This window comes from Streptomyces sp. Ag109_O5-1, from assembly GCF_003814875.1.
GTDB classification, from domain to species: Bacteria; Actinomycetota; Actinomycetes; order Streptomycetales; family Streptomycetaceae; genus Streptomyces; species Streptomyces sasae.
Map to the genome: position 1 here is coordinate 1,133,280 of NZ_RKQF01000001.1, position 57,671 is coordinate 1,190,950.

Genomic DNA, 57,671 nt, shown 5'->3' on the forward strand with positions numbered 1-57,671 from the left:
GTCGAGCCCGTCCGGGCTGAAGGCGCAGGCGAGGCGGGGAGTCGCCAGGGTCTCGCCGGGGGCCAGCAGGACGAGGCCCTCGTGCGGGACCCGTCCGGCGCGGACGCGCACGGCGCCGCCCGGCTCGGCCTCCGCCGTGACGTGCCAGTTGCCCGGCCATTCGAGGGAGACGCCGTACGCGGCCGGGGCGTCCCCGTCCTGGACGGCCAGCCAGGGCGCGTACGCGTGCCCGGGAGCGCCCTGGAGGCTGCCGATGCTGAACGTGCCTCTCGACAGGTCGATCCGGGTGTGCTGGAACTCCTGCGACCACTGGCCGGTGAGGTACGTCAGCCGGGCCGGGCCGGTGACCGGGATGTTCACGGCGGCCGAGTCGAGCCGCTCCAGGCGGACTTCTTCCGACGCGGTGAACTCGGTCCAGCGCAGGATCACGTCGGTGCCCGGCACGGTCCCGTAGCAGAGGACCGTCCGCAGACCGATCACCGCGTCGGTGAAGGCGAGGCGCAGGGCCCCTGCGGACGCTTCGGCGCTCTCGAACTCCCACCACATGCCGCGCTCGTCGCCGTCCGGGCGTGAGGCCACCACCTCGGAACCGGTGAACGGCCGCAGCCCGTAGGGCAGATACTCGGCCGGAGCCGCGTCGGCGGGGGTGATGAAGTGGGTGCGATGGGACCAGTCCAGGGCGGACGGCCCGTCCTCGGCGCCGAGCGGTCCCCAGGCGTCGAGCTCGGCCCAGGGGCCGTCCGGGGAGAGCCGGACGGTGTAGCTCGTGTTCGCCGTCCGCAAGGTCCAGCGCTGGTGGGTCACTTGACCGCCCCGAGGTTGAGTCCGGCCACGAAGTGCCGTTGGAAGCGGAGGAACACGGCGACCGTGGGCGCGGCGGCGATGACCGACCCGGCGGCGATCACGTTCCAGTTCGACACGTACTGGCCCTGGAGCCCGATGAGGGCGGCCGTGATCGGCATCTTGGAGTCGCTGCGCAGGACGGTGATCGCCCAGAGCAGGTCGTTGAAGATCCAGGTGAAGGACAGGGCGCTGAGGGCGGCCAGGGCGGGGCGGGTCAGCGGGAGGATGATCCGCCAGAAGATCTGCCACGGCCCGGCGCCGTCGACGACCGCCGCCTGCTGGATCTCCACCGGGATGGACCGCATGAACCCGTGCAGGACGAAGACGTAGAAGCCGACGCCGAAGCCGATCTGCACCCCGATGAGCGCGGGCAGGGTGTCGTAGACGCCCATCACCTCGCTGAGCTTGGACACCGGGATGAGCAGGATCTGCGGCGGGAGCAGGTTGCCGCCGAGCATGAGCAGCAACAGGGCGCGCCGGAAGGGAAGTTCGTAGCGGCTGAGGGCGAACGCTGCCATGGCGGCGAGGGCGAGGGTCACCAGGACGCAGGGGACGGTGACGAGCAGGCTGTTGATCATGGCCTGCTGCTGGCCGCCGTCGGTCCAGGCCTGGCCGAAGTTGGACAGCGTGAAGGAGTGCGGCCAACTGCCCAGGCCATGGCCGGCGATGTCGTCGAAGGTGCGCAGGCTGGTCACCAGGACCAGGGCGATGGGCAGCAGCCACAGGGCGGCCAACGCGCCCGCGCCCAGGTGGAATCCGGCGGTCGCGGCCCGCCTGCGGCGCAGGGCCGTGGAGTCGGCGGACATCAGTCGGCCTCCCGGAACGCGCGGACGAGGTAGGAGGCGATGACCCCGAAGGCCAGCACGAAGATGACGACGGCCAGGGCGGAGCCGTAGCCGAGGCGCAGGGACTGGAAGGCGGTCGAGTACATGTAGGTGCTCAGCAGCTCGGACGAGTGGTAGGGGCCGCCGCGGGTCAGCGACCAGACGACGTCGAAGGAGCGCAGCGAGTCGATGATGATGACGGACAGAACGACCGCGTTGACACTGCGCAGTTGGGGCAGGGTGACGTGCCGGAGGCGCTGCAGGGCGCTCGCGCCGTCGACCTTGGCGGCCTCGTAGAGCGCGGGGTCGATGCCCTTGAGGCCGGCCAGGTACAGGACCATGACATAGCCGATCTGGCGCCACAGCGCGGGCACGATCACCGCGTACAGGGCGGTGTCCTGGTCGGCGAGCCAGGCGTGCTGGAGGCTGCCGAGGCCGACGCCCTGCAACAGCCGGTTGAGGACGCCGTCGGGCTGGTAGATCGCCTGCCAGACGAGGGCGGTGGCGACCAGCGAGAAGACGACCGGCAGGAACAGCGCGGCCCGGTAGAAGCCGACCCCGCGCCGCTCCTGCTGGAGCAGCAGTGCGGCGGCGAGGCCCAGCACGGCGGACAGGCCGCCGAAGAGGACCAGCCAGAGCACGGTGTGCCCGAGCGCGCTGCGGAAGACGTCGTCGTGGGCCATCTCCCGGAAGTTGCCGAACCCGATGAACTGCGGCGGGGAGACGCCGTCCCACCTGGTGAGGGCGAGGTAGAAGCCCTGGAGCGCGGGCCAGAACACCCACACGGCCTCGGCGAGGAGCGGGACCAGGACGAAGGCGAGGATGAGATGCGGGGTGCGCCGGGGCCCCCGGGCCCGCCTGCCGCTCACGGGCAGGCGGACCGGGGACTTCTTCCGGTCGGGGGCGGTCAGCACGGCCACGTCAGGCGTTCCAGATCTTCTGGGCATCGCGCTGCCAGTCGGTGAGGATGCTGGCGACCTGCTTGGGCTTGGCCAGGAACTTGGTCAGCGCGGTGTCCGCGGTGGGCTGGAGGGCGTCGCTGGAGTCACGGTTGAAGAACTGGGTGATCTCTGTGGCCGAGGCCACGTGTGCGCGGCCCTTCTTCACGAGCGCGGTCCCGGCGTCCTTGGCGTCCGGGTTGCAGGGCAGGACGGTGCCGGAGGAACCCTTGATGTAGATCTCCTGGGCCTCGGCGGTGGCGAGGTAGCTCATCAGGTCGTGGACCTGCTTGCTGCGGCCGGAGCGGGCGCTGGCGAAGTAGCCGTCCACCGGGGCCTCTTCGGCGAGCGGCACCTTGGAGTCGATGACCGGGAAGCGGAAGAAGTCGATGTCGTCCAGGGCGCTCTTGGGCGCCGCGTCGGCGAAGAAGGTGCCGATGAGCATCATGCCGGTCTTGCCGCCCAGCAGGGCGGTGGTGGCGTCCTGGAAGGGGATGGCGACGCCGTTCGGGTCGAAGTACGGCAGCACCTCCTGCCAGCGGTCGAAGACCTTGCGCACCTCGGGGTCGTCGAACCGGTGCTTCCCGGCGAGGAGTTCGCGGTGGTACTGGGCGCCGTTGATCCGGATGTCGAGGTAGTCGAACCAGGCCGACGCCACCCAGGGGGTGTTGCCGCCGGCGCCGAGCCCGATCGGGGCGACGCCCTTGCTCTTGAGCTTGTCGCACAGGGCGAGGAAGTCGTCCCAGCTCTCGGGGAGTTTGGTGATGCCCCACTTGGCGAAGTTGGACTTCCGGTAGAACATGCCCCACCAGTAGTAGGTGGCGGGCACGAAGACCTTCTTGCCGGCGCTGGAGGTGCAGAGCGAGTTCAGCGCCTTGCTGTACTTCTTGAGGTCGGGCGAGGAACTCCACACCTCGTCGAGGTCGAGCAGCAGGTTCTTCTTGGCGTAGGCGTCCGCGACCGAGCCGGGGTACCAGGTGAGCACGTCCGGCGGGTTGGCCGAGGTGAGGTAGGTCGGCAGTTGGGTGCGGAAGGTCTCGGCGGCGACGGTGTTGAGGCTGGCCTTGCCGGACCCCTTCTTGCCGTACGCCGCGACCAGGTCCTCCATCGCGGTCTTGGCCTGCGGGGCGGACAGGTTGGACTGGAGGGTCACCGGGCCCGTCGAGGAGGTCTTGCCGGTGGAGGTGGAGGTGACACAGCCGCTGAGCATCGCCGCCGTCCCGGCGGCACCGAGCCCGGCGAGGAACCGGCGTCGGCTGGGCTGAAGGTTGGCCATGATGGATTCCTCGTTCACTTGAATTGGGTCCGGTACACATGGCCGTCGACTCCGCGGAACACCGCGTCGACGGCTCCGTCCGGGCCGGCGACCGCGCCGAGCGATCCGTCGAACGCGGCGCTCGGGAACTCCTGCCGCTTGCTCCAGCCCTGCCAGGCGCCGTCGGCGTACCGCTGCTGCCAGAGCGTGTAGTCGGCGGCGCGCACATAGAGCAGCACCGCGTCCCCGGCGGCGACCAGCGTCGGGCTGCCGCTGACGGTCCCGCCGACCGACGTCCACGCCGACCACTCCCCCGACGTGTCCCGCGTCCGGGTCCACACGTCGTCGGCGGCGGTGCGTACGGCGACATGGACGCGCCCCTGCGCGTCGACGACGGCGGACGGGCGGCCGTACGTCGTCCGGTCACCGGGCGCGCCGAGCGATGACCACTCGGAGGCCGGACCACGCTGCACGACCGTGCCGTCGGCGCCGCGCACGAACAGCGTCCAGTGGGCGGGGTCGGTGAGGGCCACGGACGGGGCGTCCGTCAACTCACCGCCCAGAGACCGCCATTGACCCCAGCGACCGTCGGCGAAGACCCGCCGGTAGGCCCGCGAGTCGGCGCCGCGCACGAAGACGTCGATCCGGCCGCCGGCGGAGGCGTAGGCGGCGGGCTGGCCGAGGATCCCGCCGTACGCGGGACCACCTAGGTCCTTCGTCCTGCCGCCGGTGCTCTCGACGAGCGAGCCGTGCGGCCCCCGGAAGAAGGCGGAGCCGTCGCTCGTCACGGCGGGGCTCGCCGTGGCCGTCACGCCCAGGTCCGTCCCCGGCAGGGCGTCGGCGCCGGTCAGCTTCAGGAACGCGGTGCCGTGCGCCGGGACCTCCACGGTGTACGACCCGGTGTGCGTGCCCCGGTCGGCACGCGCCCGCAGGTCACGGACGCGCACCGGGCCGCCGAGGCCGGTGTCGGCGAACTGCACGGTGCGCTCGGCCGGGTGGTCGGAGCGGTTGAGCAGGACGACCGCGCGCCGGCCGTGTCCCTGGAGGACCTTGCTGTAGACGTCGCCGACGGAGTCGGTCGCCACCCGTACCCCCTGGACGGCGAGGGGGTCCTGGTCGACGGCGATGATCTCGGGGTTGCGGAGCGTGGCGAGCATCGGGTCGGACAGTGTCCGCGGGTCGGACCCCAGCATCAGCGGGGAGCCCATCTCGGCCCACATCACGAACTGGGTGGTGGACTCCTCCTGCGTGAGCTCGTACGTCCCGTCGGTCATCTTCCGCATGGGGATGAGGTAGTCGGGGTCGTTGTAGTGGCCGGGACCCTGCGCCTCGGGGTGCCAGGCATTGGCGTCCATGTTGCGCAGGATGTTCGGCCACTCGCCGGGGCTCGGGGTGCCCCAGGCGATGTCGGTGCCGGTGCGCCAGGAGTCGGCGATCGCCGGGCCGTAGACGTAGGTGTTGTGGGCGTCCTGCTCGGGGGTGTGCGGCAGGCCCCAGTCGTCGGTGAGCGGGTTGCAGAGGTTGAGCAGCATCCTGCGGCCGGACTTGGCGACCGCGTCGCTGAACTCCTTGAACGCGGGTCCCGGATCGAGCTTCGCGCCGATCCCGCAGAGGAAGTCGACCTTGACGGCGTCGATCTTCCAGTTCGCGAACTGCCGTGCGTCCTGGTCGTAGTACCCACGGCTGCCGAGGCCGCAGCTCTTGCCGCCGTCGTAGGTGCCGCCGTCGGTGTAGATACCGGCCCGCAGCCCTCGCTTGTGCAGATAGGACACGAGCGCCGGGATGCCGGAGGGGAAGCGCTCCGGATTGGCCGTCAACCGCCCCTGCGCATCACGGGGGTTGTCGGCCTGCCAGCCGCCGTCCAGCCACACGATGTCGTAGCCGGCGTCGCGCAGACCGCTGCTGACCAGCTTGTCGGCGACGGAGCGGACCTCCTTCTCGGTGGGCGCGCCGAGGCCGTAGTAGGTGTTCCAGCCCATGTAGGGCGTGGGCGCGAGACCGCTGTCGTAGTAGTCGGGCGCGCCCTGGTCGGCGGCCGTCTCCGCGACGGCGTCGGGGGTCACGGTGGCGGCCAGGACCACCGCGATCGCGGCCGCGAGGGCGCCCCGGGTGAACCGGTGGTGCCGTGGGCTGGGTGCGGGCGGGTGCAAAGTCACGTACGTCTCCCAGGGATGGGGAAGCAGGAGATCGAGACGCGTACCGCTCTGGGGCAAGCGGCCTACGACGTCACGGCGAAGACTGTGACCCGAGGCCGAAACCGTGTCAAGAATAATTACTAATTTAATAGAAGCAGGGCAGAGCTGTGCACAGACTCTTGACAGGTCCACCTCCCGGGGGCAGTGTTCGGCAACGTTGTCACCGGGGCGGCGATACTCGGCGGCCCCCGGGTGGGCACCGAACTGCCCGACACCGGCACGGCCGAGCTGACCGTTGATGTGGAGCCTTGCGGTGCTGGACAGTTCGGCACCGGACACCGATCTGGCCCTGCGCCGGACGGCCACCGCGTCCTCCGTCGACGACTCCTCACGAGGACCGGGCAACGCCACCGACGGTGACCCGGGCACCCGTTGGTCGTCCGCCCACCAGGACGACCAACGGATCCGGGTCGACCTGGGGTCCGAGGTGCCGTTCGACCGGGTCGTCATCACCTGGGAGACCCGGAGCAACTCGGCGGCCGGGACCGTCACCGCCTCCTGGCCCGCCGATGTGGCGGTCTCGCGGCCACAGGTCCGGGGCGAGGCCTACAACGCTCCCCCGTCCACCGGGAACGCATGAGGACACTCCGCCTACGACGGATACATCGGCGCGCTACGACCTGGTGGCCGTCCGGCTCTTCCCCTCGAACGTCCCCCGTCGGTGGGCGAGTGGCAACCCGGCGGGCCGGTACTCGCGGGCTGGCGGCTGCGGGCGTCGGGATGCTGTTCGACCTGGTGAGTGACAGACTGAGGTTTCGGAGTCGGCGGCCGGCGGTCGAGGGCCCGGCGGCGGGCGCCCCGGCGGGCGTCGGGCTGCGCCTCCGCAGAAACAGCCCTTCCGGGCGTCGCCCTGCACAACGGCTTCCTCCTTCGAGGACGGCAGGTTGTGGTCCCGGGCGAAGGAAGCGGCGGGGGCCACGATCCGGACGGTGGTGACCTTCCGTGAGCGGGACGGAGACAGGAACCGGCGCAACGCGTGGCGCCCTGGCCGGGCAGACGGTCGTGGTGGTGGGAGGCAGCGCGGGGATGGGTCTGGAGACCGCGCGGCAGGTGCGGGCGGACGGCGGCGAGGTGGTGCTCGTGGCACGTGACGCCGGTCGTCTGCAGCAGGCCGCGGACGAACTGAACCCGCGGAGCACGGCCGTGTTCGACGCCTTCGACACCGGTCGGGTGGAGCGCTTCCTCGGAGAATTGCCGAGCCCGGTCGATCATGTGCTGGTCACGGCGGGCAGCCCGACGTACACCCCGCTCGACGAACTCGACCTGACCGACGCCGCCCGGGACTTCGGCGGGCGCATCGCGATGATGCTGGCGGTGGCGCGGGCGGGCCGCCGCAAGGTCAGGGCGGGGGGAACGCTGTTGTTCATCGGCGGCACCGGCGGCCGGCGGCCCGCGCCCGGCATGGCGGTGGCGGGTGCCCTCACCGCGGCACTGCCGGCGCTGACCGCCGACCTGGCTCTGGAGGTCGCCCCGGTCCGGGTCAACCTCATCGCGGCCGGGTTCGTCGACACCCCGCTGTCGGCCGCTCTCCTGGGGGACCGACTGGAAGCACGGCGCGAGGAGTTGAGGAAGAAGCTGCCCATCGGACGGGTGGTCACTGCGGCGGACGTCGCCGCCCTCGCCCTGCACATCATGGCCAACGACGCTCTGACCGGCGCCACTTACGACATCGACGGCGGTCAGCAACTCGTCGCGCATTGACGGCCCGTGCCCGGATCCGCCCCTCACCGGCATCCGCCACCCCCCTCATTCCCTCCGGGACGAAAGACGCGAGCAATGGACATGAAACTCGAAGTGGTCGTGGTGCCGGTGTCGGACGTGGACCGGGCCAAGGGCTTTTACACGAAGCTGGGGTGGCGGCTCGACGCGGACATCGCCGCCTCCGACGGCGACTTCCGGGTGGTACAGGTGACGCCACCGGGTTCCCCGGCGTCGGTCATCTTCGGTACGTCGGTCACCGACCAGGCCCCCGGCTCGGCCCAGGGCCTGCACCTGGTCGTCACCGACATCGAGGCCGCCCACGACGAACTGACGCGGAACGGCGCCGACCCGAGCGAGGTGTTCCACGACGCGGGTGGCGTCTTCCACCACGCCGGCACCGATGCCCGGGTGTCCGGTCCGGACCCGAAGCGCGGCAGCTACGGCTCGTTCCTGTCCTTCGGTGACCCGGACGGCAACGGCTGGCTGCTTCAGGAGGTCACCTCCAGGCTGCCGGGGCGACTGGACCCCGCGAGCACCTCGTTCGCATCGGCCAAGGACCTGGCGGGAGCTCTGCGCCGGGCGGCCGCGGCGCACGGCGAGCACGAGGCCCGCACCGGCACGGAGGACCCGGACTGGCCGGACTGGTACGCGCGGTACATGGTGAGCGAACAGTCCGGGACGGAACCGCCTCGGTGACAACGCCGAAGCCGGCTTGACCGACCGGCGGTCCCACGTTACGGGCACCAGGCGCAACCGCAGACGCGAATGCCCGAGGAACGAACAGAGGCCGATCCGCTCGGCGTATCCGTTCCTGCCTCGGCTCATCTCCCGCATCCACGATCCTTGTGCCCGCACGCCACCACGAGGAAGCCCGCTCCCGGGAATGGAATTCGCGGCGCGAATTTTCGGAAAAGGCTTTCGATAACGCCTCCGACAAACCACCGGCGGCGGATTCGGAATTCGGTGTGACTAGTACGGTCACACCGCCTTTCCCATCTTGATAATTCCGTTTTCCGTCGACCTTCTCTAGGTTCTGTGTCAGGACGGCGAGCCACGCGGTCCGGTCACTGAATCCCGAATTCCCGCGTGATCGCCGTCCAGGAGCTGGTCCGCACCGAGATCTGTCTTCGACCACCCGACCTGACGGCCACCTGGCCTGAAGGGAGAAACGCAGTGACCGACCAGTTCCGTACCGTCGCCGTGATCGGAGCGGGCACCATCGGACTGTCCTGGACGGCGCTGTTCGCCGCACACGGCCTGACCGTCCGTGTGAGCGATCCCCGCCCCGACCTGGCGGAGGCGACTGCCGAGGCGCTGGCCGTCTTCGGGCCGCACCTGGCCGCCCAGGGCCTGGACACCGACGGTCTCACCGACCGCGTGCATCTCGCCGCCGACATCACCGAGGCCGTGCGCGACGCGGACGTCGTCCAGGAGAACGGGCCCGAGCGCGTCGAGTTCAAGAAGGAACTGTTCGCCCGCCTGGTCAGGGAGGCTCCGGGACACGCGCTGCTGCTCAGTTCGTCGTCGGCGATCCCCTCGTCCGTCTTCACGACGGAGATCGAGGACGCCGGCCGCATCCTGATCGGGCACCCCTTCAACCCCCCGCACCTGCTGCCCCTCGTCGAGGTGGCACCCGGCGAGCACACCACCGCGGAGGCCGTGCGGTGCGCCGTCGCCTTCTACACCTCCGTCGGCCGCACACCGGTCGTCGAACGCCAGGAGGTCCCCGGCTTCGTCGGCAACCGGCTGCAGAACGCGCTCAACCGGCAGGCGGTCCACCTCGTCCAGCAGGGCGTCATCACCCCCGAGGACCTGGCCACCGTCACCCACTCGCTCGGCATCCGCTACGCGACCGTCGGTCCCTTCCTCGGCGGCGGCCCCAGCGGCTACCGCCATATCGCCGAACACATCGGCTCGACCATGCAGCAGCTGGACCTCGGCGAGCCCTCGCAGGACCCGCAGGACCGGGAGCGGGTCATCCGGGCGGTGGAGAAGGCGTATGCCGCCACCCCGTATGCCGATCTCGCCGAGGCCCGCGACCGCGCGCAGCTCGCCGTGCTTTCCACCCTGGCGGACGTCCGCCGCAACCAGAAGGAGAACTGACATGACCGCCGAGACCCCCACCCCCGTGACCTCCGCGACCCCTGTCGAGGACCGTCTGACCGCGGACTTCTACGACTACGAGTCGCTGCTGTCCGAGGAGGAGTACAAGATTCTGCTCAAGGCCCGTACCTTCATGCGGGACGAGGTCAAGCCGCTGGTGAACGAGTACTGGGGCAAGGGCGAACTGCCCGAGGAGCTGATCGACAAGTTCCGCCACAGCGGCCTGATCGCCCTGGGTTACGAGGGCTACGGCGAGCACCTGCCCGCCATCAGCCACCTGCTGGGCGGCATGCTGGCGATGGAACTGGGCCGCGTCGACGCCTCGTCCGCCACCTTCTTCGGCGTGCACAACGGGCTGGGCTTCTACTCCATCTACTACGGCGGCGACCAGGAGCAGCGCGACAGGTTCCTGCCCGCCATGGCCACCATGGACAAGATCGGGGCGTTCGCCCTGACCGAACCCGACGGCGGCTCCGACGTCTCGGGCGGCATGCGCACCACCGCCAGGCGCGAGGGCGACACCTGGACGCTCAACGGTGCCAAGAAGTGGATCGGGAACGCCACCTTCGCCGACCACGTCGTGGTCTTCGCGCGGGACGTCGAGGACAACAAGGTCAAGGCCTTCGTAGTCGAGAAGGACACCCCGGGCTTCAAACCGGTGAAGATCGAGGGCAAGATCGCGCTGCGGATCGTGCAGAACGCCGAGATCACCCTGACCGACGTGAAGGTTCCCGAAGCCGACCGGCTGAAGAACATCAAGGGCTTCCGGGACGTCGGCGAGATACTGCGCCAGACCCGCAGCGGGGTCGCCTGGCAGGCACTGGGCGTCATGATCGGCGCCTACGAACTCGCCCTGGAGTACGCCAAGCAGCGCGTCGCGTTCGGGCGTCCGATCGCCAAGTTCCAGATGGTGCAGGACCTGTTGGTCAAGAGCGTCGGCAACATCACCGCGTCCTGGGGCCTGTTGGTACAGCTCGCCCGGCTGCAGGACCAGGGCATCTTCCGTGACGAACAGTCGGCGCTGGCCAAGGAGTTCGTCGCGGCCCGTATGCGGGAGGTCGTCGCCTGGAGCCGCGAACTCTTCGGCGGCAACGGCATCCTCCTGGACAACGACATCGCGCGGTTCTTCTCCGACGCGGAGGCCCTCTACTCCTACGAGGGGACGCACCAGATGCAGACCCTCATCGTCGGCAAGGCCATCACCGGCCAGAGCGCGTTCGTGGGCTGACGGCGATGACCACCGAACACGCACCCGCGCCCGCATCCGCATCCGCATCCGTCTTCACCGGTCTGAAGGTCCTCGACGCGTCCACCTACATCGCCGGACCGGCCGCGGCGACCATGCTCTCCGACTTCGGCGCCGACGTCATCAAGCTCGAGCCGCCCGGGCCGGGCGATCCGCAGCGGCGGCTGAGCTTCGTGCCACCGAGCCCGCGGGCGGAGGCCAACTACGGATGGCACCTGGCCAATCGCAACAAGCGCGGCATGGTGGTGGACCTGAAGTCGCCCGCCGCCGTCGAAGTCCTGAAGCGGCTCGTCGAGTGGGCCGACGTGGTGATCACCAACTTCCCGCACGGCACCCGCGAGAAGCTGCACCTCGGCTACGAGGAGGTCGCGGGCTGGAACCCGCAGGTCGTCTACGCCGACATCACCGGCTTCGGCGACGCAGGTCCCGACGCCCGGCAGCCCGGCTTCGACCTCACCGCCTTCTGGTCGCGCAGCGGCCTGCTGGCCTCCACCCGTGACGCCGAAGCCCCGCCGACCGTGCCCGTCTGGGGCAGCGGCGACTACACCTCGGCGGTCGCGATCTACGGGGCGATCGTGACCGCGCTGTACCGCCGCGCGGTCACCGGGCAGGGCACCAGCGTCGGAACCTCACTGCTGGCCACGGGGGTGTGGGCGACGGGAACCCTCGTCGCCGGGGCGCTCGCCAAGGGCACGCCGTTCGAACTGCACGACAGGAGCGCGCCGGTGAACGCGCTGACCAACCCCTACCGGACCGGGGACGGGGAGTGGTTCATGCTGGCCACCTCGGGCCAGCAGTGGCCGGGGCTCACCCGCGCCATCGGCCACCCGGAACTGGTCGAGGACCCCCGATTCGCCGACATCGAGGGGCGCTCGGAGAACGCCGCCGCGCTGAGCGGCCTCCTCGACGAGGTGTTCCGCTCGCGGCCCTTCAGCCACTGGCAGGACGCGCTGGCCCGCGAGCGCATCACCTACAGCCTCATCCAGACGCCGGAGGAGGCGGCACAGGACCCACAGCTTCGCGCGAACGACATCGTCGTGCCCCTGCACGGGGTCACCGGGCTGGAGTACACCGTCAACAGCCCGGTCAACCTCCGCGGGGTACCGAAGGTCGCGGCCGGACGAGCACCGGACCTCGGCGAGCACAACGACGAGATCCTGGCCGAACTGGGCTTCGCCCCGCGGGAGATCACCGAACTGCGTGCCGCGGGTACGATCCCGGGCACGGCCGAGGCGAGCGGCGCCTGACGGGCCCGGTCCGGTCCGGCAACCGGTCCCCACATGTACCAGAACCCACCAACCCACCACACCACACCTCACCGCCCCCAGCCCCCTGGAGCGCACATGCCTACCCTCGACCGTCATGACTCCGTCTTCGTGCTCGACCTCGGAGACGGCGAGAACCGCTTCCACCCCGACTGGCTCGCGTCCGTCAACGCCGCCCTGGACGAGGTGGAGAAGGCCGACGCTCCCCGAGCGCTGGTGACCGCCGCGACGGGCAAGTTCTACTCCAACGGCCTGGACCTGGAGTGGCTGACCGCCCACGCCGACCATCATGCGGCCTACGTCGACACGGTCCACGCCCTGTTCGCCCGCGTACTGGCCCTGCCGATGATCACCGTCGCTGCCCTCCAGGGACACACCTTCGCCGCCGGCGCGATGTTCTCCCTCGCGCACGACTTCCGGGTGATGCGGATGGACCGCGGCTTCTGGTGTCTGCCCGAGTCCGACATCAAGATCCCCTTCACCGCCGGCATGTCGGCACTGATCCAGTCCCGGCTGACACCGCAGACGGCGCACGAGGCCATGGTCACCGGCCGACGGTACGGCGGCACGGACGCCGCGACCGTGGGCATCATCGACCACGCGGTGGCCGAGGACGCGGTGCTCTCGACCGCCGTGGAGATCGCCCGGTCCCAGGCGGGCAAGGACGCGGGCACCCTCGGCGCCATCAAGGAGGGCATGTACGGCCCGGCTCTGACAGCCCTGCGCGGCGCCCCGACGGCCTGACGGACGGGCGGTCCCCGACCACATCGGCACCCCCGGCCGGCAGACTGCGCGCGACGGGTGCCGTCCATGTGCGCGGGGTCGTGCCGAGCTGACGTCCCGAGCCCCGCGCCCGCCGACAACCCCTCCGGACCGGCCGCTGATCGGGTTAACGTATAGACGTGGATATGTTGCATCTGCGGTATTTTGTCGCGGTTGCCGAGGAGCTGAACTTCTCTGCGGCGGCCCGCGGACTGCACATGGCCACCTCACCACTCAGCCAGCGGATCAGGGACCTGGAACGGGAGCTGGACAGGCGGCTGTTCGAGCGTGACACCCACAGCGTCACGCTCACACCGGCGGGCGAGGCGCTGCTCCCCCTCGCCCGGGACGTACTGGAGCAGTTCAACTCCATCCCCTGGCGACTGCGCGAGGCGACGCGGTCGGGGCGCGCCACGGTGTTCATGGGCATCCCCGCCGGACTCCACCCCCGTCTGCGGGAACGTGTATCGGACCTCACCGAGCGTGCCGCCGACTGGTGCGAACTCCTGCGCTGGCCCGGTACCACCAAGGCGCTGGTCGGCGGCGTGCACGAAGGCAGGCTCGCGCTCGCGCTGGCCCGGATGCCGGTCAGCGATCCGGCACTGGGCCTACTGCACGTCATGTCCGAGCGGCTGGGGGCGGTGGTACCCGCCGACCAGTTCGCCGGCCGGGACTCCCTGGCCCTCGCGGACCTCGGCGACCTGGCCTTCATCGTCGCACCGCACGAGATCAGGTCCGCCTACTTCGACCAGCTCGACGGCGAGATGTCCGCCCGGGGCATCAGAAAACGCATCAAACTGACCGATTCCGATTACGGGGGTATCGCAGAGCTGGTTTCCAGCGGAATGGCCTTCTATTTCTCCATCCTCAATCCGGACAATCCCATGCGCGGTTACGTGATGGAGAATACGACGGTCCTGCCGATCACGGATTTCAAGCCGACCCTGAACACGGTCCTGATCTGGCGGAGAGACCGAGCGGACGGCGGCGACCTGGCCGGACTCGTCACGGCGGCACGCGAGGTCTTCGCCGAATCACTCCACATCTGAGCAGGCGAACGGCAGGGGGCGCGTCCCAGACCGTCCGGCCGTCCGGCGGCAGAGGCGTCCTGCGCGATGCCACGCAACGGGACGGCGCTCCCCGCACACTTCAGCGCGCTCCGTGCATCGAGGACACCGGTCCCCAAGAACGATCAAGGGCCGGTTCCGGATGTCTCCGAAACCGGCCCTGACCTACGACTTCGCAAAGTCGGGACGACAGGATTTGAACCTGCGACCCCTTGACCCCCAGGAGTAAGGGGCAAGGGTAATTTTCTGGATAGAACGGATCTAATCAGGACGCATGATGTGCGAAGCAGGATCCCTCGTACGCCATCGCGCACACTGTGTGGTCCCCAGCTGGTCCCCACCGACGGTCATAGCTCTGCCGCCAGACGCTCCCTGAAACGTGTCGACGCCATGGCTAGGTCCACCGGCTGGACGCTGCCGCACAGGTACCGTCTCCCCGAGGGCGACATCTTCTCCCTGGGGCATACTCGTCGACTACGACTCCGTAAGCCGTCTGCCCGGTCCCGGCCCCCGACACTGCCGAGTCCAGAACGGCTTCGATTCGCTGTCGCCGACCACCACACGGAGGATCTCGCGGTGCCCGGTGGCGGAGGTCCCGGTCGCGATGACCACGGCCTGCGAAGCGATCCAGTGATTCACCCTGCCGCGACCTGCTCACCTACGGCGAGGAAGCCGACCTGGCCTCGGTCATCCAATGGGCGGCCAGCCGAGCCGACGTCGCACAGGTCTGCGACGCGCTGCACGAGTCCGGTCTGCATCGCATCGCCTATCGCATAGCGGAGGTGCGCGCAGAGCGAGGGGTGAACCGCCGGGTTCGGTAGAGATCTCAGAGGGCCGGCGCTGTCGGCGAAGTACACAACGCCGGTGCCGACCACCGGCGATGCCTCGATCGGGGAGTCGTTGGGCAGTGTCCAGCGTCGCTGTCCGGTGTCCGCGTCGACCGCCACCAGATCGAAGAGATCATCAAGGACATAGACGGCGCCGTCGGCTATGGCCGGCGTCCGGTAGGGAATGCCCCCGCCGGGTACCTTCCACAGCGTTCTGTCGCCGACGTCGACACCAGTCATCGCTCCCCCTGCCCAGGCATCGTTGGCCTTCCGCGTTCACCCGGCGCCCTTGTGCGCGACCAGACCGCGCAAGCCGGCAATGAAACGAACCCCGACATGTCGCTTTTGGGCAGCGCAACCGTGAATCCGCGTGTTCCTACAGGCCGTTGGCCTCGCCCGGCCTCGCAACTCTCGGGTCCCCTTACGGTCGAAGCCGACGCGAGACGGCTACGACGGATCGATGGGACAACGCGGACCGGCCGGAGAGTTGGACGCCGCACGGGCGGTGAACTCCCGGCCCGGCGCCGCGGGACGGCGTCCACAGCCGATGGCAGCGCGGCGTGCCCGCCCATCCCGTCCGTGGCCGGACGAGCCGCGCGGGGGGGCGGTATCCGCGAGGTTCGGGCCACAGGCACCGGCCTATCGCGCACGTCGCGCGGGTTCTCGGCATCCGTCCCGAGGCTCCGCGCGACGGGGTGAGACGGGTCTCGGCTGAACGCGTTCATCGTCTGGTGAGCGGGAGGCTCAGGACCCCGCGGTCGTGCCCGACGATCAGGTCCGGACCCGCGGTGGCCAGACAGGTGAGCACCACATCCAGGGCGATGTGCCCCACCGCGCCGGTCTCCGGTTCCCATACCCGCAGCCGGTGACCGTGACGGGTGCCGGTGACCAGGACCGTGTGGCCGCCGTGCAGGGTGGAGGCGGTGATGACCGGCAGGCCCCCGGTGCCTGTCGAGGCGGGCAGACCGTCGCCGACCGGGGCACCGGTGGCAAGGTCCCACAGCATGACCACGCCCTGGTTGTCCCCAGTGGCCAACATGGTTCGGTCGGGTGTGGGCACAGCCGCCACGGCTGCCACCCGGTGGTCGGCATCGGCGAGGGCACGGGCGCTCAACTGCACGGCCGCGCCGCGTTGCCAGGGGTCCTCGACGGCAGGGTCCCACATATGAAGGCGGCCCCCGGTATCCGCGGCCGCGATCAGTGTGTGGTCGGCGGAGATCGGGACCGCGGCGATCGACTGGATCGGACTGCCATAGGGGTTGAGGCGCCCGACGCACTCACCGGTGTCCGGATCCCACAGCCGGACCGCGCCTCGGGGGGTGGCGGTGACGAGCAGGGTGCGGCCGTCGGGGACGATCGCGGTACACATTCCGGTCACCCCGCCAGGCGAGTCCCCGGCCGGTTCGCGGACCGGCTGCCCGGTGACGGGGTTCCACAGGGCGATCGTCCCGGTGTCGCCTCCGCTCGCCAGAAGGACGCGGCCGTCGGGCAGGGGCAGGGCCGTCATGGAGCGGATACGGTCACGGTGTCCTGGCAGCGGGGCATGGACGAGCCGGGCGTCGGCCACGTCCCACAGGCACACCACGGCCCTGTCCCCGGCGCCGGCCACGAGCGTCGGCCGACCCGGGCGGGAGACCACCGCCAGCGCGTTGACACCCCCGGATGAACCGGGCGCCGAATCGGCGAACACCGGCACATCGGAGAACACCGAGATACGGCCCCAGGGGGTGCCGTCGGCCGCGAGCACCGCGTTCCCGTCCTGCCGGAACCGAGTCGCCGCTTCACCTGTTCGTCCGGGCGCCGTCGACTCCACCATGGCGGCCGACTCGTCGGAGTCCGCCCGCGCCTCCGTCGGGCGGTGCCGGGGGCTCGCACCGTCCGGGTTCTCCGCCAGGCCGTCGGCGATCGTCCACGTCTGCTCGCAGTCCCAGCAGCGGAAGTCTCCGGTGAGCGCCATCAGTTGGCGGGCCAACTCCCTTGCGTCCTGTTGCGGGGTGCCCCCGACGGCGACCATGCCGACGACCAGACACAGGACGGCCTGTCCCGGTGTTTCGGGGGGTACCCCTGCCACCGCGACGTCGCGTGCCGCCCGCAGGAAGGGCTCCCACTCCTCGCCCACTGCCTCCTCCCGCAGGGCGGCAGCGACCTCGCCCCAGGGATGTCCTCCCTGCCTGACATGGGCGGGATCAGGGCGTCCCGGAGCCTCGGCGGGCGGACGTGCCGGGTCCACGAAGAAGTCGGGGATCTCGGTATCGCTCCCGCACTCGGGACATATCAGCAGGAGGTCACCTTCCCGGGGATCGGGGAACCGCCACAGCGCTTCGCCCATGTGGTGGCCGGCGAAGGCCACGCAGGCGAGCACGAGGTGGGCGCAGACCCGCGGGGTGGTATCGGCGGCAAGGAGGCTTCGGATGGCCGCCCGCTCGGCCAGACGCAGTGCGGCGCCGAACCCCGTCTCGAGATCGGCCGGGACGGGGGGCCTGTCCTCCGCGGTCACGATGCATCCCAAGTCCACCCAGAAGTCCGCGGTCTGTCCCGGAGGCAGGGCCGCTGCCGCCTCGACGAGATGCGGCAGAGCGGCATAGGCCCCGTCGAAGACGGTCCCGTCGTCCATCAGGCCGCCGGCCAGGTACGTCCAGGTCTGCCTCCATCCATCGTCGCTCCCGGTGGCAGCCGCGGAGGACAACTGCTCCAGGAGTGCTTTCACCTCTTCGACCTTCACACCGTCGAGGTCAAGCCAACGAGGGCTGTGCAGGGGCAGCTTGGGAATCATGGAACGAGTCTCGCAGGCAGCACTGACAATCAGGAGGCTGCCCCGGATCAGCTCATCATCCGATCGGCGACCACTGCCACGGAACGGGGGACGATCCGCTCCAGGACCGGCAGAACAGGATCCCAGTCGCCCGCAACCATCACGACCTGCGCGGCGAGCCTGCGGGCGTGGGACGGCTCGGACAACTCCACGAGTGCGGCCAGGGCGCGGGCTCGTGTCGCGCGGTGGGCGATCGAGCGGGTGAGAGCCTCGGCCCGGGCGTGATCGCCGTGCCGGGCCGTCTCCCGGACGACCGCGACCAGTGCCTCGCCCTGCGCCCAGCGGTCGTTGATCGAGTGAACGAGAGCCTCGGCCCAGCCTGGATCGCCACGCCGGGCCAGCTCCCGGACCACTTCGATCAGCGCCCTGTCCTGTGCCCTGCGGTCGTTGATCGTGTGGGCGAGAGCCTCGGCACCGCCCGTGTCACCGGACCGGGCCAGTTCCCCGACGACGTCCGCCTGCCGCGCCACGGACAGATCGGGGTCGAGACGGCCGGCGAGGGCCATGGCCCGCTCGACCTGCCCGTGCCTGGCCAGCAGGAGCGTCACGGACCTCAGCAGAATGTCGTGATCACGGCCGTCGCCGGTCTCGAGCAGTGTCTCGGCCCGGTCGGCAAGGGCCAGGACCACGTCCTGGTCGGCGCTGTGAACGACCGCGTCCAGCACACAGGCCATGTCCCAGGCGTCGAGCGGGGATCCGGGAGGGAACGGGCGAACGGCGGCCTCGTCCAGGTCTCCTTCCGGGACCACCATGTCCTGTTCGGCGGCTTCGCCGAGCGCCCACCCGCATACCGTGCCCCCGGCGCCGACGGCCGGTCCGGGCCGGGTGCGCAGGAGAGCATCGAGCCGGTGAAGGTCTCCCGCCAGCGCCTCGCGGGCCAACACCGCCGCCAGGGGCCGTGGCTGGGACCACCCTGTCGAGTTGCGGGAGCGGGTGATGTCCTCCACGCGGTCGGCAAGTGCAGCGGCTCGGTCATGGTCGCCGCTGGCGACGGCCACCTCCACGAGGAGGGCGAGCACCTGTTCCGTCCCGTCGGCGGCGTAAGAACTCACCACGTCGTCGGCGCGAGCGGCGAACCTGAGCGCCTCATCGATGTCGCCGCTGTCCGCCACCGCCTTCGCCAACAGGGCCCAGACCCACGCCCAGTTGTGCGGGTAGCGGATCCTCTCCGCCAGAGCGACGGCCCGGTCACGCTCACCGGCACGGGCCCACGCCGGCACGAGGGCGACCAGTGCCTGGTCCCGCACCTGCCGTAGGGGAATCGACTCGGCCAGCGCCTGAGCGCCGCCCAGGTCTCCCGCGCCCGCCGCGGCCTGCACCAGCGCCAGTAGTTCCGTACCCTGCTTGAGCTCGTCACTGATCGTGTACGCCAGCTCAGCCGCACGGACGAGGTGGCCGGTGCGGGCAAGCGCCCTCGGGAACCACCCACTGGTGAGACCGGTGCTCGAGTGCCTGCCGACCGACAGCCGCAGAAGGGTCAGCAGGCAGGGCTCGAACCCCCCTTGAGCGATGTCCCTTCCCATGTCGTTCTCGGGTGCCAGGCCGCGACGTAGCTCTCGTTCCCGCGTCAAGAAAAGCTCTGGCCCCCACTGGGCCAACCCCTCTGACATACCTGGTGCCCCCCCCTTCGAAGCCCCTCAACTGCGCACCTGCGCAGGCGGCCCAACAGTAACGGGGGCCCCCGACCTGACGGAGTCTCGCCAGTGGCCTGGCCGAGACGCTGGTCCCGTTGGAGCGCAGGAGGGCGACAGCGCGCCCGCGCAGCTGAATCGCCGCACAGATCCACGCACCGCTGAGCCCGTTGTTTCAACAGGGCAGCGGTGAACATCGCGTGGCTCTCAGCTCGGACATCAGCTTCGACGATGCCTCGGCCGCGTGTTTTCCCCGATGCGGTGATCCCCAAGAGCATCTACAGTCGTCTCGGTCACATTTCTGGGGGGCGTATGAAATATCGAATGTTGACCGCCGGTGTGGTGAACCTGCTGATGGGAGACGGCGAGACAACTCCGAAGGGCATCGAGACCACCGCCCTGGAAATGGTCCGCACGGGCCGACTGCAGGGTGAAGAGAAAGCCGACGGTACGGTGACCGTACGGATCGTCCCGCAGACCGCCGACTCGGCACCGGTGCGGCCCGTCGAGGAACTGATGGTCGAACGGATCCGCCGGCGCTGCCGAAGCGGTGTGGACCGCGTGCCGATAGGCGCCCTCGGGCCGGGCGACGGCGACGAGTTCTGGGTATGGTGGCGCGGCTTTCAGAACAGCGTCCGCAACGAGGCGACCGCTCTTGGCCTCATACGGTCGGCCCGGAACAAGTACGTGACGCTGCTGTATCGGGGTGCGGCCCTCGCGGCCTGGTTCGGCGCCCTGTGGGCCGGCGTTTCGTTCAGTCCCGAGTGGATGCGGATCATTCTCAAAGCGGTCCTCGTGCTCAGCCTGTTGGGGCTGGTGCGACTGTCAGACGTCCCGCTCGAATCCGGGCCCAGGTTGACGGCCGCCGGACGGCAGGCCGCGCGCGAGTGGCGGACCCACGACCGCGCTGGAGAGCATCGGCTGCCCAAACGCCAAGTGGGAGCGGCTGGTCCCGAATCGGCGCTTCCCGTGCGCGAGCCGCAGCGGATCTGGTCCGCGTACGGCAGATCGTGGCACGTCGTGGACGCCGGGCCGCTGGACACCCCGCGCTGGGGACACCTGTGGCAGCTCGTGCTGCTGGCCCTGGCCGTGTGCGCCGCCTTTGGCGCCCTGGTCGCGGTGACCCTGACCGCGCACCGCCCGGCGTTGGCCTGGGAATGGGACACCGCTCCGTTGCTCGCCGGCGTACTGCTGTGGGGTTTGTGGCTGCCGGCCCGCCGTCGGGTCCTGGCCGTTCCCGACGAGGCGAGCTTTCGCGGTGCCGTCATCTCACGCTGGGACTACGACACCCACTACGACGACCCGTACACGGACATCACGCACTACTGCTGCTCCATCGAGGACCCGGCGACGCGGAAAGCCTGGTCCTTCGAGGTCGACCAGTGGAGCCGGCCGATGTTCTCACGCGCAGCGAACCCCGAGCTCAAGGACCGGTTCCGGGTAGGGGACGTCGTCGATGTCCACTGCAGCCCGCGTCGGCGAAAGATCCATCAGATCAGTCTGGTCGAGGCCGTGCCGCGGACCGACTGACGATTCCAGCGACGAGGCGTCGTAACCGCTATCGGTTCGAAGTACCACGCAGCCGTAGACGCTGGGTCGGCCAGAACCTCCGGGTACGCGTCCAAGATGGAGGCACAGAGGAAGCCCAGCAGCGGACTGGTCGGCACAAAGCGGCACTTCCCACCAGACGGTGGCGACGAACCTCGCGCCTCGGCCGTCCGCCGGTCCCTGCGTCCAGGGCGCGAGCTATACCGCAACGCGGGCATCCTCTCAGCCGAGTTGTGCCCGACCCCCCGGACGGCCCTCTAGGTGCCGGATGGCCCCTGTCTCACGCTGGCCCAAGCCGCACTCGTCCACGTCGACCCTTGAAGCCTCCACTCCCGAGACCTACTTGACAGTCGGCGCCGACGACCTGCTCCGCCACTGACCGACGTCGAGGCCACCGGCACGGTGAAGTTCGCAGACCATGCATGCACATGCCGCAGGGAACCTCATCGCCGCTGGGGGCGCCCTGGACCTTATTGGGCCGTCCGGCTGCATCAACGGGCGGCATTAGGGTTCAACAGCCGTAATTGGCACGAGTCAGCAGGCCCATCGACATCCGTGCCACACGCTGCCTCAGGGCCAAGCCAGCGCGATGCCAGACGTCGATAGCTGCCAGCCTCCGGGAGGTCACGTTCGATGAAGTGGTGTACCGACGGCCATTCCACTAGACGGGCCCCGCCGCCATCATCTGTCCGGGACGCACTAGAAAATCACAGGTCAAACCATGTATCCGCGCCACCGGCCTGTCATCTGTGGCGCACTTTGACCGGGTCAAGGTGCGCCACAGCCCCTTCAACGTGAACTGGTCCCCAAGCGGTCCCCAGGAATAATCAAGGGACCGCTTCAGATCTCCTCTGAAACGGCCCCTGACCTGCGACTGTCTCCAGTCGGGACGACAGGATTTGAACCTGCGACCCCTTGACCCCCAGTCAAGTGCGCTACCAAGCTGCGCCACGTCCCGATGCGCTCACTCACGGTGGACCGCGTGATCGCGCGAACAGCACTTTACCCCACGTTGCCGGGCGTGCCGAAAGAGGGCGTGGGGGGCGGGGCGTGGGAACGCGGGAGAATCGGTCGTATGGGAGACACGGGCGCAGGTGCACGGGACCGGGACACCGAGGGGCGCGCGCGCAGCGCCCGGCCGCGGGACGGGCTGGGGCGGCCGCTGCCGTACGGCGCGCCGGGCGTCGAGCGGCAGCCGGAAGGGGTCGTACGGACCCCGGAGCAGACGGTCGTCGAGGCCCAGGCGCTGTTGGACGCCGGCAAGCCCTTCCACGCGCACGAGGTGTTCGAGGACGCTTGGAAGTCGGGGCCCGAGGACGAGCGGACGCTGTGGCGGGGGCTGGCCCAGCTCGCCGTGGGGCTCACGCACTCGGCCCGGGGGAACGTGCCCGGCGGGGCGCGGCTGCTGCGGCGCGGTGCGGGCGCGGTCGAGGAGTGGGCGGCCGGCAGCGGGGTGCGGCGGCCCTACGGGATGGATGTCGGCGGGCTCGCGGGGTGGGCGCGGGAGCTGGCCGGGCGGGTGGAGGACGGTGCCGTGGGCATCGAGGCCGCGGCCGAGGCGCCCCGGCTGCGCGGCGCCCCGTAGCACCGGGGTGACCCGCTGTCAGTGGCATGGGGCAGACTCGGGGCGTGCGAAAGATTCATGTCATCGGTATCGGCGCGGGCGACCCCGACCAGCTCACCCTCCAGGCCGTCCGGGCGCTGCGGGACACGGACGTGTTCTTCCTCCTCGACAAGGGCGAGGTCAAGAGCGACCTGACCCGGCTGCGCCGGGACATGCTGGACACGCACATACCGGACGGCGGCTACCGGTTGGTCGAGGCACGGGATCCGGAGCGGGACCGGGCCGCGAGCGGCGGCGCGTACTCGCCGGCCGTCGATGACTGGCGCAGCGCCCGCGCGGGCATCTACGAGCGGCTGATCCGCGAGGAGCTGGGCGAGGAGCAGACCGGCGCGTTCCTGGTGTGGGGCGACCCGTCGTTGTACGACAGCACGCTGGCGATCCTGGAGGAGGTACTGGCCGGGGGCACGGTGTCCTTCGGGTACGACGTGGTGCCCGGGATCAGCAGTGTGTCGGCGCTGGTGGCCCGGCATCGCACGGGGCTGAACCGGGTGGCCCGCCCGGTGCAGATCACCACCGGGCGGCGGCTGGCCGAGGGGCTGCCGGACGGGGTGGACGACGTGGTCGTGATGCTGGACGCGCACCAGGCCTTCAGGCGGTACGCGGACCAGGACATCGATATCTACTGGGGCGCCTATCTGGGCACCCCGGACGAGATCCTGGTCTCCGGACCGATCGCCGAGGCCGGTCCGCGCATCGAGCGGCTGCGGGCCGAGGCGCGGGAGCGCAAGGGCTGGATCATGGACACGTATCTGCTGCGCCGCCACCCCGAGGGTCCGAGGGAAAGCTGACTCCCACTCAGGCGGTGCTCCCGGGTGGGCAGGGGTTAGCCCACTGGTGTGACAGTGACCTCGTGACCGTGACCGAGGAACCAAACGACTGCTGGTCGAGGACCTGACCGACGGCCTGTCCGAACCGACCGAGGCGCTGGTGCCGGCCGCCAGGGCGGCCTGAGCCTCGCGCGCACGGCGGGCCCGCTCCCTACGCCGGCCGGAAGCCGCCCCTGCTCGCCCGCCAGCTGGGCCGAGAGCGCCGAGAGCCGTGTCGAGGTGCCGCGCGCCGTCGGCGGGGCCGAGGAGCTCGGCGATCACGCGGAGCCGAGCCCCAGCCACTCCAGTACGCCCGCCGCATCCGGCACCGCGGTCACTCCGTCCGGCAGCGGCGGCCTCCGTACGACGACGACGGGCAGCCCCAGTCGACGTGCGGCGGTCAGCTTGGCGGCCGTCGCCACTCCCCCGCTGTCCTTCGTGACCAGGACGTCGATCAGGTTCTCCTGCAGCAGTTCGGTCTCGTCGGCCACGGTGAACGGGCCGCGTGCCAGCAGCACTTCGGTGTGCGGCGGCATGGGCGGCTCCGGGGCCTCCACGGACCGGACGACGAAGTGGTGGTCCGTCAGATGGGCGAAGGCGGACAGGCCCATGCGTCCCGTGGTCAGGAAGACCCGGGGGCCGAAGCTCGGCAGCAGGCCGGCCGCCTCGGCGAGGGAGGCGACCGGGTGCCAGCGGTCCTCCGGGCCCGGCCGCCAGCCCGGGCGGCGCAGCACCACGGCCGGGACGCCGGTCTCCGCCGCGGCCCGCGCCGCGTTCGCGGTGATCGTCTCGGCGAAGGGGTGCGTGGCGTCGACGAGGGCGTCCGCGCACTCCTCCCGCAGCCACTCCGCCAGCCCCGCCGCCCCTCCGAAGCCTCCGACGCGCACGTCCCCCGCCAGCGCGCCCGGCCGTGAGACGCGTCCCGCCAAGGAGGTCGTCACGCGCACACCGGGGTGCGCGGCGAGCTCGGCGGCCAGTTCGCGGGCCTCGGCGGTACCGCCGAGGATCAGGACGTGCGGGGACATGGGGCGAGCGTACGGGGTTGCGCCCAGTGGCCGGGACGCGGGACGGCCGCCCGGCGGGGTGCCGGGCGGCCGTCCTGGGGTGGGTCCCCGTCAGCCCTGGCGGGCCTTGAAGCGGGGGTCCTTCTTGTTGATCACGTAGACCACGCCGCGTCGGCGGACCACCTGGGCGCCGGGCTTGGCCTTCAGCGAGCGCAGGGAGTTGCGCACCTTCATCGTTCTGTCCTCCTCGTGTCGTCGGCCGCCGGGTCGCGTCAGCCGCGGACGGCGGCGGTACGGCCGTAGCGGCGCTCGAAACGCTCCACCCGGCCGGCGCTGTCCAGCACCCGCGCCCTGCCGGTGTAGAAGGGGTGCGACGCGGACGAGATCTCGACGTCGATCACCGGGTAGGTGTTGCCGTCCTCCCACTCGACCGTCCGGGACGAGTCCGCGGTGGAGCGCGTCAGGAACGCGGTGTCCGCGGCGCGGTCGCGGAAGACGACGAGCCGGGTGTCGGGATGAATGCGGGACTTCATGGGGTTTCCCTCCTGGGGCCCTTGCCCGATGGGCTCGGGCCCGGTCGTTCTCGGTGGGTCAGCGCTCTTCGCGGAAGTCGACGTGCGCGCCGGCCACGGGGTCGTACTTGCGCAGGACCAGCCGGTCGGGGTCGTTCCGGCGGTTCTTGCGGGTCACATACGTGACACCGGTCCCGGCCGTCGACTTCAGCCTGACGACGGGACGCGCGGTGCTGCGTGCCATGAGGTCCTCCCTTCACCCATACCCGGGGTTACTGACCCGAGCATGTCAATCACGATGGCTGTAACACCGCCTCCCGCCGTCGCATTCCCGGCTCCGCCGCTGCCGCGCGGTTATTGTCCAGGCATGGCTTCCGTGCGTGGGGTGCTGATCGACATCGACGGGGTGCTCACCGTGTCCTGGCGTCCGCTGCCCGGCGCGGCCGGGGCGCTGCGGGCGATCCGCGAGGCCGGGTTCGGTATCGCGCTGGTGACCAACACGACGTCCCGGACCCGCGCCTCGATCGCGGACACGCTGGTGGCGGCCGGCTTCCCGGTGACCGCCGAGGACATCCTGACCGCGCCCGCCGCGACTGCCGCCCACCTCGCCGGTGCCCGGTGCGCGCTGCTCAACAGCGGGGACGTCCGGGAGGACCTGGCCGGGGTCACCCTCGTGGCGGCGGACGACGACACGGTCGTACCCGATGTCGTGCTGCTCGGTGGTGCCGGGCCGGAGTTCGGGTACGACGCGCTGAACCGGGCGTTCGGGCAGGTGCAGCAGGGTGCGCGGCTCGTCGCCATGCACCGGAACCTGTACTGGCGTACCGACGCGGGGCTGCAACTGGACGCGGGGGCGTTCCTGACGGGGCTCGAGGCGGCCGCGGGGGTCGAGGCCGAGGTGACCGGGAAGCCGTCGCGGGCCTTCTTCGAGGCGGCGCTCGGGCGGCTCGGGGTGGACGCCGGGGAGGCGCTGATGATCGGGGACGACGTCGAGTCGGACGTCCTCGCGGCACAGCGCCTCGGCATCACCGGGGTGCTGGTCAGGACCGGGAAGTTCCGGCCGGACACGCTGGACCGGGCGAGCGGCACGCCCGATCATGTGCTGGACTCGTTCGCCGAGCTTCCCGGGTTGCTGAACCGACTGGACGGCGGGACGGCCGGCTAGCGCAGGAGCAGCTGGAGGCCGCCGACGATCGTCGCGGCGATCACCAGCTGCTCGAACAGCCGCTGGTTGATCCGGTTCACCGCCCAGCGGCCGATGAGCGCGCCGGGGACCACGAACACCGCGAGCACCGCGTCGAGCAGCAGCGAGTTGCCGTCGATCAGGCCGAGGCCGACGCTGAAGGGCACCTTCGAGATGTTCACGATCATGAAGAAGAACGCCGAGGTACCGAGGAAGCCGAGTTTCCGGAAGCCGGCCGACAGCAGGTACATCGACATCACCGGGCCGCCCGCGTTGGCGACCATCGTGGTGAAGCCGCCGAGCACACCGTACGAACCGGCCTTCGCCCGGCCCGCCCGCGTGGTGACCGCGTCCGGGTCGTCGTCGGCGCTGTCGGCCCTGCGGCGGCGCCACACCGTGACGCCCGCCATGAGCAGCAGGATCGCGCCGATCGAGGTCCGTACGACACCGTCGTCGGCCCACACCAGGAACAGCGTGCCGATCAGCACGCCGACCGCGACCGCCGGGAAGAGCCGCCACAGGGTGGGCCAGTGGGCGTGCCTGCGGTAGGTCGCCACGGCCAGCACGTCGCCCACGATGAGCAGCGGGAGCAGGACGCCGGTGGAGGCGCGGGCCGGAAGGACCGCAGCGAAGATGGCGAGGCTTACGGTGTTGGCCCCGCTGACGGCGGTCTTCGAGAAACCGACCAGCAGCGCGGCGAGGGCCAGGGCGGCGAACTCCCAGCCGGATATGTGCCAGAGCGTCATCGTGTTCATGCGGGGACCGATGCTATGTCCTGACATGGCAAGGGTGTAAGTACCGTCTCGCTGGTTGTCCCGAGGGAAGGGGCGGGGATTCGTCTCAGGGCCCCGTTACGTCGCTGTCGAGCGCCGTCGCGCGCAGGGCGGCCGCCACCCGGGTGACCGCCTCGGCCGGCGGGCCGGGCAGCCTGGCCAGCAGCTGGCGTCGCTGTTCCTGGGGCCCGCCGCGGACGGGCAGGATCCGGACGCCCGGCGGCGCGGCCGAGGCGATGGCGGGCGGCACGGTCGTCAGGCCGCAGCCCGCGGCGACCAGCTGGAGCCTGGCCAGCCAGTCGCGGGCGACATGGGCGATCTCCGGCCGCTCGTCCAGGCCGGGCCACACCCCCATCAGCCGGTCCTCGCCGGAGGCGGAGCCGGCGATCCAGCGCTGCCCGCGCAGGTCGGCCACGTCGACGAAGTCCCCGCGGGCGAGAGGATGGACGGCCGGCAGCGCCAGGCACAGGGCATGTTCGGTGAGGGTCTGGAGCACCAGCGCGGGTGACTCGGCGTCCGGCGGCCGGAAGGGCGGTGCCGACGCGAGCAGGGCCAGGTCCAGGCTGCCGGCGCGCAGCGCGCGCACGAGTGCCGGGGTGGTGCCCTCCCGGCCGACCACTCGCAGTCCGGGGTCGGTCCGGCGCAGGGCGGTGAGGGCCCGGGGCACGAGTACGGCGCCGGCGGTGGGGAACCAGCCCAGCCGTACCGTCCCGCCCGGTTCGGGCAGCCCGGACAGTTCGCGCGCCGTCGCCTCGATCTCGTCGAGGACGACCGTGGCGCGCCGCATGACGACCCGGCCGGCCGCGGTGAGCCGCACCCCCTCGCGCCGCCGCTCCAGCAGCTCCGCGCCGGCCGCCCGCTCGATCGCGGCGATCTGCCGGGACACCGCCGACTGGGTGTACCCCAGCGCGGCAGCGGCCGCGGTGAAGGTCCCCCGTTCGGCCACCGCGCGGAAGACCCGCAGGGCGGTCAGTGAGACATCGTTGAAGTCCATGACGTTCACGCATACCAGCTGTGCGTGACTTTCGTTGGACTCATGGGTGGGGCGTTCCTAGCGTGGAGTCCATGAACGCTTCCCGTATCGCCCTCGTGACCGGTGCCAACCAAGGACTCGGCCGCGCCCTCGTCGAAGGCCTCGCCGCCCGGATGCACCCGGCCGACCTGGTCCTGCTCACCGGTCGCGACCAGCGGCGCGTGTCGGACGCCGCCGCCGACGTCGCCGGGCTGCCCGGCACCCGCGCCCGGGTCGAGGGCCGGGTCCTGGACGTCACCGACACCGACGCCGTCGCCCGCCTCGCCGACGAACTCCGCGCCCGGTACGGAGGGGTGGACATCGTCGTCTCCAACGCCGTGGCCCGCGTACTGCCCGACGAGTCGCAGTCGGCGCGGGCCGACGAGTTCATCGACGTCTCCAACACCGCCACCCACGCGATCCTGCGCTCCTTCGGACCGGTCCTGCGCCCGGGCGGCAGGCTGCTCGTCGTCGCCAGCTCCCTCGGCACCCTCGGCCACCTCGACCCGCGGCTGCACCCTCTGTTCGACGGCGCGAGCCTCGACCAGGTCGAGTACGCCGTCGAGTCCTGGCGCAGCGCCGTCCACCGGGGCACGGCCACCGAGGCGGGCTGGCCGGTCTGGCTGAACGTGCCGTCGAAGGTCGCCCAGGTCGCCGCCGTCCGCGCGGTCGCCGCCGAACGCCGGGACCGGGACCTGGCCTCCGGCACCCTGATCGCGTCCGTCTGTCCGGGCATGGTCGACACCGCCACCTCCCGGCCCTGGTTCAGCGACTACAGCCAGGCCCAGTCCCCCGCCGAAGCCGCCCGCGCCGTACTCGACCTGCTCCTCGCCGAGCATGTCGACCCCGCCCTCTACGGCGAACTGGTCCGCTTCGGCAAGCCGCTGCCCTGGCACGACGGCACTCCCCCCGTCGAGCAGGACCGGTTGGTCAGGCCCTGAACACGGCCCGGACGAACGGACACCAGGCGCACGGACACCAGCACCCGGGGCACAGTGACTGGCACCCTGCGTATCCGAAACGGCCGTCGGGATTCCTGCGACAGCGCGATCACCGGACGGCACGATGTCGGCCAACGGCGTTGTGGCGGGGGAAGGACGGCGGACGTGAGCGGCATCGGGCCGGCGGGGCCGGCGGCGTCCGTGGCGAACGGCGCGCGGGTGTGGAACTACTGGATCGGCGGCCGGGACAACTACACGGCCGACCAGCGGGTCGGCGAGCAGGTCGCCGGGATGCTGCCGGTGATCAGGGAGGTGGCCCGCGCGGACCGGGCCTTCCTCGGCCGGGCGGTGCGGCTGCTCGCGGACGGGCACGGGGTGCGGCAGTTTCTGGACATCGGCACCGGGCTGCCGACGGTCGAGAACACGCACGAGATCGCGCAGGGGGTCGCTCCCGAGTCACGGATCGTGTACGTCGACAACGACCCGATGGTGCTGATGTACGCCCGCACGCTGCTGACCAGCTCCCCGGAGGGCGTCACCGATTACGTGGACGCCGATGTCCACGACCCGGACACGATCGTGCGGCGGGCCGCCGGGACGCTGGACCTCACCCGCCCGGTCGCGGTGATGATGCTGGGCATCCTCAACTTCGTCCTCGACACGGACACGGCCCGTGCGGTGGTACGGCGGATCATGGCCGCGGTCCCCTCCGGGAGCTTCCTCGTCCTCACCCACCCGACGGTCGACGCGGAGGCGGGCGGGCAGGGCAACATCGAGGCGGTGCGGTTCTGGAACGACCACGCCACCCCGCCGGTCACCGCCCGGACCCACGCCGAGATCGCCGGGTTCCTGGACGGGTTGGAGCTGCTGGAGCCGGGGCTCGTGCCGTGCTCGAAGTGGCGCGCCGGTACCGACTCCCCGGCGCCGGTACCGCAGTTCGGCGCGGTCGCCGTGAAACCCTGACCGGGACGCGCGCATCCGAGCCCGTCGAGCCGCCGAGGAGGACGTCGTATGCCACCCCCTGTCGACCCCGTGCCCGGCGGGCGCCCCGGTGATCTCGCCCGGGCCCATGCCCTCGCCCATGAGCTGTCCGCACAGGGCGTGCGCGGGATCGTGCTGGCCTATGTGGACACCGCCGGGATCTGCAGGGTGAAGGCGGTCCCCTGGCAGCGGCTCCAGCCCGCGGTGGCCTGGGGCGTCGGCATGTCCCCGGTGTTCGACACCTTCCTGGCGAACGACGCGATCGTACGCACCGACGCCCTCGGCTCGCCCGACGGCGACCTGCGTCTCTACCCCGACCTGGACCGGCTGGTGGTGCTGGCCGGGCAGCCCGGCTGGGCCTGGGCCCCCGTCGACCGGATCACCCAGGAAGGCGACCGGCACCCGGGGTGCAGCCGTACCTTCCTGCGCCGGATCGTCGCCGGCGCCGAGGACCGGCACGGTCTCACCTTCAAGGCGGGTATCGAGGTCGAGTGGGCGGTCGGCCGGGCCGCCGCGCCGGCCGACGAGTTCGCCCCGGCGGCCTCCGGCCCGGCCTACGGCGCCACCCGGCAGGTCGAGCTGAGCGACTACGCCGCCGACCTGCTCGCGGCCTTCGAGAAGCAGGAGGTGCCGGTCGCCCAGCTCCACCCCGAGTACGCCCCGGGCCAGTTCGAGGTGTCCACCGACGCCCTGGACCCGGTGGCGGCGGCCGACCAGAGCGTGCTGGTACGGCAGACCATCCGCGCGGTCTCGCACCGGCACGGTCTGCGGGCCTCCTTCGCCCCGGCCGTCGCCGAGCGGGGCGTCGGCAACGGCGGCCACATCCATCTCTCCGCCTGGCGCGACGGGGTCAATCTGCACGCCGGGGGCGACGGCCGGTACGGCATGACGGGCGAGGCGGAATCGTTCGTGGCCGGGCTGCTGACGCATCTGCCCGCGCTGACGGCAGTGACCGCGCCGAGCCCGGCCAGCTATCTGAGACTCAAACCCTCTCAGTGGGCAGGGGTGTTCACGGCCTGGGGCCGGGAGACCCGGGAGACCGGCATCCGGATCGTCACCGGCACGGCCGGCCACCAGCGCCAGGACGCCAACCTGGAGATCAAGCCGGTCGACCTGGCCGCCAACCCGTATCTGGCCCTCGGCTGCGCCATCGCCGCCGGACTGGACGGGCTCACCTCGGCCGCCCCGCTGCCCGAGGAGGTCGCAGACGACCCGGCCCGGCTGATCCCCGACGAAGCGGTGGCCCGCGGTGTACGGCGGCTGCCGGCCTCGCTGCCGCAGGCCGTGGAGGCCTTCCGCAAGGACGAGGTGCTGCGCACTGCACTGGGCCCGATCCTCGCGGACGCGGTGATCGCCGTGCGGGAGGGCGAGACGGCGGCCGTCGCCGGGCTCGACGACGCCGGGGTGGCGGCGGCCTACCGCTGGAAGTACTGATGGCGGGGACCGTCAGGGAGGCCCTCGACGCGCTGCCGCTCGTGGACCACCACTGCCACGGGGCGGTCACCGCCGACCTCACCGGGCCGGAGTTCGAGTCGCTGCTGACCGAGGGGGAGGCCTGGCCGGGCGTGTCGCCGTTCGACAGCCCGGTCGGCATCGCCGTACGACGGCACTGCGCGCCCCTGCTGGACCTGCCCCGGCACGCCCCTGCCGCCGAGTACCTGGCGCGCCGGGCGGAACTGGGCTGGCAGGAGGTCAACCGCCGGTTCCTGACGGCCGCGCACGCGGAGAGTTTCTGTGTGGACACCGGCTACGCCCCGCACCCGGTCACCTCCCCCGCCGAGCTCGCGGACGCCGCGGGTGGCGTCGCGTACGAGGTCGTACGCCTCGAGAGCATCGCCGAGGCGGTGGCCGCGCGGGGCGTCGAGGCGGGCGAGTACGCGGGCGCCTTCCGGGCCGCGGCCGAGGAGGCCGTACGACGCCCCGGGGTGGTCGCGGTCAAGTCGGTCGCCGCCTATCGCACCGGTTTCGCCCTGGACCCGGCGCGGCCGACGTACGCCGAGGTGACCCGGGCGGCCGCGCTGTGGCTGGCGGCCGGCGGCGGCAGGCTCACCGACCCCGTGCTGATACGCCATCTGCTGTGGACCGCCGTCACCCTCGGGCTGCCGCTCCAACTCCACGCCGGTTTCGGGGACTCGGACCTGCGGATCCACCACGCGGACCCGGCCCTGCTCACCGACTGGCTGCGGATGACCGCCGGCACCGTCCCGGTGCTGCTGCTGCACTGCTGGCCGTACCAGCGCCAGGCCGCCTATCTGGCAACGGTTTTCGAGCACGTCCACCTCGACGTGGGGCTCGCCCTGCACTTCGTGGGCCCGGCCCGGGCGGGGGCGGTGCTGGCGGAGGCGATGGAGATCACTCCGTTTCGCAAACTGCTGTACAGCTCGGACGCCTATGGTGTTGCTGAGTTCCACCATCTCGGCGCGCTGGCCTTCCGGCAGGGTCTGGCCAGGTTGCTCCAGGACCGGGTGGACGCCGACGAACTGAGCCCGACCGACGCGGTGCGGATCGCCGCCTGGACAGGACGCGACAACGCCCGTCGCCTCTACGGACTTCCCGCATCCGACCCCGGCCGCGACTGAGCGCGCCCCGCCCGGAAAGTATGATCAAGCAATGTCTGACATGACCGATACCACGCCCGGTTGGCTGTCCTCCGACGAGCTGGAGATGGCTCGCGCCCGCATGCCGATCCTGTACGTGGAGGCCGTGCCCGTGCGTGTCGACGACAGCGGCGAAGTCACCAGCATCGGGCTGCTGCTCCGCATCGGCCCGGACGGAACGGTCAGCCGGACCCTCGTCTCCGGCCGTGTCCTGCACCACGAGCGGGTCCGCGACGCGCTGCTGCGCCATCTGGAGAAGGACCTCGGCCCGGTCGCGCTGCCCCGGGTGCCGGCCTCCCTGCAGCCGTTCACGGTGGCGGAGTACTTCCCGACGCTGGGCGTCACCCCGTACCACGACCCGCGTCAGCACGCGGTGTCGCTGGCCTACATCGTGCCGGTGACCGGTGACTGCCGGCCCCGGCAGGACGCGCTGGACCTGGTGTGGTTCAGCCCGCAGGAGGCCATGCTGGAGGCCGTGCAGAGTGAGATGCCCGGCGGCCACGGGGTACTGCTGAAGCAGGCCCTGGCCCATGTGGGGTTCGTGAACTGACGCACGGCCGGCGGGCCGCCGACGGTTCTCACCCGAGCTGTTCGGCGGCCCAGCGGGCCCACTCCCACTCCATCTCGGCCCGGCGCAGGCCGTATTCGAGGGCGATCAGGCCGTTGGAGGTGAACGGCCCCTCCTCGTCCTCCAGCGCGGTTCTCAGCTCCATGAGCCGCTCGTGGTAGGCCGTGGCCCGCTGCTCCCGCTCGGCCAGGACCGCGCGGGCCTGCTCGTCCGTCGCCAGGTCGAAGAAAAACACCTTGAGCAGCAGTTCGCTGCGCTGCGGCTGCTGCTGTGTCGGCGCGACCAGCCACGCCCGCAGCTCCTTGAGCCCCTCCTCGGTGACCGTGTACTCCTTGCGCCGGCGCGGCCCCTCGGCCGAGACGTCGACCAGCCCGGCCTCCGCGAGCCGGTTCAGTTCCCCGTAGAGCTGGCTCTGGGTGGCCGGCCAGACGTGGGCGAGCGAGGTGTCGAACAGCTTCAGCAGGTCGTAGCCGCTGGCGGGCCGGTCGGCCAGGAGTCCGAGAAGTGCGTGGCGAAGGCTCATGCCTCCACAGTAAATCCAACATTGACAGGTTCGGTAAGACATCTTAGCTTCGACATGTCAGTGATGGAATATCCACCTTGCGGGTCACGGTCCTCGGCACCCTTCGGAGGGGTCTGTCCATGCACTACCTGCGCGGCTTCGCCCCCTGGATCGTCTACGCCTGCCTCTCCCCGCTCGGCTGGCAGTGGAGCGCCCTCGCCGGGCTCCTCACCGGCCTGGCGCTGATCGCGGTCAACCTGCGGGCGGGGACGGCCAGGGACGCGCTGATCCTGGAGATGAGCACGGCCGCGTTCTTCGCCGTCCTGACGGCGGTCGCCTTCGTGGCACCGGACTCCTCGGTCTCGCACTACGGCGGGGCGCTGTCCTTCGCCTGGCTGGCGGTGACCGCCTGGGCCACCCTGCCGCTCGGGCGGCCGTTCACGCTGGGCATCGCGCGTCGCTCGACGCCCGAAGAGCTCTGGGACAACCCGGTGTTCCTGCGCGTCAACGTGGTCATCACGGCGGCCTGGGCCGCCGCCTTCACCGTCACCGCGATCGCGCTCACGGCCTGCGGGGCGGCCGGGGCCGGCACCGGGCTCAAGGTGGCCTTCCAAGTGCTCGGCTTCGTCGTCCCCGCGGTGTTCACCGCCCGCTACCCGAAGATCGTACGGGCGCGGTACGCGCGCTGACGGTGGGCAGGCCGCTCCTCAGGAAGCGGTGCCGACCCGTTCCGCGATGCCGTTGGGGATGTCCTGCTCCGTCCAGATGCACTTCGCGTCGCGCAGGTAGCGGGCTCCCCAGCGCCGGGACAGGGCGGCGACCAGCTGGAGGCCGCGGCCGCCCTCGTCGGTGTAGGTGGCGTGGCGGATGCGCGGGGTGCTGAGGCTGCCGTCGTAGACCTCGCAGGTGAGGATGCGGCTGCGCAGCAGCCGGAGCCGCATGGGGCCCTTGCCGTGCCGGATGACGTTGCCGACCAGCTCGCTCACCAGGAGTTCGGTGGTCATCGACAGATCGTCCAGGCCCCAGTGGGAGAGCTGGTCGCGGACGATCTCACGGGCCTGGCCCGCGGCCCTCGGGTCGTCCGCCAGGCCGAAGGAGGCGACGTCGTCGGCGGGCATGGCCCGGGTGTGGGCGATGAGCAGGGCCGCGTCGTCGGTGGTCTGCCCCCGGTCGGGCAGCAGGGCCGTGACGACCGTGTCGCACAGCTCCTCGATGCCCCGGACGTCCTCCTCCTGGTCGGCGCCGGAGAAACGGGCCGGTCCGACGGCGGCCTCGGACAGGACGCGCAGCAACTGGGACAGTCCCTGCTCGGCGTCCTGGACGGCGGACTCGATGAGCCCGTCGGTGCACAGGACGACCAGACTCCCGTCGGGAACCGGCAGCTCGTGCACGGCGAACGGCGGGGTGGCGGCGCCGAGCGGCGGATCGGGGCTCAGGACGGGGCTGTGCACGGTGCCGTCGGGGTACACGAACACCGGGGGCGGATGGCCGGCGAGGGAGTAGCTGCAGGAGCGGCCGACCGGGTCGTAGACGGCGTACAGGCAGGTGGCGTAGAAGTCCTCGCCCAGCTCGCTGACCAGGTCGTTGAGATGGCCGAGCAGTTCGTCAGGGGCCATGTCGAGGTCGGCGAGGGTGCGTACGGCGGTGCGCAGCCGGCCCATGGTGGCCGCCTCGGCGATCCCGTGGCCCATCACGTCGCCGATCACCATGGCGATCCGGTCGGCGGAGAGCGGGATCACGTCGAACCAGTCGCCGCCCACCTGCTCGCCCCGGCCCGCCGGCAGATAGCGTGCGGCCGCGACGGCGGCGGGCAGCCGCGGCAGTGTCTGCGGCAGCAGGGCGCTCTGCAGTTCCTGGGCAAGGGCATGCTCCAGGTCGTAGAGGCGGGCCCGCTCCAGCGCCTGGCCGACCAGGGCGCTGAGTGCGGTCAGGAGGGTGCGGTCCTCCTCGCTGAAGACGCGCGGCTTGTTGTAGGACAGGATCGACACCCCGACGGCCCGCCCGGAGGCGACCAGCGGCAGGAAGGCCCACGCCATCTTGGGCGAGGTCCCCATCATGATCTTGTCGGTGACGGCGGGATAGCGCTCGTAGATCTGGGCGGGCGACTCCAGGAACTGCGGCCTGCGGGTCCGCAGCACGTCGGTGACGGGCATACCGGCGATGGCGTTGAGCGAGCCCTCGAACCGCTTCAGGTAGTCCAGCGGGTAGCCGACCTCGCCGACCCTGGTCAGCCGGCCGTCCTCGTAGATGGAGACGATCAGTCCATCGGCGCCGAAGGGCGACAGGACGTGCTCGGCGACGGCGCGTACGACGTCCTGGACGGTCACGGCCTCGGCGAGCGCCGCGGTCAGCTCCACGGCGCGGACCGTCCGCTCGTGACCGGGTCCCGGCTCCCGGCGCGGCGGCCGCCCGGCGGAGCGCTCCAGGCGCTCGGCGGTCCAGGACGCCACCGCGTGCAGAAACGACAGCTGTACGTCGTCGGGACCGCCGGGACCGGCCAGCAGTACCGAGAGCGCGCCGACCGGTCCTGCGGTACCGACGAGCGGCACCGCCACCGTGCCGGTCGCGCCCGTCCCCAGGCAGTCGCCGTCCACCCGGACGAGGACACCGCGCCGCAGGGCACGGGCGGGCGGCGCGTCCTGCTCCTCGCGAAGCTCCGCCCAGGCCCGCGCGGCCCCGGCGGCGATGCCGTCCACCGCGTCCAGGGTCAGCCGGGCCGTGCCGGGGTCCCACAGGTGCACCAGACCACCCAGTCCCCCGGCACTCGCCACCGCCTGCCGAAGGGCGAACGCCAGCGTCGTCGCCCGCGCCCCCACGGCCGGGGACGACTCGGATTCGGCCCCTTGCAGGCGGTTCGGGCACATAACGACAGGTTAACGACAGCGCGCTGGAGGGGCGCGAGAAACTGCGCGACCAGCCACGACGGACCCGCAGTCGGCGGACGGACCCCGCAGCCGGCAGCGGCTCTCCACGCGCAGCGCTACGCGGGGTTGCGGCCCACGAAGAACTCGCGGAACGGGTCCATGCTCGGTTCCAGTCCGGCGTCGACGAGGCCCTTGCGCAGGGCGGTCATCTGGGCGTCGTGGATGCGCTGGGTGGGCTGGCGCAGCGGGCCGCCGTTGTAGCCCTGGAGCCAGCCCTGGAACTTCCAGGCCTGCCGGTTGATGAACGCACCGCCGTGCAGGGCCGGGGCCAGCCCGGACTTGATCTTGCGGGCCGGGTGCAGCTGCCAGTAGAGGTCGGCCGCGTCGTCGTACTTTCCCTCCCGCACCAGCTGGAAGGCGCGCGGGATCATCGGGCCGTAGTACTCGTGGTCGCTGGTGGCCGAGAACTGGAGCGGCATGATCTGGGAGAGCGGGATCAGCTCGCCCTCGATCGGCATGGAGATGACCACCTCGTCGCCGAAGTGCCGGTGGCACTCGATGACGCTCTGGATGCTCGGGAAGCCGCCCTCGGCCTTGATCGCGGCGATGTTGGGGCAGTCGTCGATGAGCCGCCGGAGCAGCCGGAGGGGGATGTCGGAGGGGTGGATGCGGGGGCTGAAGCCCCACAGGTACATGGGGAAGAGCATGACGGCCAGGTCCGTCGCGTCGCAGACGGCCTTGGTGTAGTCGTAGACGTCCTGCTCGGACTCCGGGTAGAAGTTCGGCGGGTACGACAGCAGCACCAGCTCGGCGCCGGCTTCCTCCGCGCCCTTGACCGCCTCGATGTTCTGCTCCAGCGTGCCCCAGCCGGCGTGGTGGGTGAGGAGGAAACTCCCACCGGCCTCGTCCTTGATGATGCGGAGGAAGTCCAGGTACTCGGGGAGCTGGATGGCGACCTCCGAGACACCGAGGGTGCCCATGAAGCCGTGCTCGATCGCGAGCCGGGTGTCGTGCCGGATCGCCTTCTCGTTGATGTGCCTGAGGTCGCCCGTGAAGGACGGGATGGTGCAGTTGACGACGCCGACGAGGTTCTCACGCGCCCATTCGCGGGCTTCGGCGCGGGTGTAACGGGCCATGTCCGTGCGGTCCTTTCAGAGCTTCGGGGTGCCGGCGCCTTCCCAGGCGAGGTACTTGAGTTCCAGGAATTCCTCGATGCCGTAGACCGAGCCCTCGCGGCCGGTCCCGGACTGCTTGACGCCTCCGAAGGGCGCGATCTCGTTCGAGATGAGTCCGGTGTTGACGCCGACCATGCCCGCCTCCAGGGCGGCGCCGACCCGCCAGACGCGTTCGGCGTCCCGGGCGAACAGGTAGGCGGCGAGGCCGAATTCGGTGTCGTTGGCGGCGCGGACCGCGTCCTGTTCGCCGGTGAAGCGGATCAGCGGGGTGACGGGGCCGAAGGTCTCCTCGCGGGTCACGGCCATGGCGGCGGTGACGCCGGTGAGGACGGTCGGTTCGTAGAACAGCCCGCCGCGCGCGTGCCGCCGCCCGCCCTGCAGCACCTCGGCGCCCTGTCCGACCGCGTCGGCCACATGGGCCTCCACCTTGGCCACGGCGTCCTCGTCGATCAGCGGCCCCTGCTGCACGCCGTCCTCGAACCCGTCCCCGACGGCGAGCCCGGCGACCTTCTCGGCGAGCTTCGCGGCGAACTCGTCGTACACACCGTCCTGGACGTAGACCCGGTTGGCGCTGATGCAGGCCTGCCCGGTGTTGCGGTACTTGGCCGCGAGCACGCCGGCCACCGCGAGGTCGAGGTCGGCGTCGTCGAAGACCAGGACGGGTGCGTTGCCGCCCAGTTCCATGGAGGTCCGCTTCACGGTCGCCGCCGACTGGGCGAGCAGCAGCCGGCCGACCTCGGTGGAGCCGGTGAACGTGATCTTCCGGACCAGGGGGTTGGCGGTCAGCTCGGGGCCGATCTCGCGGGGGTCGCCGGTGAGCACGTTGAAGACACCGGCGGGAACCCCTGCGCGCTCGGCCAGTTCGGCGAGGGCGAGGGCGGTCAGCGGGGTCTGCTCGGCGGGCTTGAGGACCATGGTGCAGCCGGCGGCGAGGGCGGGGCCCGCCTTGCGGGTGATCATCGCGGCTGGGAAGTTCCAGGGCGTGATCGCGGCGCAGACGCCGACCGGCTCCTTGAGGACGACGATCCGCCGCGAGGCCTCGGGCGCCGCCATCACGTCCCCGCGCACCCGCTTGGCCTCCTCGGCGAACCACTCCAGGAAGGAGGCCGCGTAGGCGACTTCACCGAGCGCCTCCGCGAACGGCTTGCCCTCCTCCAGGACGATCAGCCGGGCCAGGTCCTCGGCGTGCGCGGTGACCAGGTCGTACCAGCGGCGCAGGATCCGTGACCGCTCCTTGGCGGACAGGGCCCGCCAGGAGGGCAGGGCGCGGTGCGCCGCGTCGATGGCGGCCGCGGTCTGCGCGCGGTCCAGGAAAGGAACCCGGGCCAGTACCTCGCCCGTGGCCGGGTCGTGTACGGCGAAGGTGTCCGGGGCCGTCAGCCACTTGCCGTCGACGTAGGCGGCGTTCTTCAGCAGGGACGGATCGTCGAGTTCGCTGCGCACGGAGGTCCTCACTTCGCGACCGGGGTGATGGTGACCGGCAGTTCGGTGCCGAGGGAGAGTCCGGCGGCCCGGCGGACGCACATCGCGGCGACCGCGAGGTCCTGGACGGCCGAGCCGACGGACTTGTAGACGACGATCGCGTCCGGATCCGAACGCCCTGGCGTCCGCCCGGAGATGACGTCAGCGAGCCCGACCAGCTTCCCCGCGAAGTCGGCACCCGCCTCCTTCGCGGCGATCAGATCACCGGTCTCGTGGGCCACTTCGTGGACCTGGTCGGCGACGATCAGGGCCGCCCGCGCCATCACCTCCGTGCCCAGCTCACGCTGCTCGGGCAGCGTGGAGCCGATCGAGACGACGGTGGTGCCCGCCCGCACCTCACGCAGGGTCGGCCGTTCGCCCCGGGAACGGGCCGCGCAGAGCACCAGACCGGCACCTTCGACAGCGGCCTCGGCGCTGTCCGCCTGGTACAACGGCACGCCCAGGTCGGCGAGCCGCTCCGTGAAGCGGGTGCGGCTGGCCGGGTTGGGGCTGAACACGGTGACCGAGGAGAGCTCGCGGACCGCGGCGAGCGCACGGACGTGGTGCTGGGCCTCGAAGCCGGAGCCGATCACACCGGCCTTCAGGGGGCCGGCGGGGGCGAGCGCGTCGGCGGCGAGCGCCGAGGTGGCCGCCGTACGGAAGCCGGTGATCGCGTTGCCGTCGAGGAGCGCGAGCAGTTCGACCGTCTCCTGGTCGAAGAGGGGGATCAGGTACGAGGCGCGCCGGTTCCGCGGGGAGGCGGCGATCAGCTTGGCGCCCATCGGGGCGCCGTCGCCGGGCACCCCGCAGAGCGTGCGCAGCCACAGGCCCTCGCCGCGGGCCATCGTGCGCGGCGGGAAGCGGGCCTCGTCCGGTGGCGCGGAGTAGGCGGCACGCAGGGCGGCGACGGCCTCGGGCCAGCCGAAGGCCGCTCGGACGTCGGCATCGGTGAGAAAGATCGTCACGGGTACTCCGTCGGGGGTGTACGGCAGGCATACGAGACTGCCGAGCATCCAATGTGCTGGACATTGAACATTGGATATTCTGTAGGGACAAGGCCGTGACGCTAAGTTGTCCGGAGTCGATGAGGGAAGAACGAAGGAGCGGGTGGATATGCCCAGCATCCAGCGGCGCGCCGCTGACCTGGTGTTCGAGCACCTGCAGGAGCGCATCGTGTCCGGCGAACTGGCCCCCGGGGACCGGCTCGACCCCACGGAGATCGCCGCGAGCCTGGGCCTGAGCCGGACCCCGGTCCGCGAGGCGATCCTCCAGCTGGACAGCGCCGGTCTGGTACGACGGCTCCCCTACCGGGGTGTGGTGGTGGCCGACGTGGATCTGGGGCTCGCCGAGGAGGTGGCCGCGCTGCGGATCCACCTGGAGACGCTGGCCGCCCGGATCGCCGTACCGAGGCTGCGGGAGGAGGATCTCGCCGCGATGCGTGACGCGCACGAGCGGCTGGATGCGGCCCTTGCGGGCGCCCATGCGCAGCGGGACTTCAACGAGCTCAACCGCCGCTTCCACATGGCCCTTTACCAGCGGGCGGGGTCCTCGGTGCTGCTGCGCGAGATCGAGAGCCTCGCCGGCCAGGCCGAGCGCATCCGGATGCACTTCGATCTGCGGCACAGCCCGGCGGGGCACCACCACGCGGCGATCCTGGAAGCCTGCGAGCGCCGGGATCCGGAGGCCGCGGCGGCCGCCACCCGCGACCACATCCTCACGGCGCACCGGATGGTGATGGGCGACAACTACCGGATCGAGCCGGGCTCCGCGCTCGCGGCGGTCCTTGCGTCGCCGGGGGGCGCCTCGCGGGTGACCTCGGGCGTGGCCTCCAATGCGGCTTCGGGAGTGGCCTCCGATGGGGCTTCGGGGGTGGCGGACTCGGTCGGCTGATCCTTGGACAGGGCGGCGCGCAGAGCCTCGTCGATGCCGGGCTGACGGAAGGTGAAGCCCGCCTTCTGCAGGCCGGCGGGGACGGCGCGGCAGCTGCCGGTGATGCCGTCGGCGAACTCGCCGAGGACGGCCTTCAGCGCGAAGGCGGGGACGGCGGCGAGGGTGGGCCGGTGCAGGATCCGGCCCATCGCGCGGGTGATCTCACGGTTGGTCAGCGGTTCCGGGGCGGTGAAGTTGAGCGGTCCGGCGATGTCGTCGTGGTCGATCGCATAGCGCAGCGCGGCGATGTGGTCGGGCAGCGAGATGAAGGGCCAGTACTGGTCGCCGGAGCCGAGCCGGCCGCCGAGGCCGAACCGGAACAGCGGGAACAGCTTGCCCCAGGCGCCGCCGTCGGCGGAGACCACGAGACCGGTACGCGGATGGACGACCCGGACACCGGCCCGCTCGGCCGGTGCGGCGGCGGACTCCCAGGCGACGCAGACGGAGGCGAGGAAGTCGTCCCCGACCGGGTCGGACTCCGTGACGACACGCTCGCCGGTGTCGCCGTAGTAGCCGGTGGCGGAGGCGGAGACCAGCACGCGGGGCGGCCGGGCGGCCTCGGCGCACGCCTCGGCGACGGTCCGCGTCCCCTGGAGCCGGCTGAGCCGGATCTCCTGCTTGTACGTCTCGCTCCAGCGCCGGTCGCCGACCCCGGCGCCGGCGAGGTGGACCACGGCGTCGACATCGTCCAGGACGGCGGGGTCCAGCCGGCTGCCGGGCTCCCAGGGCGCGGATTCACTGCCGTCGGCCGGCCGGGACGCGGTCCGGCCGCGGGTCAGCCGCAGCACCTGGTGGCCGTCGGCGAGGAGGGAGCGGGTGAGGGCGGAACCGATGAGTCCGGTGGATCCGGTGATCGCGACGCGCATGACGTTCTCCGATGAGCGAATGTTTGAGAGTTCAAACTCTCACTCGTCAGAGTACTCCGGCTCGATGTCCGCGGAACATAAGGAACCGGCCGGACGGCTCCCGGCGGCGTTCCATCGCTCCGCCCACGTCAGGCCTCTTCCGGGAACGCGAAAAAGGGCCCCGCGGGCAACCGCCCGCGAAGACCCTTCGCACCGTCGGGACGACCGGATGTGAACCTGCGACCCCTTGACCCCCAGTTGGGTGGTCCGTGAGCGGCGTGCGACGGGTCGTTCTTCGAGGTCAGCGTTCAGCGTACTCGGCCGAGTAAAGGGGCCTGTGCGCTCGGGCCTCCGTCGAGCAGCCTCACCGCCTTGCGCACCGCCTTCCAGTTGTCGAGGGAGCCACTTCCAACTCTGACAGTCAGTGGAGGGGAACGACCCTTTCGCTCCGAGCCTTCCGTGACCGATCTGCTCCCTCGGGGCCCGGCCTGGCACAGCTCCCCCACACGCCGCCCGCAAGTAACTGATGGATTATCAGATATGCGGGTACACCGAAAAAGTTGTCGGTCCGGCTGCCGACGGCATGGTCGGCGGAGTCGTGACAGCCGTGATCGGGCGGCGGCCGGTTCGCGTCTTCCGAGTCTTCGGCGGCACTTCGCCAAAGCTGTGCGGCGCGAGGGTGACGAGTCCGCCACAGCGAGCCGCAGTGAGCCGCGCGAACGGGGGCGCAGCCGCCGCCGAGGACTCGCCGGGCATGGTGCCGGGCGAGCCCCTCGTGCCCAGCGGCACCCCGCAGTTGGCCTGCGCACCGTGACGGGCCAGGGCGGATGAAGGACGCGGAGCGCTCCAGTGCCGTGAGTCCGCGGGAACGGCACCCGGCTTCCTGAACGGCATACGTTCCAGATCTCACGAAATACCGGAGGAAATTGAGCGAACCGGTTCGACGCAAGCGCTTCGACGGGAGGCCACGACCGGCGATGCGTGGGGTCGACGGTGTGCCGCGCGGCGAGTGCGGGGCCGACGTGACAGCCGAAGTCCGACCGCTTCGGACGGTGTCCTGCGAACCGGCGCTCGGTGGCCCGTCTGTTGGGCTGTATCCCTGCTCACCGGCATGATGGCGGGTCAGCCGAGCGATCCGGACTCCGGAGCCGGACACATCCGCGACTGCCTCATCGCCCGAGCGGCAGTCGGCCACACCGTCGTACCGCTGCCGCCACACCGCAACTTTTCGAGCACGCAGAGAGCTTGCGCACCGCGGGAATCAGCAGTCGAATCGATTCGGCAACAGGGGTTGGCGGCAGAGGGCTTCACACCCGTGACAGCCCCGCGAGACCGGGAGCACCGTCTCCCCCCGAAACCTCTCCGCAATCCCACTGCACCACAACCCGAGCGGGTTGCGACGGCACGGTAGGGAGTTCAGATGGGAAGCACACGTACAAGACGCCACCTGTCGTCCGGGCGTGGTGGCGTCGCGCGGTTACTCGCGACGGTACGACACCGTGGCAGGCCCGGGAACGCGCCGTCTCAGGCGCACGTTCCTTCGCCGGCCCTCTCCCGGTGGAAGTCGTTCGCCCGGGCGGGGGCCGCGGCCGCGCTCGTCGCGGGAGCTCTGGCCGGCGCCACCGCCACGGCCGGCACGGCCCGAGCCGCCACGTCCGGACCCTGCGACATCTATGCGGCAGGCGGGACGCCCTGCGTGGCGGCGCACAGCACCACGCGAGCCCTGTACGCCTCGTACAACGGGCCGCTCTACCAGGTGCGCCGTGCCTCGGACAACACCACCCGCAACATCGGCGTCCTGAGCGCGGGCGGGTACGCCGACGCCGCCGCCCAGGACTCGTTCTGCTCGGGGACGACCTGCCTGATCACGATCATCTACGACCAGTCGGGCCGTGGGAACAACCTCACCCAGGCACCCGGCGGCGGTGCGGCGGGCGGCCCCGACAACCTCGCGAACGCGACCGCCGCGCCCACCACGGTGGGCGGTCACAAGGCCTACGGCGTCTTCGTGGCACCCGGCACGGGCTACCGCAACAACCACACCAACGGCATCGCCACCGGGGACAACCCCGAGGGCATGTACGCGATCCTCGACGGCACGCACTACAACGGCGGCTGCTGCTTCGACTACGGCAACGCCGAGACGGACAGCAACGACGACGGCAACGGCACCATGGAGGCCATCTACTTCGGCAACATCAAGGTCTGGGGCTACGGCAGCGGCAACGGCCCCTGGATCATGGCCGACCTGGAGAACGGCCTCTTCTCCGGGGTCAATCAGCACTACAACGCGGGCGATCCGACCATCAACCACCGCTACACGACCGCCATCATCAAGGGCGGGGCGAACCACTGGGCGATCCGCGGCGGCGACGCGCAGTCCGGTGGCCTGTCCACCTTCTACGACGGTCCGCGTCCCAACGTCTCCGGCTACAACCCGATGCGCAAGCAGGGGGCCATCATCCTGGGCACCGGCGGCGACAACAGCAAGGGCGCCCAAGGCACCTTCTACGAAGGCGTGATGACCTCCGGCTACCCGTCGGACGCCACCGAGAACGCCGTCCAGGCCAACATCACCGCGGCCGGATACAGCAACTCCTCCGGCGGGACGGGCACCGGCGCGCTGCACGCGGTCGGCGCCGGCAAGTGCCTGGACGTGCCCAACTCGTCGACCACGGCCGGCACGCAGCTGCAGATCTGGGACTGCAGCGGCGGGGCCAACCAGACCTGGACCCGTACGTCCTCCAACCAGCTGACCGTGTACAGCGGCAGCAGCCAGATGTGCCTGGACGCGTACGACAACCAGACGTCCGCCGGTACCAAGGTGGTGACCTGGCCGTGCAACGGCGGCGCCAACCAGCAATGGCAGGTGAACGCCGACGGCAAAGTCACCGGCACCCAGTCCGGGCTCTGCCTCGACGTCACCGGCGCCTCCACGGCCAACGGCGCCCTGGCGGAACTCTGGCCGTGCAACGGCGGGTCCAATCAGCAGTGGAGCCTCAACTGACCTGACCTGACCTGACCTGACCTGACCGGCTCCGGCCCGTGGCCGGGCACACCGCCGGCCACGGGCCACCCGGCACCAGACGCGCCACCACCGGAGGATGACCATGCTCAGAGCCGGAGCGCTCCGCGGCCTGTGGGCCGCCCCCACAGCTCTGCTCGCCCTACTCGCCGGCAGCCCGGCCACCGCCGGGGTCGCGTACGCGGTACCGGCAGAGCACCTGGCTGCGGCGGCCGACCTGTACGTGGCGCCGGATGCGGCTCCCGGCGGAAACGGCACCGCCGGGCAGCCGTTCGCCACCATCGATCAGGCAGAGCAGCCCGCGCACCGGCTCTCGGCCGACTCGGACGTCGTCGTCCACCTGGCCGGTGGCACCTACCGGCTGACCAAGCCACTTGCCTTCGGCTCCGACGACGGCGGCCAGAACGGCCACACCATCACCTACCAGGCCATGTCCGGGCAGCAGCCGGTCGTGACCGGCGCCCAGCAGATAACGGGTTGGCAGGTACATGCTCAGGCGAAGAACATCTGGTCGGCCCACGTCGGCACCGGCGTGAACACGCGCCAGCTGTACGTGAACGGCAGGGAAGCATCGCGAGCGGCCATCCAGGTGCCCCGCTCCGCCTTCACCTTCACCCAGACCGGCCTGACCGTCACCGACTCCTCCCTCGACTACCTGGCCGGCCTCTCGGACCAGAACCACATGGAAGTCGAGAGCCTCAACTCCTTCACCGACCGCTACGCACCGGTCCAGTCGATCAGCGGCAGGACCGTCACCATGCAGCAGCCCGCGTGGAACAACAACTCCTGGGGCTACGACACCATCAACGCGCCGTTCGCCGGCGGGACGATGTACCTGGAGAACAACTACGCATTCCTCCAGCAGTCCGGACAGTGGTACCTCGACTCGTCCACCGGCGACCTGTACTACCGGGCCCAGCCGGGGCAGAACCCGAACAGCCTCGACGTCGAACTGCCCCGGTTGCAGAGCCTGCTCGGCATCAGCGGCAGCTACGGCTCACCGGTGGCCGGTCTGGGCTTCAGCGGCATCCGGTTCACGGGAACCTCCTGGCTCGGACCCAGCGGACCCGACGGCTACGCTGACCAGCAGAGCGGCGCGCACATCACCGGCACCTACGCGATGCCCGCCAACTGGCTGAGCACCTGCAAGTCGGGATGCACGCAGTTCGAGGCCACGCGCAATCACTGGGCGCAGATGCCCGCGGCCGTCCAGGTCTCGGCCGCCACCGGCATCACCTTCTCCGGCAACACGTTCTCCGAGCTCGGACAGGCCGGGCTCGGCGTGGGCAACGACGGTGTCGCCAACGCCTCCGGCACCGGACTCGGCGCGAACGGCGTCACCATCACCGGCAACACGTTCACCGACACCGCCGGCAGCGGTATCCAGGTCGGCGGGATCCAGCCGGACGCGCACCACCCCGGCAACCCGCAGATGACCAACCAGAACATCACCATCAGCAACAACAAGGTCAGCGGCGTGGGCACCGACTACAAGGAGACCGCCGCGATCCTGTCCACGTACGTCACCAACGCCACCATCACCCACAACCAGTGCGACCACCTGCCCTACGACGGCATCGACATCGGGTGGGGCTGGGGCGCCAACGACCCGGGCGGCAGCCAGGACTACGTGAACCGGGGCACGTACAACTACCAGCCCGTCTACAGCACCCCGACGACGCTGAAGAACAACACCGTCTCCCACAACCTGATCTTCGGCACCAAGAACGCGATGTTCGACGGCGGCAGCATCTACAACCTGTCGGCGAACCCCGGCTCGGTGATCTCCGACAACTACATGTACGACAACCACCGCACCACCGCGCTGTACCTCGACGAGGGCTCCCGGTATCTGACGGTGTCGAACAACGTGGTGCAGGACGCCGGCAACTGGGCGCTCACCAACGCCAACGCCAACAACCACACCGACGACAGCACGTTCTCCGGCAACTGGTACAACGGCGGCAACACATACGTGGCCACGGGTCCTCCGCACAACAACGTCCTCACCGGCAACGTCCAGGTCAGCGGCACCAATTGGCCGTCGGGCGCGCAGCAGGTCATCCAGCAGGCGGGCGTCCAGTCCTCGGGCGGCGGTGGTGGCTTCCCCACCGGCTACCACCAGCTGGCGATCGGCAGCGGCAGTCTGTGTCTGGACGTGTACGGCAACTCCGGCAGCGCGGGCGCCGCGATCGACCAGTGGACCTGCAACGGGCAGAGCAACCAGCAGTTCCAGTTCGTGCCGGGCGCCGGCGGTTACGGGCAGTTGCAGGCGCAGAACTCCGGGCTGGTCGTGGCGGTGTCGGGCGGTTCCACGACCGCCGGTACGCCCGACATCGTGCAGCAGGCCCCGAGCGGAGCGGCCGGCGCTCTATGGCTGCCGGTGCAGCAGTCCGACGGCTCGTACTCCTTCCAGAACCAGAACAGCGGCCTGTGCCTGGACGTCTACGGCGGCGGCAGCAACCTCGGCCAGCAGCTCGACCAATGGCCCTGCAAGAACACGGCCGGCAGCAACCAGGACTTCACGCCGCGCTGACCCGACTCGATTATCGGCACCGACTCGTGGTCGGTGTCTCAACTCCCCCCACCCACAAGGAGATTGATTCATCATGTCCTGGCTCAACGAAGGGCCCCGTCTGCGCAAGGTCCTGGCCCTGGCCGCCGGACTGACTACCGGCACGGCTCTGGCCCTGGCCGGCCCGGGGAGCCCCGCCGCCCACGCGGCCTCCGGCACGCTGGGCGCGGCGGCGGCCGACAGCGGGCGCTACTTCGGCACGGCCGTGCCCGCCGCCAAGCTCGGCGACTCGACGTACTCCACGATTCTCGACCGGGAATTCAACATGATCACCCCGGAGAACGAGATGAAGTGGGACACCACCGAACCGTCCCGCGGCAACTTCAACTTCGGGCCCGGCGACCAGATCGTCGGCCACGCCGCCGCGCACGGACAGAGGATGCGCGGGCACACCCTCGTCTGGCACTCCCAACTCCCGTCCTGGGTCAGCTCCATCAGGGACGCGAACACCCTGCGCGGTGTGATGGACAACCACATCACCACCGAGATGAACCACTTCAAGGGCAAGATCTACGCCTGGGACGTGGTCAACGAGGCGTTCGCCGACAACGGCAGCGGCCAGCACCGCAGTTCGGTGTTCCAGGACGTGCTGGGCAACGGCTTCATCGAGGAGGCGTTCCGCACCGCGCGGACGGCCGACCCGGCGGCCAAGCTCTGCTACAACGACTACAACATCGAGAACTGGAGCGACGCCAAGACCCAGGGCGTCTACAACATGGTGCGCGACTTCAAGTCCCGGGGCGTGCCCATCGACTGCGTCGGCTTCCAGTCCCACTTCGGCACCGGCGGTCCGCCGTCGAGCTTCCAGACCACGCTGTCGAACTTCGCCGCCCTTGGCGTGGACGTCCAGATCACCGAGCTGGACATCGCCCAGGCGTCACCGACGGCATACGCCAACACCGTCAAGGCGTGCATGAACGTGGCCCGTTGCACCGGCATCACCGTGTGGGGCATCCGGGACAGCGACTCCTGGCGCAGCGGGGAGAACCCGCTGCTGTTCGACAACAACGGCAACAAGAAGCCCGCCTACGACGCGGTCCTGTCCGCGCTGGGCGGCGGCGGTTCGGGGAACCCTGGCGGCGGCATCGTCTCGGGCCAGGTGTACCAGGTGAGCGTGGCCTCCGCGGGGCGGGTGCTGGACGTGCCGAGCGGGCAGACCGGGAACGGCACGCCGGTGCAGGTCTGGGACGCCAACGGGAGCGCCGCGAACCAGCAGTGGCGGGCGAACCAGAACAGCGACGGCTCGTACACGCTGACCACCATCGCCAGTGGGCGGGTGCTGGACGAGCCCGGTGGCCAGACCGGCAACGGCACGCGGATGACGATCTGGGACAACAACGGCGGTGCGAACCAGCACTGGCGGGCCACCCAGAACGGCGACGGTTCGTACACCCTGATCAACGTGGCCTCCGGCCGCGCGCTGGAGGTCCCCGCGGGGCAGAGCGCCAACGGGAGCCCCGTCCAGGTCTGGGACTCCAACGGCGGCGCCAACCAGCACTGGAACTTCAGGTGAGGCGATCGACACCCAGCGCTCGCACCTGATCCCCCGACGAACGCCTGCGCCCGGCACTGCGGTCGCCGCCGGACGCAGGTTTCGGCTGCCCTCAGAGCGGCCCGACCAGGACAAACATGGGATGGATCACCCCCTGAAAGGCCCGGAAACTTCTATTGACAGCGCCATAGCCCTGTGGGATCACTATGCGACATGGGATGTCTGAGTGTTCCCTGTGCGTGCACGGCACTCTCCGTCCCCTCCTTCCCCCGCATATCCGAGGACACAGAATGCAGCCTCCATCCGCTCCGCACCGCAGCCCCGCGGCTCGTGCGTCACGCTTACCGGCCGCGGCCGCCGTATCCGTGATGGCGCTGCTGGCCATGTTGCTGGCGACCGCGCCGACCTGGTCGGCGCCGACGTCCGCGGCAGCCCTGGTGAGTTCGGCGTCGGGGCGGTGCCTGGACGTCAAGGGCAACGTCGACACGCCGGGCACGGGGCTGGAGGTCTGGGACTGCAACGACCAGGCCAACCAGGCGTTCGAGTTCACGGCGGCGGGTGAGCTGAGGACGATGAACGGCACCCGGTGCGTGGACGCCTACGACACCCGGACGGCTCCCGGAGCCCCGGTGGTCATCCGGGGGTGCGACGGGCGGGCGACCCAGGTCTGGCGACAGAACTCCGACGGGTCCGTCACCGGCGTCGCCTCCGGATTCTGCCTGGACGTGAGCGGGGCGGGAACGGCCGACGGCACCGCGGTCATCCTGTGGACCTGCAACGGCCAGAGCAACCAGAAGTGGACCACGTCGGCACCGCCGCCTCCGACCGGTGGGGCGGGCCCGTGCGACATCTACGCCGCGGGCGGTACGCCGTGCGTGGCCGCGCACAGCACCGTGCGGGCGCTCTACGGTTCGTACAACGGTTCCCTCTACCAGGTCAGGCGCACCTCGGACAACGCCACCAGGGACATCGGCGTCCTGGCGGCGGGCGGCTTCGCCGACGCGGCGGCGCAGGACGCGTTCTGCGCGGGCACCTCGTGCGTGATCACGGTCGTCCGCGACCAGTCCGGGCACGGCAACGACCTGTGGTACCAGGGATCGGCCCAGGTCCCGGGGTCGAGTCAGAGCAGTCCGGCGAAGGCGACGTCCGAGTCGCTGACGGCCGGCGGCAGCAAGGCGTACTCGCTGTACATCAACCCCGGCAACAGCTACTGGCGGGACGGCCATCTGACGGGCGTACCGACCGGTGCCGCACCCGAAGGGGCGTACATGGTGACCAGCGGCACTCACGTCAACAACGGCTGCTGCTTCGACTACGGCAACAGCGAGACGACCAGGAAGGCCGACGCCGCCGGGGCGATGGACGCGATCAACTTCGGCACCCAGTGCTGGTTCGGCGGCTGTTCGGGCAGCGGCCCCTGGGTGCAGGCCGATCTCGAATGGGGCCTGTACCCCGGCGGCAGCCAGTCCTGGAACCCCAACCAGCGGGCGTTTTCGAGCAAGTTCGTCACCGCGATGCTGAAGAACAACGGCACGTCGCGGTTCGCCCTCAAGGGCGGCAACGCCCAGTCCGGCGCCCTGACCACCCTGTGGGACGGCGGGTTGCCCGGCGGATACAGCCCCATGAAGAAACAAGGGGCCATCGTGCTGGGCAGCGGCGGCGACTGCTGCAAGCCCGGCGGCGGCGCCAACCTGAGCGCCGGCACCTTCTACGAGGGAGCCATGGTCGCCGGCTACCCCTCCGACGCGGCCGACAACGCGGTGCAGGCCAACATCACCGCCGCCGGCTATCGCTGACCCGCACCCAGCTCCCCACCTCGCCCCAGGAGTCGATGTCTTATGCCCACGAGCACTGTGAGAGCCAGGCGTCCTCGGTCGCTGCCCCCGCTACGTTCCCTGCGCAGAACCCTGGCGCTCGCCTTCTCGGCCGTGCTGCTCACCGCGACCGCTCCCCTCCTCTCCCTCGGCACGGCGCAGCCCGCCGCCGCACTCGGCAACGGGCTCGCGCCGACCCCGCAGATGGGCTTCAACGACTGGAACGCGTACGGCTGCAACGTCTCCGAGTCGCTGATCAAGTCCACCGCCCAGGCGATGCACACCAACGGCATGCAGGCGGCCGGCTATGCGTACGTCAACATCGACGACTGCTGGATGACCCACAGCCGGGACTCCGGCGGCCACCTGGTGCCGGACCCGGCGAAGTTCCCCGACGGCATCAAGGGCACCGCGGACTACGTGCACTCGCTGGGGCTGAAGCTGGGGATCTACGAGGACGCGGGCACCGCGACCTGTGCGGGATACCCGGGCAGCCTGGGCCACGAGACCACGGACGCGCAGTCGTTCGCGGCGTGGGGCGTGGACTACCTGAAGTACGACAACTGCAACAACACCGGTGTGCCGGCGCGGACCCGGTACACGGCGATGCGGGACGCCCTGGCGGCCACCGGACGGCCGATCCTGTACAGCCTGTGCAACTGGGGCCAGGAGAACGTGTGGACCTGGGGCGCGGACGTGGGCAACAGCTGGCGCACCACCGGGGACATCAGCCCGACCTTCTCCAGCATGCTGTCGATCTTCCACAGCAACGTGGGCCTGGCCTCCTACGCGGGCCCCGGCCACTGGAACGACCCGGACATGCTCGAGGTCGGCAACGGCTCGATGACGGCCACCGAGAGCCGCAGTGAGTTCAGTCTCTGGGCAGAGATGGCCGCGCCGCTGATCGCGGGCACCAACATCCCCTCGGCCAGCGCCGACACCCTGTCCGTCCTGACCAACTCCCGGGTGATCGCGGTCGACCAGGACTCCCTCGGCAAGCAGGGGACCATGGTGTCCTCCTCGGGCGGCCTGGACGTGCTGGCCAAGCCGCTGGCCAACGGGGACGTGTCGGTGGCGCTGTTCAACGAGACGGGCTCCACGGCGACCATCACCACCACCGCGGCAGCGGTCGGGAAGACCGGGGCGTCCGCCTACACCCTCACCGACCTGTGGTCGGGCGCGTCCTCGACCACCTCCGGAACCATCAGCGCCTCGGTACCGGCGCACGGCACGGTCATGTACCGGGTCGCGGGCGGCACCAGCGGTGGCGGCGGCACCAGCGTGACCGGCCCGCTGCACGCGGTCGGCGCGGGCAAGTGCCTGGACGTACCGAACTCCACCACGACCGCGGGCACCCAGGTGGAGATCTGGAGTTGCAACGGCGGCGCCAACCAGACCTGGACGCACACCGGCACCGACCAGCTCACCGTCTACTCAGGCAGCGGCCAGATGTGTCTCGACGCGTACAACAACCAGACCACGCCGGGCACGAAGGTGGAGATCTGGTCCTGCAACGGCCAGCGCAACCAGCAGTGGACGCTCAACTCCGACGGCACGATCACCGGCGCCCAGTCCGGCCTGTGCCTGGACGTCACCGACGGGGCCACGGCTGACGGAACCCTCGCCCAGCTGTGGACATGCAACGGCGGCAGCAGCCAGCGGTGGACGCTGGGATGACCCCGTCCTCCCCGCGGCCACCGGCAGCTTCGGTGCCGCCGTACGGCGGCACCGCCACTCAGGAGGTCTTCTTGCCCGGATCAGCAACCGATCGCCGCCGAAGGCGTTTCCCGGCCGTGCTCCTGATCGCCCTGGCGATGGCCCTGGCCGCGCTCGGGACACCCTCGTTCGCCACCTCCGCGCGGACCGGCACACCTGCCGGCGTCCACGCAGCCGCGCCCGCGGCGGACGCATCGCTTCCGTGCGACCTCTACGCGGCGGGCGGCACGCCGTGCGTGACGGCGCACGCCACCACCAGGGCACTCTTCGCGGCGTACAACGGGCCGCTGTACCAGATCCAGCGGTCCTCCGACCACAGCTACCGCGACGTCGGAGTGCTCGCCGCGGGCGGGTACGCCGACGCCGCCTCCCAGGTGTCGTTCTGCGCGGGCACCTCGTGCACGATCACGAAAATCTACGACCAGACCGCCAAGCACAACGACATGCCGATCTCCTGGGGCGGCTACTGGAAGGGCCCGGGTCCGAACGGATCCGACGTCGGGGCCGACGCCATGGCCCTGCCGGTGACCGCGGGCGGCCACCAGGTGTTCGGTGTCAAGGTCACCCCGGGTGTCGGTTACCGTCTCGACCACGCGAGCGGCGTGCCCACCGGCTCCCAGCCCGAGGGCATCTACATGGTGACCTCGTCGAACTACACCAACCAGTGGTGCTGCTTCGACTACGGCAGCGGCGAGAACTCCCACACCGACACCGGCAACGCCACCATGAACGCCATCTACTGGGGCAATGCCTGCTGGTTCAACGGCTGCACCGGCAGCGGCCCGTGGGTCGAGGCCGACCTGGAGAACGGCATGTTCCACACCAACACCGGCTCCAACAAGGACCCGAACAACCCCGGTGTGCACTATCCGTTCGTCAGCGCATGGCTGAAGAACAACGGCACCAGCAACTTCACCCTCAAATACGGCAACGGCAGCGGCGGCGGCCTGACCACCACCTTCTCCGGTCCCCTGCCGAACGGCTACTCACCGATGAAGGTCGACAGTTCGGTCCTGCTCGGCACCGGGGGCGACAACAGTCCCAACGGCGTGGGCGAGTTCTTCGAAGGCGCGATCACGGCCGGCTATCCGTCCGGCGCCACCGAGAACGCGGTCCAGGCCGCCATCACCGCCGCCAACTACGGGTCGGGAAGCGGTAGTGGCACGACAGGTGCCGTGCACGCGGTGGGTGCGGCCAAGTGTCTCGACGTGCCGGGCGCATCCACGACAGCGGGTACGCAGCCGCAGATCTGGGACTGCAACGGCGCGGTGAACCAGACGTGGACCGCGACCGCGTCCCACCAGCTCACCGTGTACTCCGGCAGCAGCCAACTGTGCCTGGACGCCTACGACAAGGGCACCAGCCCGGGCACGAAGGTCATCACCTGGCCCTGCAACGGCCAGACCAACCAGCAGTGGAACCTCAGCGCCAACGGCACGGTCACCAGTGCCCAGTCCGGCCTGTGTCTGGACGTGACCGGCGCCGCCACCGCCAACGGCAGCCTCGTACAGCTGTGGACCTGCAACGGCGGATCCAACCAGAAGTGGTCGCTGAGCTGACCCGACGAATCACTGTATCGCTTTATCGCTGAACCGCCGGCCCATAGGAGGTCCGTATGAGGACGCGAGCGAGGGGCCGCCGTGTGCTGCTCACCGTCGGCGTCGTGTTGGCGTTCGTGCTGCAGCTGCTGTCGGCCGCCGGGAGCCGTGCCGCCGCGGGCGAGGCGCTGAGCGTGAATCTGGCGTCGACGCGAGGCCCGTCGACCGGTGTGGGTGAGGGGTTTCTCTACGGCTTCACCCAGGACGGCAGCCAACCTGTGGACCAGTTCATCCAGCCGCTGGGGATCAACGCGTTCCGCGGCGGGGGCTGGTTCTCCGGCGGCTGGATCAAGGACAACTACCAGTACGGTGCGGCCAGTCGGGCCGACGTCGACTCGATCATCGCGCAGGCGAAACGGCTGACCCAGCCGCCGTACCACGCGCAGTACCAGGTGCTCGTCAGTGACATCTACGGCGCGAACGGCGGCCAGCCGTCCAACACGACATACCCGTGCGACAACGGCAACTGCGCGAACTGGATCAGCTTCATCGACTCCACCGTGGGAGCGCTCCAAGCGTCGGGACTGAAATTCTCCTACGACATCTGGAACGAGCCCGACATCTCCTACTTCTGGACCCGCGGTGTCAACAGCGCCCAGTACTTCCAGATGTGGGACACCGCCTACCGGGAGATCCGGCGCATCGCCCCCGGCGCGCAGATCGTGGGACCGTCCCTCGCGTTCACCCCGCAGCGCAACCCGGGTGAGTGGCAGACCTGGCTCGCCCACGTGAAGGCGGCCGGGACGGTGCCGGACATGATCACCAACCACGACGAGGGCGATGTCGACGACCCCGTCACCGTCGCGCAGGCACTCAACAGTTCCCTCAGCGCGGCGGGTATCGGTCCGCGGCCGCTGTCCGCCAACGAGTACCAGCCGGCCGACCGGCAGACCGCCGGGGTGACCGCGTGGTACCTGGCACGGTTCGCACAGTCCGGGTACGCCAACGCGATGCGCGGCAACTGGGTATGCTGCGTCACCCCCAACCTGACGGGAGTCCTCACCCAGAGCGGGGGCAGCTGGCAGCCGACCGGCAACTGGTGGGCGCTTCGGGACTACGCCGACATGACCGGCACCCTCGTCGACACCTCCGGCCAGGTCGGCTCGACGGCCATCGCGGCCTCCGAGGACTCCGCCGCCGGGCGCGCGGTGGCCGTCATCGGCGACTCCAACGGCTACACCGGCGCCGCATCCGTGACCTTCAGCGGACTGTCGTCCGTCCCCTGGCTGACGAACGCCGGCAGCGTCCACGTCACCGTGCACCGCATCCCGGACCAGGCGCCGCTGGGTGCGCCGCAGACCGTGTACGACCAGAACCTGAGCGCCTCGGGCGGCTCGGTCACCGTGCCGTTCACGTTCCAGGCCTCGCACGACGCCTTCGCCGTCTATCTGACCCCGGCATCGTCCGGCGGCGGGGGCTTCCCGGACGGCTACCACCAACTCGTGTTCGCAAGCGACCAGTTGTGCCTGGACGTGTACGGCAACTCCGGCACCGCGGGCGCCGCGATCGACCAGTGGACCTGCGGCGGGCAGAGCAACCAGCAGTTCCGGTTCGTGCCGGCCTCGGACGGCTACGGCGAACTGCGCGCCCAGAGCTCCGGCCAGGACGTGGCGGTCGCCGGCAGCTCCACGGCGGCAGGCACCCCGGACATCGTCCAGCAGGCCCCCGGCACGGCGGCGGCCGCCCTCTGGCTGCCCGTGCGCCAGTCCGACGGCACCTACGCCTTCCAGAACCGCAACAGCGGTCTGTGCCTGGACGTCTACGGCGCCGGCGGCAATGCGGGCCAGCAGCTGGACCAGTGGCAGTGCAAGAACGCGCCGGGCACCAACCAGGACTTCGCCGTCCGCTGATACCGCACCCCCGACGCGGACCGCGAACCCCACCGACCTGCGAAAGGAACCCCACCGTGTCAGCATTCAGACGGCTGTTACGGCGCCTGCGCGCCTCGACGGCCGTGCTCGCGGGCCTCGTCCTGGCCGCCGGCGGCCTCGTCGGCACGGCCGCCGCTACGGCCCATGCCGCCACCTCCATCACCGTCAACGGCGCGTCCGGCGGACGGACCTTCGACGGCGTCGGCGCGATCAGCGGCGGAGGCGGCAACAGCAGACTCCTGATCGACTACCCCGAGCCCCAGCGCGGCCAGATCCTCGACTACCTCTTCCGGCCCGGCTACGGAGCCTCCCTGCAGATCCTCAAGGCCGAGATCGGCGGAGACACCAACTCCACCTCGGGAGCCGAGCCCAGCCACCAGCACGCCCGCTCCGACCTGAACTGCGACCGCGGCTACGAATGGTGGCTGATGGAGCAGGCCAAGGCCCGCAACCCGGACATCAAGCTGTACGGCCTCGCCTGGGGCGCCCCCGGCTGGATCGGCGGCGGGAACTTCTGGTCCACCGACATGGTCAACTACCTGGTCTCATGGCTGGGTTGCGCCAAGCAGCACGGCCTCACCATCGACTACCTCGGCGGCTGGAACGAGCGCGGCTACAACATCTCCTGGTACGAGCAACTGCGCAGCGCGCTCAATTCCAACGGCTACGGCAGCATCAAGATCGTAGCGGCCGACTCGGACTGGAACGTGGCGGGCGACGTCGACTCCAACCCGGCGTTCGCCGCCGCGGTGAACGTCATCGGCACGCACTACCCCTGCGGCTACCGCTCCTCCCAGTCCAACTGCTCGGTGCCGTCGGCCGCCACGTCGTCCGGAAAGTCGCTGTGGGCGAGCGAGAACGGCTCGGACGACTACAACGCGGGAGCGCCGGCCATGGCCCGCGGTATCAACCGCGGATACATCGACGGCCGGATGACCGCGTATCTCAACTGGCCGGTGGTCGCGGCGATCACGCCCAACCTGCCGTATCCCACCATGGGCCTCGCCCTGGCCTCGCAGCCGTGGTCCGGCCACTACGCGATCGGCAAGAACACCTGGGTGATGGCGCACACCAGCCAGTTCACGGCCCCGGGCTGGAAGTACCTCGACGCCTCCAGCGGCTACATCGGCGGCAACCGGAACAACGGCAGCTACGTCTCGCTGAAGTCCCCGAACAACTCCGACTGGTCCACGGTCATCGAGACCATGGACGCCGGCAGCGCCCAGACGCTGAACTTCGACGTCACCGGAGGGCTGTCCACCGCAGCCGTCCACGTCTGGTCGACCGACGTCAACTCCGGCAACCCGGCCGACTACTTCGTGCACACCACGGACATCACCCCGTCCGGCGGCGGCTTCAGCCTGACCGTGCAGCCCCATCACGTCTACACCCTGACCACCACGACCGGCCAGGGCAAGGGCACCGCCACCGGCCCCGCCCAGGGCACGATGAGCATGCCGTACAGCGACTCCTTCGACGGCTACGCCACCGGCACCGAGGCGAAGTACCTCATGGACTGGCAGGGCGCCTTCGAGGTGGCGGGCTGCGGCGGTGGCCGCAGCGGCAAGTGCGTGCGCCAGATGAGCCCGCAGAAACCGATCACCTGGGACGCACTGTCCGACCCGCACGCCCTGCTCGGTGACACCGGCTGGAGCAACTACACCGTCTCGTCCGACGTGCTGCTCGAACAGCCGGGATACGCCGAGCTGATAGGGCGCGCGGGCGGGCAGGACTACAGCAGCACCGGAGGACTGAACGCCTACCACCTGCGGGTCAGCGACACAGG

General features: G+C 70.6%; 45 protein-coding genes, 1 tRNA gene and 3 pseudogenes (2 of these 49 cut by a window edge). 27 read left to right on the plus strand and 22 right to left on the minus strand.

What is annotated here, in order from left to right:
* The 5 genes in view from EDD90_RS05175 to EDD90_RS05195 are tightly spaced (at most 14 nt apart) and all read right to left on the minus strand, a layout consistent with a single transcriptional unit that may run on beyond the window.
* Nucleotides 1–804, minus strand: the 5' end (the start) of a protein-coding gene (locus EDD90_RS05175) for an alpha-galactosidase (RefSeq protein WP_123971966.1). It extends 1,260 nt beyond the left edge of the window; only the first 804 of its 2,064 coding nucleotides appear in the window; it begins with the start codon at nt 802–804; the stop codon falls past the left edge of the window.
* Nucleotides 801–1,649, minus strand: a complete 849-nt coding sequence (locus tag EDD90_RS05180; RefSeq protein WP_123971967.1) for a carbohydrate ABC transporter permease — start codon at nt 1,647–1,649, stop codon at nt 801–803. Before EDD90_RS05180 ends, EDD90_RS05175 begins: the two co-directional genes overlap by 4 nt.
* Entirely contained in the window at nt 1,649–2,587 is a 939-nt protein-coding gene (locus EDD90_RS05185; protein WP_123971968.1) for a carbohydrate ABC transporter permease, read from the minus strand. Before EDD90_RS05185 ends, EDD90_RS05180 begins: the two co-directional genes overlap by 1 nt.
* A gap of 1 nt (nt 2,588) precedes the next feature.
* Nucleotides 2,589–3,881: an ABC transporter substrate-binding protein gene (locus tag EDD90_RS05190; RefSeq protein WP_123971969.1), complete on the minus strand. Its 1,293-nt coding sequence runs from the start codon at nt 3,879–3,881 to the stop codon at nt 2,589–2,591.
* Nucleotides 3,882–3,895: 14 nt separating this feature from the next.
* Nucleotides 3,896–6,010 carry a glycoside hydrolase family 27 protein gene (locus EDD90_RS05195; RefSeq protein ID WP_260328684.1) on the minus strand — a complete coding sequence of 705 codons (2,115 nt, stop codon included), beginning with the start codon at nt 6,008–6,010 and terminating at the stop codon, nt 3,896–3,898.
* Between the two features lie 298 nt (nt 6,011–6,308).
* Here EDD90_RS05195 and EDD90_RS05200 point away from each other — a divergent pair, with 298 nt between their 5' ends.
* The 8 genes from EDD90_RS05200 to EDD90_RS05235 all read left to right on the plus strand — a co-directional run bounded on the left by EDD90_RS05200 (nt 6,309) and on the right by EDD90_RS05235 (nt 14,181).
* On the plus strand, nt 6,309–6,635 hold the full coding sequence (locus tag EDD90_RS05200) for a discoidin domain-containing protein (protein WP_260327645.1): 327 nt from the start codon (nt 6,309–6,311) through the stop codon (nt 6,633–6,635).
* Between the two features lie 362 nt (nt 6,636–6,997).
* Nucleotides 6,998–7,756, plus strand: a complete 759-nt coding sequence (locus tag EDD90_RS05205) for an SDR family oxidoreductase (RefSeq protein WP_221305064.1) — start codon at nt 6,998–7,000, stop codon at nt 7,754–7,756.
* Nucleotides 7,757–7,837: 81 nt separating this feature from the next.
* Nucleotides 7,838–8,452: a VOC family protein gene (locus tag EDD90_RS05210; protein ID WP_311737197.1), complete on the plus strand. Its 615-nt coding sequence runs from the start codon at nt 7,838–7,840 to the stop codon at nt 8,450–8,452.
* A 477-nt stretch (nt 8,453–8,929) separates the two neighbouring features.
* Nucleotides 8,930–9,859, plus strand: coding sequence for a 3-hydroxyacyl-CoA dehydrogenase NAD-binding domain-containing protein (locus tag EDD90_RS05215; protein WP_123971973.1), 930 nt, complete (start codon nt 8,930–8,932; stop codon nt 9,857–9,859).
* A gap of 1 nt (nt 9,860) precedes the next feature.
* A complete protein-coding gene (locus tag EDD90_RS05220) occupies nt 9,861–11,087 on the plus strand; it encodes an acyl-CoA dehydrogenase family protein (RefSeq protein ID WP_123971974.1) in 1,227 nt (408 codons plus the stop codon).
* Between the two features lie 5 nt (nt 11,088–11,092).
* Entirely contained in the window at nt 11,093–12,352 is a 1,260-nt protein-coding gene (locus EDD90_RS05225) for a CaiB/BaiF CoA-transferase family protein (RefSeq protein ID WP_123971975.1), read from the plus strand.
* A gap of 96 nt (nt 12,353–12,448) precedes the next feature.
* On the plus strand, nt 12,449–13,114 hold the full coding sequence (locus EDD90_RS05230; protein WP_123971976.1) for an enoyl-CoA hydratase-related protein: 666 nt from the start codon (nt 12,449–12,451) through the stop codon (nt 13,112–13,114).
* 164 nt (nt 13,115–13,278) lie between these two features.
* Entirely contained in the window at nt 13,279–14,181 is a 903-nt protein-coding gene (locus EDD90_RS05235) for a LysR family transcriptional regulator (protein ID WP_260328685.1), read from the plus strand.
* Nucleotides 14,182–14,721: 540 nt separating this feature from the next.
* On the opposite strand, the pseudogene EDD90_RS05240 reads toward EDD90_RS05235, so the two are convergent.
* The 4 genes and pseudogenes from EDD90_RS05240 to EDD90_RS05255 all read right to left on the minus strand — a co-directional run.
* A pseudogene (locus tag EDD90_RS05240) lies at nt 14,722–14,847 on the minus strand (transposase); the annotation flags it as partial.
* On the minus strand, nt 14,835–15,266 hold the full coding sequence (locus tag EDD90_RS05245; protein WP_123971979.1) for a PQQ-binding-like beta-propeller repeat protein: 432 nt from the start codon (nt 15,264–15,266) through the stop codon (nt 14,835–14,837). The pseudogene EDD90_RS05240 and the gene EDD90_RS05245, both read right to left, overlap by 13 nt.
* 481 nt (nt 15,267–15,747) lie before the next feature.
* Entirely contained in the window at nt 15,748–17,799 is a 2,052-nt protein-coding gene (locus EDD90_RS05250) for a WD40 repeat domain-containing protein (RefSeq protein WP_260327646.1), read from the minus strand.
* A gap of 47 nt (nt 17,800–17,846) precedes the next feature.
* Complete coding sequence (locus tag EDD90_RS05255) at nt 17,847–19,361, minus strand: hypothetical protein (RefSeq protein WP_123971980.1); 1,515 nt, start codon at nt 19,359–19,361, stop codon at nt 17,847–17,849.
* A gap of 432 nt (nt 19,362–19,793) precedes the next feature.
* On the opposite strand from EDD90_RS05255, the gene EDD90_RS05260 reads away from it, so the two are divergent.
* Nucleotides 19,794–20,999, plus strand: coding sequence for a DUF2207 family protein (locus EDD90_RS05260; RefSeq protein WP_123971981.1), 1,206 nt, complete (start codon nt 19,794–19,796; stop codon nt 20,997–20,999).
* Between the two features lie 902 nt (nt 21,000–21,901).
* Here EDD90_RS05260 and EDD90_RS05265 read toward each other — a convergent pair.
* Nucleotides 21,902–21,975 (minus strand) — tRNA-Pro (locus tag EDD90_RS05265).
* Between the two features lie 117 nt (nt 21,976–22,092).
* On the opposite strand from EDD90_RS05265, the gene EDD90_RS05270 reads away from it, so the two are divergent.
* Nucleotides 22,093–22,602, plus strand: a complete 510-nt coding sequence (locus EDD90_RS05270; RefSeq protein WP_123971982.1) for a DUF309 domain-containing protein — start codon at nt 22,093–22,095, stop codon at nt 22,600–22,602.
* Nucleotides 22,603–22,646: 44 nt separating this feature from the next.
* Entirely contained in the window at nt 22,647–23,429 is a 783-nt protein-coding gene (cobF, locus tag EDD90_RS05275; RefSeq protein WP_260327647.1) for a precorrin-6A synthase (deacetylating), read from the plus strand.
* 296 nt (nt 23,430–23,725) lie between these two features.
* On the opposite strand, the gene EDD90_RS05280 is transcribed toward cobF, so the two are convergent.
* The 4 genes from EDD90_RS05280 to rpmG all read right to left on the minus strand — a co-directional run bounded on the left by EDD90_RS05280 (nt 23,726) and on the right by rpmG (nt 25,207).
* Nucleotides 23,726–24,472, minus strand: a complete 747-nt coding sequence (locus tag EDD90_RS05280) for a cobalt-precorrin-6A reductase (RefSeq protein ID WP_123971984.1) — start codon at nt 24,470–24,472, stop codon at nt 23,726–23,728.
* Nucleotides 24,473–24,562: 90 nt separating this feature from the next.
* Nucleotides 24,563–24,685 (minus strand): type B 50S ribosomal protein L36, encoded by a 123-nt coding sequence (gene ykgO / locus EDD90_RS05285; RefSeq protein ID WP_093497747.1) that lies wholly within the window; start codon nt 24,683–24,685, stop codon nt 24,563–24,565.
* A gap of 38 nt (nt 24,686–24,723) precedes the next feature.
* The gene (locus tag EDD90_RS05290) at nt 24,724–24,984 is read right to left on the minus strand and encodes a type B 50S ribosomal protein L31 (RefSeq protein ID WP_123971985.1); all 261 of its coding nucleotides are present in this window, start codon (nt 24,982–24,984) and stop codon (nt 24,724–24,726) included.
* A gap of 58 nt (nt 24,985–25,042) precedes the next feature.
* Entirely contained in the window at nt 25,043–25,207 is a 165-nt protein-coding gene (gene rpmG / locus EDD90_RS05295; RefSeq protein WP_046728127.1) for a 50S ribosomal protein L33, read from the minus strand.
* A 123-nt stretch (nt 25,208–25,330) separates the two neighbouring features.
* Here rpmG and EDD90_RS05300 point away from each other — a divergent pair, with 123 nt between their 5' ends.
* Nucleotides 25,331–26,128 (plus strand): HAD-IIA family hydrolase, encoded by a 798-nt coding sequence (locus EDD90_RS05300; RefSeq protein ID WP_123971986.1) that lies wholly within the window; start codon nt 25,331–25,333, stop codon nt 26,126–26,128.
* Here the strand turns inward: EDD90_RS05300 and EDD90_RS05305 are convergent.
* On the minus strand, nt 26,125–26,901 hold the full coding sequence (locus EDD90_RS05305) for a sulfite exporter TauE/SafE family protein (RefSeq protein ID WP_123971987.1): 777 nt from the start codon (nt 26,899–26,901) through the stop codon (nt 26,125–26,127). The two genes, EDD90_RS05300 and EDD90_RS05305, sit on opposite strands and share 4 nt — an antisense overlap.
* A gap of 85 nt (nt 26,902–26,986) precedes the next feature.
* Entirely contained in the window at nt 26,987–27,913 is a 927-nt protein-coding gene (locus EDD90_RS05310) for a LysR family transcriptional regulator (RefSeq protein ID WP_185148941.1), read from the minus strand.
* 71 nt (nt 27,914–27,984) lie between these two features.
* On the opposite strand from EDD90_RS05310, the gene EDD90_RS05315 reads away from it, so the two are divergent.
* From EDD90_RS05315 to EDD90_RS05335, 5 genes are all read left to right on the plus strand, one after another.
* Nucleotides 27,985–28,872 carry an SDR family NAD(P)-dependent oxidoreductase gene (locus tag EDD90_RS05315; protein WP_123971989.1) on the plus strand — a complete coding sequence of 296 codons (888 nt, stop codon included), beginning with the start codon at nt 27,985–27,987 and terminating at the stop codon, nt 28,870–28,872.
* A 165-nt stretch (nt 28,873–29,037) separates the two neighbouring features.
* Nucleotides 29,038–29,835: an SAM-dependent methyltransferase gene (locus EDD90_RS05320; protein WP_123971990.1), complete on the plus strand. Its 798-nt coding sequence runs from the start codon at nt 29,038–29,040 to the stop codon at nt 29,833–29,835.
* A gap of 48 nt (nt 29,836–29,883) precedes the next feature.
* On the plus strand, nt 29,884–31,287 hold the full coding sequence (locus tag EDD90_RS05325) for a glutamine synthetase family protein (RefSeq protein ID WP_123971991.1): 1,404 nt from the start codon (nt 29,884–29,886) through the stop codon (nt 31,285–31,287).
* Nucleotides 31,287–32,432, plus strand: coding sequence for an amidohydrolase family protein (locus EDD90_RS05330; protein WP_185148943.1), 1,146 nt, complete (start codon nt 31,287–31,289; stop codon nt 32,430–32,432). Before EDD90_RS05325 ends, EDD90_RS05330 begins: the two co-directional genes overlap by 1 nt.
* Before the next feature lie 40 nt (nt 32,433–32,472).
* Entirely contained in the window at nt 32,473–33,000 is a 528-nt protein-coding gene (locus EDD90_RS05335) for an NUDIX hydrolase family protein (protein WP_185149578.1), read from the plus strand.
* A 28-nt stretch (nt 33,001–33,028) separates the two neighbouring features.
* Here EDD90_RS05335 and EDD90_RS05340 read toward each other — a convergent pair whose 3' ends face one another.
* Nucleotides 33,029–33,541, minus strand: coding sequence for a PadR family transcriptional regulator (locus EDD90_RS05340; RefSeq protein WP_123971993.1), 513 nt, complete (start codon nt 33,539–33,541; stop codon nt 33,029–33,031).
* Nucleotides 33,542–33,618: 77 nt separating this feature from the next.
* On the opposite strand from EDD90_RS05340, the gene EDD90_RS05345 reads away from it, so the two are divergent.
* Nucleotides 33,619–34,209, plus strand: coding sequence for a hypothetical protein (locus tag EDD90_RS05345; RefSeq protein ID WP_311737198.1), 591 nt, complete (start codon nt 33,619–33,621; stop codon nt 34,207–34,209).
* 18 nt (nt 34,210–34,227) lie between these two features.
* On the opposite strand, the gene EDD90_RS05350 is transcribed toward EDD90_RS05345, so the two are convergent.
* The 4 genes from EDD90_RS05350 to EDD90_RS05365 all read right to left on the minus strand — a co-directional run bounded on the left by EDD90_RS05350 (nt 34,228) and on the right by EDD90_RS05365 (nt 39,985).
* On the minus strand, nt 34,228–36,384 hold the full coding sequence (locus tag EDD90_RS05350; protein WP_123971994.1) for a SpoIIE family protein phosphatase: 2,157 nt from the start codon (nt 36,382–36,384) through the stop codon (nt 34,228–34,230).
* 116 nt (nt 36,385–36,500) lie between these two features.
* The gene (locus tag EDD90_RS05355) at nt 36,501–37,520 is read right to left on the minus strand and encodes a dihydrodipicolinate synthase family protein (protein ID WP_123971995.1); all 1,020 of its coding nucleotides are present in this window, start codon (nt 37,518–37,520) and stop codon (nt 36,501–36,503) included.
* Nucleotides 37,521–37,535: 15 nt separating this feature from the next.
* Nucleotides 37,536–39,002, minus strand: a complete 1,467-nt coding sequence (locus EDD90_RS05360) for an NAD-dependent succinate-semialdehyde dehydrogenase (RefSeq protein ID WP_185148945.1) — start codon at nt 39,000–39,002, stop codon at nt 37,536–37,538.
* An 8-nt stretch (nt 39,003–39,010) separates the two neighbouring features.
* Entirely contained in the window at nt 39,011–39,985 is a 975-nt protein-coding gene (locus EDD90_RS05365) for an ornithine cyclodeaminase family protein (RefSeq protein ID WP_123971997.1), read from the minus strand.
* Between the two features lie 148 nt (nt 39,986–40,133).
* On the opposite strand from EDD90_RS05365, the pseudogene EDD90_RS05370 reads away from it, so the two are divergent.
* Nucleotides 40,134–40,721 (plus strand): annotated as a pseudogene (locus EDD90_RS05370) (GntR family transcriptional regulator); the annotation flags it as partial.
* Between the two features lie 44 nt (nt 40,722–40,765).
* Here the strand turns inward: EDD90_RS05370 and EDD90_RS56795 are convergent.
* On the minus strand, nt 40,766–41,815 hold the full coding sequence (locus EDD90_RS56795) for a TIGR01777 family oxidoreductase (protein ID WP_123971999.1): 1,050 nt from the start codon (nt 41,813–41,815) through the stop codon (nt 40,766–40,768).
* A 1,399-nt stretch (nt 41,816–43,214) separates the two neighbouring features.
* On the opposite strand from EDD90_RS56795, the gene EDD90_RS05380 reads away from it, so the two are divergent.
* The 8 genes and pseudogenes from EDD90_RS05380 to EDD90_RS05415 all read left to right on the plus strand — a co-directional run.
* On the plus strand, nt 43,215–44,801 hold the full coding sequence (locus EDD90_RS05380; RefSeq protein ID WP_260327649.1) for an arabinofuranosidase catalytic domain-containing protein: 1,587 nt from the start codon (nt 43,215–43,217) through the stop codon (nt 44,799–44,801).
* Between the two features lie 97 nt (nt 44,802–44,898).
* Complete coding sequence (locus EDD90_RS05385; RefSeq protein WP_260327650.1) at nt 44,899–47,355, plus strand: RICIN domain-containing protein; 2,457 nt, start codon at nt 44,899–44,901, stop codon at nt 47,353–47,355.
* Between the two features lie 73 nt (nt 47,356–47,428).
* A pseudogene (locus tag EDD90_RS05390) lies at nt 47,429–48,904 on the plus strand (endo-1,4-beta-xylanase); the annotation flags it as partial.
* A gap of 350 nt (nt 48,905–49,254) precedes the next feature.
* Entirely contained in the window at nt 49,255–50,682 is a 1,428-nt protein-coding gene (locus tag EDD90_RS05395) for an arabinofuranosidase catalytic domain-containing protein (protein WP_123972001.1), read from the plus strand.
* A 42-nt stretch (nt 50,683–50,724) separates the two neighbouring features.
* Nucleotides 50,725–52,377 carry an RICIN domain-containing protein gene (locus EDD90_RS05400; protein WP_123972002.1) on the plus strand — a complete coding sequence of 551 codons (1,653 nt, stop codon included), beginning with the start codon at nt 50,725–50,727 and terminating at the stop codon, nt 52,375–52,377.
* 71 nt (nt 52,378–52,448) lie between these two features.
* Complete coding sequence (locus EDD90_RS05405) at nt 52,449–53,975, plus strand: arabinofuranosidase catalytic domain-containing protein (RefSeq protein ID WP_260327651.1); 1,527 nt, start codon at nt 52,449–52,451, stop codon at nt 53,973–53,975.
* Nucleotides 53,976–54,031: 56 nt separating this feature from the next.
* Nucleotides 54,032–55,864 (plus strand): RICIN domain-containing protein, encoded by a 1,833-nt coding sequence (locus tag EDD90_RS05410; RefSeq protein WP_123972003.1) that lies wholly within the window; start codon nt 54,032–54,034, stop codon nt 55,862–55,864.
* Between the two features lie 56 nt (nt 55,865–55,920).
* Nucleotides 55,921–57,671 carry the 5' portion of a ricin-type beta-trefoil lectin domain protein gene (locus EDD90_RS05415; protein WP_123972004.1) on the plus strand. 658 nt of this gene lie beyond the right edge of the window, so only the first 1,751 of its 2,409 coding nucleotides appear in the window; it begins with the start codon at nt 55,921–55,923; the stop codon falls past the right edge of the window.

Bases quoted from the DNA above. Each gene is read 5' to 3' on its own strand.
- EDD90_RS05180 (WP_123971967.1), bottom strand. From the start codon at position 1,649: ATGTCCGCCGACTCCACGGCCCTGCGCCGCAGGCGGGCCGCGACCGCC.
- EDD90_RS05190 (WP_123971969.1), bottom strand. From the start codon at position 3,881: ATGGCCAACCTTCAGCCCAGCCGACGCCGGTTCCTCGCCGGGCTCGGT.
- EDD90_RS05210 (WP_311737197.1), top strand. From the start codon at position 7,838: ATGAAACTCGAAGTGGTCGTGGTGCCGGTGTCGGACGTGGACCGGGCC.
- EDD90_RS05220 (WP_123971974.1), top strand. From the start codon at position 9,861: ATGACCGCCGAGACCCCCACCCCCGTGACCTCCGCGACCCCTGTCGAG.
- EDD90_RS05225 (WP_123971975.1), top strand. From the start codon at position 11,093: ATGACCACCGAACACGCACCCGCGCCCGCATCCGCATCCGCATCCGTC.
- EDD90_RS05230 (WP_123971976.1), top strand. From the start codon at position 12,449: ATGCCTACCCTCGACCGTCATGACTCCGTCTTCGTGCTCGACCTCGGA.
- EDD90_RS05235 (WP_260328685.1), top strand. From the start codon at position 13,279: ATGTTGCATCTGCGGTATTTTGTCGCGGTTGCCGAGGAGCTGAACTTC.
- EDD90_RS05245 (WP_123971979.1), bottom strand. From the start codon at position 15,266: ATGACTGGTGTCGACGTCGGCGACAGAACGCTGTGGAAGGTACCCGGC.
- EDD90_RS05250 (WP_260327646.1), bottom strand. From the start codon at position 17,799: ATGATTCCCAAGCTGCCCCTGCACAGCCCTCGTTGGCTTGACCTCGAC.
- EDD90_RS05255 (WP_123971980.1), bottom strand. From the start codon at position 19,361: ATGGGAAGGGACATCGCTCAAGGGGGGTTCGAGCCCTGCCTGCTGACC.
- EDD90_RS05260 (WP_123971981.1), top strand. From the start codon at position 19,794: ATGTTGACCGCCGGTGTGGTGAACCTGCTGATGGGAGACGGCGAGACA.
- EDD90_RS05270 (WP_123971982.1), top strand. From the start codon at position 22,093: ATGGGAGACACGGGCGCAGGTGCACGGGACCGGGACACCGAGGGGCGC.
- EDD90_RS05280 (WP_123971984.1), bottom strand. From the start codon at position 24,472: ATGTCCCCGCACGTCCTGATCCTCGGCGGTACCGCCGAGGCCCGCGAA.
- ykgO (WP_093497747.1), bottom strand. From the start codon at position 24,685: ATGAAGGTGCGCAACTCCCTGCGCTCGCTGAAGGCCAAGCCCGGCGCC.
- EDD90_RS05290 (WP_123971985.1), bottom strand. From the start codon at position 24,984: ATGAAGTCCCGCATTCATCCCGACACCCGGCTCGTCGTCTTCCGCGAC.
- rpmG (WP_046728127.1), bottom strand. From the start codon at position 25,207: ATGGCACGCAGCACCGCGCGTCCCGTCGTCAGGCTGAAGTCGACGGCC.
- EDD90_RS05300 (WP_123971986.1), top strand. From the start codon at position 25,331: ATGGCTTCCGTGCGTGGGGTGCTGATCGACATCGACGGGGTGCTCACC.
- EDD90_RS05305 (WP_123971987.1), bottom strand. From the start codon at position 26,901: ATGAACACGATGACGCTCTGGCACATATCCGGCTGGGAGTTCGCCGCC.
- EDD90_RS05310 (WP_185148941.1), bottom strand. From the start codon at position 27,913: ATGGACTTCAACGATGTCTCACTGACCGCCCTGCGGGTCTTCCGCGCG.
- EDD90_RS05315 (WP_123971989.1), top strand. From the start codon at position 27,985: ATGAACGCTTCCCGTATCGCCCTCGTGACCGGTGCCAACCAAGGACTC.
- EDD90_RS05325 (WP_123971991.1), top strand. From the start codon at position 29,884: ATGCCACCCCCTGTCGACCCCGTGCCCGGCGGGCGCCCCGGTGATCTC.
- EDD90_RS05330 (WP_185148943.1), top strand. From the start codon at position 31,287: ATGGCGGGGACCGTCAGGGAGGCCCTCGACGCGCTGCCGCTCGTGGAC.
- EDD90_RS05335 (WP_185149578.1), top strand. From the start codon at position 32,473: ATGACCGATACCACGCCCGGTTGGCTGTCCTCCGACGAGCTGGAGATG.
- EDD90_RS05340 (WP_123971993.1), bottom strand. From the start codon at position 33,541: ATGAGCCTTCGCCACGCACTTCTCGGACTCCTGGCCGACCGGCCCGCC.
- EDD90_RS05350 (WP_123971994.1), bottom strand. From the start codon at position 36,384: ATGTGCCCGAACCGCCTGCAAGGGGCCGAATCCGAGTCGTCCCCGGCC.
- EDD90_RS05355 (WP_123971995.1), bottom strand. From the start codon at position 37,520: ATGGCCCGTTACACCCGCGCCGAAGCCCGCGAATGGGCGCGTGAGAAC.
- EDD90_RS56795 (WP_123971999.1), bottom strand. From the start codon at position 41,815: ATGCGCGTCGCGATCACCGGATCCACCGGACTCATCGGTTCCGCCCTC.
- EDD90_RS05380 (WP_260327649.1), top strand. From the start codon at position 43,215: ATGGGAAGCACACGTACAAGACGCCACCTGTCGTCCGGGCGTGGTGGC.
- EDD90_RS05385 (WP_260327650.1), top strand. From the start codon at position 44,899: ATGACCATGCTCAGAGCCGGAGCGCTCCGCGGCCTGTGGGCCGCCCCC.
- EDD90_RS05395 (WP_123972001.1), top strand. From the start codon at position 49,255: ATGGCGCTGCTGGCCATGTTGCTGGCGACCGCGCCGACCTGGTCGGCG.
- EDD90_RS05400 (WP_123972002.1), top strand. From the start codon at position 50,725: ATGCCCACGAGCACTGTGAGAGCCAGGCGTCCTCGGTCGCTGCCCCCG.
- EDD90_RS05410 (WP_123972003.1), top strand. From the start codon at position 54,032: ATGAGGACGCGAGCGAGGGGCCGCCGTGTGCTGCTCACCGTCGGCGTC.